Source organism: [Mycobacterium] stephanolepidis (assembly GCF_002356335.1).
In the GTDB taxonomy this organism is placed as follows: Bacteria; Actinomycetota; Actinomycetes; order Mycobacteriales; family Mycobacteriaceae; genus Mycobacterium; species Mycobacterium stephanolepidis.
This window is the reverse complement of sequence record NZ_AP018165.1, coordinates 854,917-911,490: the sequence shown is the minus strand read 5'-3', so window position 1 is coordinate 911,490 and position 56,574 is coordinate 854,917. Positions and strand designations below refer to the sequence as shown.

Sequence of the window (56,574 nt, the reverse complement as noted above, 5' to 3'; positions counted from 1 at the left end):
CCGCCGGCGTCATCGCAGAAGTCGGCCCCGGTGTTCGCGACGTCTCCCCCGGCGACCACGTGGTGCTGGTGTACGTACCGAGCTGCGGCGCCTGCAGGTACTGCTCGTCGGGCCGCCCGGCGCTGTGCCCGGACGCTGCGGCGGCCAACGGCCGCGGTGACCTCATCCGCGGCGGTACCAGACTGCACGGCCTCGACGGTTCCGAGGTTCGTCATCACCTGGGCGTCTCAGGCTTCGCCGATCATGCCGTGGTGGACCGCAATTCGGTGGTCGTCGTCGATAAAGACGTACCACTGGACACAGCAGCGCTGTTCGGGTGCGCCATGCTGACCGGCTTCGGAGCGGTCACTCACACCGCGTCCGTACGCCCCGGCGATTCGGTCGCGGTCCTGGGGCTGGGCGGTGTGGGGCAGGCCGTGGTGATGTCCGCGGCGGCGGCCGGCGCCGGCGAGGTGCTGGCCATCGACCCGGTACCCGCCAAACGCGAGCTGGCCCTTGAGCTCGGGGCCACCGGCGCGTGCACACCTGACGAAGCGCCCGGCGGTCACGACTGGGTGTTCGAGGTGGTCGGATCGGCCGCCGTGCTGGAACAGGCCTACGCGCTCACCGGCCGTGGTGGGGGCACCGTATCGGTGGGTCTGCCACATCCGGATGCGCGAATCAGCCTGCCCGCGTTGAGCATCGTCGCCGAGGGCCGCAGCATCCTGGGCTCCTACATGGGATCGGCGCAGCCACAACAGGACATCCCGGCGATGCTGGCGCTGTGGCGCGTCGGACGGCTGCCGGTGGAAAAGCTGAAGTCCGGAGAGCTGCCCCTCGATGACATCAACATCGCGCTGGACGCACTGGCCGACGGACTCGCGGTGCGTCAGGTGCTGCGCCCATGACCAAGCCGGAACTGCCCACCAAGGCCGACTTCCCGGTGCATCGTCGGCACCAAACCCGTTGGGCCGATAACGATGTCTACGGGCACGTCAACAACGTCGTCTATTACGCCTGGTTCGATACCGCCGTCAACGGCTGGCTGATGGAAGCCGCTGGGTGCGATATTCGCGACCTGCCCGCCATCGGCGTCGTGGCCGAAACCTCGTGCAAGTATCTGGCCGAGGTGTCATTCCCGGACGAGCTGTCCATCGGCTTGGCACTGGAGCATCGCGGGCGCACCAGCGTGATCTATAAGCTCGCGGTGTTCAAGGTCGTCGACGGTGTTGTCGAAGACGCTCCCCGCGCCCTGGGCCGGTTCGTCCATGTGTATGTGGACTCCGACGCCCGCACACCTGTCCCCATTCCCGAGCAAGTCGCGACAGCTCTCGAACAGTTGAGGTAAATACACATGCCAGCCCTGCAGCGCACCGAAGGCATCTACACCCTTGAGCTCGGTACCGACGAGAACCGTTTCACGACAGCGAATATCGAGCAGATCAACGCGTTACTCGACGAGATCCTGGCCGATGAAAGCCCCTCGGCTCTGGTGGTCACCGGCAGCGGCAAGTTCTTCTCCAACGGGCTCGACGTCGACTTCCTGGGCGCCAACCCCGACAAACTCAGCTGGTACATCACCGAGGTCCAGAAGATTCTGGCGCGTTTCCTCGTGTTCCCCACACCCACCGTCGCCGCTGTCAACGGCCACGCCTTCGGCGCCGGAGCCATGGTCGCACTGGCATGTGACTACCGAGTGATGCGCACCGATCGCGGCTTCTTCTGTCTGCCCGAGGTTGACCTCGGCATGCCGTTCACTCCCGGCATGTCGGCACTGTGTCAGGGCAAGATGACGCCGCAGGCGGCATCGGCCACCATGCCCAGCGGGCGTCGGCTCGGCGGGTCCGAATCACTGAACTATCAGATCGTCGACGCGGCCGTTGCCGAGGATCAGGTGCTTTCCACCGCAACGAGTTTCGTGGCGCCACTGGTAGGCAAGAATCGGGATACGCTCGGCACCGTCAAGTACGGGATGTACGGGTCAATCGTGCCACTGCTGCTCGCCGGCCTGGGGTCGTGACAACAGAGCAACAATCGCCAGTGCCACCGCGATAGCCGACACCGCGAGCGCGATCCAGAATCCGTAGCCGGTCACGATCGGCACCTTGACGTTGACGCGGTAGTACAGCAGCTCGAGCCCCAATAGTCCGAGCGCAAGTACACCTGCGGCGATCGGGGCGATGCGGTGAAGAATGTGCTGCCCCACCATGCATCCGGCCACCACAAGTAACGCCGAAACCAGCAAGATCATCTGTCCTGCACCGAATCCCGGTGGCAGCACCACCGATCCGGTCGCGCCGCCGATGGCGTTGGCCCTGCCCCCACCGCTGGCCGATGTTCGCAACCACGGAAGCCAGACGCTGAACCCGATCACCACGCCGGTGAAAGCGATCAGCCACCCGGCGCGTCTCATGGCAGCTGACTCGGAACGCACTTGGCCAGCATTGCCTTCAACGCGCGGCGCTCATCAGCGGTCAACTTCTCCGTGACCTCGTTCTCGCCCGCGGTCACGGCCTCAACCGCCTTGTCCAGCTGGGTGCTGCCGCGCCGGGTGAGACGAGCCGGCAGGGACCTGCCGTGGTCCGCGTTCTCCGGACGGCTGATCAAACCTTCTTGCTCCAGCCCGTGCAGCACGGCGTTCATGGCCTGCCGGGTAACCATCGCCTGCCGAGCCAGCTCGGAGTTGGACATACCGGGGTAGGTGCGCAGGATCTGCATACAGATGTACTCGGGCAGGCTGAGGCCCATCGGCTCCAACCGGGCCGCCACCTTGCCGCGCAGCGATGTCGCGGTGCGGGTCAGCAAGTACCCCAGGGTGGCGGTTCCGTCGATTTCCATGTCAATGATGTTGACTTATGTCAGTTCCGCTTACAAGCAGGTCCCCGCACCATGTCGGGCGCGGGGACCTTTGAGCTTGTTACCGGGGACTAGTCAGACGACGCCTTGTGCGAGTCGCTGTGCGAGGAACCGTTCGAGACGCTCGAGTGCGAGTCGCTCGATGAGGAGCTCGAAGCGGACTCCGACTTACCGGTGCTCGACGCGGCGCTCTCGGGCTTCTTCGCAGCTGAAGAGTCATTTTCGGACTTCTTCGGTGCGGACCCCTTGTCGGACTTGGCGTCCTTGGAATCAGCCTTCTCGCTGTTGTCTGCCTTGGCCGAGTCTTCGGTCTTCGGCGAAACTCCGCCACTGACCTCGCCGACCTTGGTGACCGGTGTGGGCAGTTTGACCTTCGGCACGTTGACCTTCGGCTCCGCAGGCTTCGCGGCCTCAGCCGGGGTGGCGGGCTTGACGGCCTCAGCCGGAGTCGCAGGCTTGACGGCCTCAGCCGGAGTCGCAGGCTTGACGGCCTCAGCCGGAGTCGCAGGCTTGACGGCCTCAGCCGGAGTCGCAGGCTTGACGGCCTCAGCCGGAGTCGCAGGCTTGACGGCCTCAGCCGGAGTCGCAGGCTTGACGGCCTCAGCCGGAGTCGCAGGCTTGACGGCCTCAGCCGGAGTCGCCGCTTCGGCCGGGGTCTCCGGCTTGGTCGATCCAGCCTTGGCCGGCTCAGCTCCGGCGGCAGCCTTCGAACCGGCAGCCTTCGCCTCGGTCACCTTCGACGCATCGAGCGTCTTCGAGTCGACCGTGGTCGTCTTGCCCAGCGCCGAAAGAATCGAGGTCGGCACCTTGGCGGCCGCGGTGTTCGCTGTCGCCGAGGGCAAGAGACCCGAAGGCAGGAGCGATGCCGGATTCTGCGTCAGAGCCGTCACCACCGCGATCGTGTTCGTCACGTAGGCACCCGGCAGACCGACCAACAACCCGAACGCCTTCGTCTCGGCGTTAATCAAGTTCTGGATGGTCGGAGCGGCTGTCGTGCCATCGGGGCTGGCAATCGCCTGCCCGGTCAGCAGCTGGAACGGCGCATTCACAATCACGAACGGCGACGCCAACACCGGTGACCTCGTGTACTTCGCGTCATACTGCAGCGGACCAACGAGCAGGTTCACCAACGGATTCGCAGACGGCCACGTCGACCCCGCAGGCGCCGTCGGAGCAGCCGCGGCCGCCGGAGCTGCCGCATTCGTCGCAGCGAGCGTCTTGGTGGTGGGTGCTGTCGTCGGCGATTCCGCGAGCGACAGTGCAGTGGTCTTAGCGACCGATGAGGTCGCGGTCGCCGAGGGCAGAAGACCCGAAGGCAAAAGCGATCCCGGATTCTGGGCGATCGCCGATACCACCGCGATCGTGTTCGCGACATACGCCGCCGGAACACCCGCCAACAACCCCAACGCCTTCGTCTCGGCGTTAATCAAGTTCTGGATGGTCGGAGCGGCTGTCGTGCCATCGGGGCTGGCAATCGCCTGCCCGGTCAGCAGCTGGAACGGCGCATTCACAATCACGAACGGCGACGCCAACACCGGTGACCTCGTGTACTTCGCGTCATACTGCAGCGGACCAACGAGCAGGTTCACCAACGGATTCGCAGACGGCCACGTCGACCCCGCAGGCGCCGTCGGAGCAGCCGCCGTGGACACACCTGGCCATGCGGCTAGCGAGCCGATGCTGGTGGGCGACAGCGTGCCGTCGTTCGACGTCAGGATGTAAGCCTGCGTCGACACGGTCCGATGTTGTTCCGGACTGGCGCTAGGAGTTTGGATCGCGATCGCCGAAGCCGACGCGGCGATGCAAACACTGCAAACCGTCGCGGCCGCCATGGCACGAAGTCGTATACGCACGTAAACCACCCCTTCTGGGCAAATTTTGTGAACAGGCTGAAAGTAACCTGAGGAACTTGCCATAAACTTAGGGCACACCGCACCATGCCGCCGACCACGAACTCGATAGTTTTCCTAGCCGTAAGTCAAATATCTCCCGGGCGCCACTAAGGATTGCCCTGCGCTTCTCCGAATCAACCAGCGGTTGGGCAAATCAACCCGTTATGGCTGTCAAACCCCGGTGCGAGCATCTACTTCATGACCAGAACCGCAAGCATCCTGCACGCTGATCTGGACTCGTTCTACGCCTCCGTCGAGCAACGTGATGATCCGGCGCTGCGCGGCCGCCCGGTTATCGTTGGTGGCGGTGTCGTGTTGGCCGCCAGCTACGAAGCGAAGCGATACGGGGTGCGCACCACGATGGGGGCCGACAGGCGCAGCAGCTATGCCCGAAAGCCGTGGTGGTTCCACCCCGTTTCGACGCGTACAGCGCGGCGAGCAAGAAGGTATTCGAGGTCTTCCGAGACACCACTCCTCTGGTCGAGCCGTTGTCCATCGACGAGGCGTTTCTTGATGTCTCTGGCTTACTGCGCATTTCGGGCACGCCGCGCGATATCGCGGCGACGCTGCGCGCGGAGGTACGCCGGCGGGCGGGTCCGCCGATCACCGTCGGGATCGCTCGCACCAAGTTCCTGGCCAAGGTCGCCAGCCGACAGGGCAAGCCCGATGGACTGTTGGTGGTGGAGCCCCACGAGGAGCTGTCATTCCTGCGCCCCTTGCCGGTGCAGGCACTGTGGGGCGTCGGTGCGATCACCGCCGAGAAGCTGCGGGTGTACGGCATCCATACGGTCGCCGATCTCGGCGAGTCCACGCTGGCATCCATGGTCGGCCGGGCCATGGGCCACCAATTACATTGCCTGGCACATAATGTTGACCCACGACGGGTGTAGGTTGGACGACGGCGGCGCTCGATCGGCGCGCAGTGCGCACTCGGCAGACGACGCCGCAGCGCCGCTGAGATCGACGCCATCGCGACGCAACTCGTCGAACGGATTGCCCGCCGGATGCGTGGCACCGGACGAAGCTGCCGAACGGTGGTGCTGCGGCTGCGGTGCGACGATTACACGCGCGCGACACGATCACACACCGTGCTGCGGCCCACGACGTCTACCGAGCACCTGCTGTCAGTGGCACGACAGCTTGTAACCGAAGCCAGTCCGCTCGTCGCCGAACGAGGTATCACCCTGATCGGGTTCTCCGTTTCCAACTTCGACCCATGCGGGGCAGCGCAATTGGAGCTTCCGTTCACGGGTTTGACGGAGAACGCGCTGGAACTCGACAGTACCCTTGATGAACTACGCGACAAGTTCGGCACTCGATCGGTCACCCGCGCCACGTTGTTACATAGCGGCGGACACGAGGAGTGGGGTATCCCCACCCTCGAGGACATCTAACGACACGGAGTGGCAAGTAACTGGGACACAGTGACGAACCGATAACCCTGCCCCTGGAGGCGTTGCGAAATTTCGGGGATCGCCGAAATTGATTCCCGACCAGAGGAATACATCACATGCAGCAGAATGATCGACCCGGGATGCACACGGGAGACGGTCTCCTCCACGATCGCTTCCCGCGTTCGCGGTCCTTCGGAGTCGGGCTCGACGTCCCACATCACGGTGATGCGGTCATGGGACGCGAGATACCGCGGCAACCCGTATAGCTTCTTGCCGTAAGGCGGGCGAAAGGTTATGGCACCGCTGAATCCTGTTGCCCGGATTTGCTTATCGGTTTTCTCCACTTCCTCCCGCACGGTGGCGGGAGTGACGAAGACCAGTCGACGGTGGGTGTAGCTGTGGTTGCCGATCTCGTGACCGGCCGCGGCGATCTGGCGTCCCGACCACGGATTCCTCGCAGGTGACCGGAATGTGCGCACGCTCGAGCGTCACCAGCACCTCGGAGGTACGGCCGCTCGGCCCGTCATCAAGCGTGAGCGCGACCACCTTCTCATCGGTGACACGGTGCGCGACAAGCTTTCCCGCCAGCTGGACGGTGCGCGCATTCATCAAAAAGTAAGCCCCGTCATCGTCGCAAGAACGACGACGAGGCCTACCACGGCCGCGATCAGGAATCGACGGAGCACAACCAGAAGGTACCGCCGGTGGTGTCCTGAACCAGCGCCATCCGGCCATATGGGGTGTCCTGCGCAGGTGCGAGGACCACTCCCCCGAGCTCGGTAACCCTTGTCGCGCTGGCGTCGGTGTCCGACGTACCGAAATACACCGCCCAATGCGCCGGCACGCCCTCCGGAAGTGCCCACTGACCCACTGTCGCGTCGTTGACACCGGCGATCGGTTCTCCGCCGTGCTGGGCACACGCATACCGGAACTCATCCGAATCGCCTTCCACCTTGGTGTCCCAACCGAGCACCTTGGTGTAAAAGTCGACCGCCTTGTCGTATTCACGGGTGTTCAGCTCATGCCACACCGGTGCGCCCGCCTCGGCGACCAGCTGGAAACCCTTGTGGGCCAGCGGCTGCCACAGCCCCACCACGGCACCGGAGGGATCACCGAAGAGCCCCATGTATCCCAGCTGCGGAACTTCCATGGCCGGCAAGCGATTTGCGCCACCGTTGTCGACCGCCTTCTGCAGCGTGGCGTCGATGTCGTCGGTGGCGAAGTAGGTAGTCCAACTGTCGGGAGCGTTCCACTCCGGATTGTTGGTGATCATTCCCGCGACGGCCTTGCCATCCTTATGCGCGTTGACATAGCCGCCATACTCAGGGCCGGCCTCCTGCAGCGTCTAGCCGAACAGCGCGCCATAGAACGCCTTCGACTTCTCGAGGTCCGATGAGGCAAGGTCGATCCACGCGGGGCGCCGAGTGGAGTTTCTTCACGAGTGGGCATGGGGTCTCCTTGTACTGGATGGGGCACTCACCCATATCGACCATCCAGACCACCAAAACTCATCGCAGCTGTTGACCCGCCGCGCCGTAAGCGGCGGCCAGTTCGCTACGGTCTGTGGCGTGATCGTGTTGCTGCCACCCTCAGAGACCAAACGCGAAGGTGGAGATCATGTTCCTCTGCGCCTGGACACGCTGGCCACACCGTCGCTGAATCCGGTGCGTGCGGCACTCGTCGACGAACTCGTCGCCCTTGCCGCCAACCCTCCGGCATGCAGGAAGGCGCTGGGTATCTCGGCCTCTCAGGACGCCGAAATCCAGCGCAATGCCGAGCTACGGGTCTCCCCCACCATGCCTGCCCTGCAGCGGTACACGGGCGTGCTGTACGACGCCCTGGATGTGACGTCTCTGCGCGGCGCCTCCGCAATGCGTGCACGCGAACGCCTCGCCGTCGGCTCGGCGCTGTTCGGACTGCTACGCGCCGACGATCCGGTCCCGGCCTATCGGCTGTCGGCCTCATCCAAGCTGCCCGGAGGCCCGTCGTTGTCCGCACGCTGGAAGCCGGTACTGGAACCGGTCTTGGCCGAGCTGGCCGCCGACGAACTGGTGGTGGACCTACGCTCGGGCTCGTACGCAGGATTGGGGCGGCTACCGCAGGCGATAACCGTTGATTGCCTCACAGAGCATCCCGATGGGCGGCGTACGGTGATCACCCATTTCAACAAGGCGCACAAGGGAAAACTGGCACGTGTCCTCGCCGGCAGCAGAGCCGAACCCAATGACGCCGCCTCAGTGGCTGCCGTTGCCCGCCGCGCCGGACTTCATATCGAACGCGACGGCGACACGCTCACGATCATCGTCAGTCAGTAGACCCGGAGTGCGACTTTCCCTCGGAAGAGTGCGACTCTCCTTCGGAGGAATGCGAACTCCCTTCCGATGACGGTGAGCTCTTGCCGGTCGACGGCTTCTCCGTCGAGGGCTTATCGGCGGGCTTGTCGGACGTGCCACCCACGGAGGGGGTCGAGCCTTCGCGAACCTTGGTCGCCGTAGACTCAGCGGGCGTCTTGCTGTCCGTTTCGGCGCCCTTGGATCCCTCGGTGGTCTTGGTGCCGCCGGTGGTGGTGGTTCCACCGGGTGTCGACTTCAGGCTGTCGCGGACGACCTTCACCGGGCTGCTGGCGGGTTCCGGCTTAGTCTCCGGCTTGACCGGTTCGGGCTTGGTCTCCGGCTTGACCGCAACGGGCTTGGCAGGCTCGGGCTTCGTAGATGCTGCCGCCGCCGGGTCGACCTTAGGCTCAACAGCCTTTGTCGGGTCGACAGCCTTCGTCGGATCAACCTTGGGCTCAACAGCCTTTGTCGGGTCGACAACCTTCGTGGGGTCGATGACCTTGGGCTCAACGACCTTTGTCGGGTCGACAGCCTTCGTCGGATCAACCTTGGGCTCAACAGCCTTAGTGGGGTCAACAGCCTTAGCCGGATCTGCCTTAGCCGGATCTGCCTTTGTCGCGTCCGCGGGAGTATCAGCGGGCTTGGCCTCATGCTCGGTTTTGGGCGACTCTGCGGGCGTATCGCCAGGCTTGGCCCCGTGCTCGGTATTGGGAGTCTTCGCATCAACGTCGCGCTTGGAGGTCTCTGACTTCTCGGACGCGGTTTCCGGCTTGGTGACAGCCTGATCGACCTGCTTCGAGGATGTCTCCGGCGTGGCCCCGGGGTCGGTCCCAGGTAGCGATATCTTCGGCACCTGTCCCAGCAGGCTGGACAAGTCGTTGAGCGCCGCGGCAATGACCGTCGGCACACCCTCGGTACTGCCGATGATCGCCTGTACCGGCACCGTGATCGGCAGCGCCAGCACATGCAGCACCGCGAACGCCAACTGCGCAAAGTAGGACGGCGTGCCGAACGCCGGGCGCGGGCCCGGAGGAAAGTTGCTAGGCAAGGGTTCCAGCGCCGGGGGCGGCGTATCGGCGGGCGCTTCGGCCTCCGCGGCCGCCGTCTTCGGCAATGGCGAGGGGGCCTCTGCGACCTTCTGCTGCGCTGGCGCCGCCGCCGGTTGCTGAGGCGAGAACCCCGGTACCTGGCCCAGCAGGCCCGACAAGTCATTGAGTGCCGCGGCTATCACCGTCGGCACACCCTCGGCGCTGCCCAGGAAGAACTGCACAGGCACCGTGATCGGCAAGGCCACAACGTGGAACACCGCAAAGGCCAACTGCGCAAAGTAGGACGGCGTGCCAAACGCGGGCCAATGTGTTCCCGGGAAGTTGGTGGGCGGCGCAGGCTCGTCGGCCGCGGGCGGATCCGTGGGCTGCTCGACGGGCGGATCTACCGGCTGTTCTACCGGCGGGTCGACGGGATTGACCGCGGCCGCGGTGATCCCCGGCGCCGAACCGGTCGACGCGGCTTGCGATGCCGTGAGGAGTTTGGCAACCGTCCCAATGAGATCGCTGCTACTCGGTACCCCGGTCGCCACCGGATTCGATTGCGCCCCAGCATCATTCTGCGGAGCAGCCACCGCCAGCAGATCAGAGAACGACGTGAGAGAAACTGCCCGATTCGTCACGGAACGTGTTGTGTCCGTAGCAGTTAGCGAAGGGATCGGCCGCACGGTGCGCGCGTCCACGCCTGTCCCGACACACAGACTGCACACCGCAGCAACCGCAGCAGTTCGAATAGCTACATACACTGGATGACACTCCCCTACGACCGACCCGACCAGACAGCCTCCGACAAGGGCAAACTACTACCTCTGCGGGCAACCGACAACACGAAGGACTCGGCAGCGCCTCAACCGTCGGCGCCGGTCCTGACCGGCTGATTCGCCAACGCCAGCACCTCGCCATCGGTGAACAACCTTGACCGGATGAGGAAACGCACCCCCTCCGGGGCCTCCAGCGAAAATCCAGACCCTCGCCCGGGCACCACGTCAACCGTCAAATGTGTATGTGACCAGTACTCGAACTGGTCGGCACTCATCCAGAATGGCGTTCCCCCGCTAACCTCGCCGAGCAACACATCCGATGCACCCACACGAAATTCCCCGCGCAGGTAACACATCGGCGCACTCCCGTCACAGCAGCCGCCGGACTGGTGGAACATCACGGGCCCATGTCGAGCCACCAGCGAAGCCAACAGCTCGGCCGCCGCCGGAGTGAGCTCGACGCGATTGATCAGGGTCGGACTTCCTTCGCGTGAACGGGCGGTACCTCCCGCTTGCGGGGGATCATCAGAAGAATCCCGCGGCGTCGGGCGAGTAGCTCACCAAGAGGTTCTTGGTCTGCTGGTAGTGGTCGAGCATCATCTTGTGGTTCTCACGCCCGATACCGGATTTCTTGTACCCGCCGAACGCGGCGTGCGCCGGGTACTGGTGATAGCAGTTTGTCCACACCCGCCCCGCCTTGATACCGCGCCCCAGCCGGTAGGCGTTGGTCATATCGCGCGACCACACCCCTGCACCCAATCCGTACAGCGTGTCGTTGGCGATCTTCAACGCCTCGTCCAGCGAGTCGAACTTCGCCACGGACAGCACCGGACCGAAGATCTCCTCCTGGAAGATACGCATGTTGTTGGTGCCGGCGAACACCGTCGGCTGGATGTAGGCGCCATCCGGGTAATCGGCAACCTTTCGAGCGTCACCACCGGTGAGCACCTGGGCACCCTCTTGTCGTCCGATATCGATGTACGACAAGATCTTTTCGTACTGATCGTTGCTCGCCTGAGCACCGATCATGGTGTCCTCGTCGAGCGGATCCCCGCCCACGATGGCTTCGACCCGAGTGATCGCACGCGCGATGAACTCGTCATAGATGGACGAGTGCACCAGCGCCCGTGAGGGACACGTGCATACCTCACCCTGATTGAGCGCGAACATGGTGAAACCTTCGAGCGCCTTGTCCAGGAACGCGTCATCGGCGGCCATCACGTCAGGCATGAAGATGTTGGGGCTCTTGCCCCCAAGCTCCAGGGTGACGGGGATGATGTTCTCGGTCGCGTACTGCATGATGAGGCGCCCGGTGGTGGTCTCACCCGTGAAGGCGATCTTGGCGATACGCGGGCTGGAGGCCAGCGGCTTACCCGCCTCCACGCCAAACCCATTGACCACATTGATGATTCCCGGCGGAAGTAGATCGGCGATCAACTCCATCAGCACCAGGATCGAGACAGGCGTCTGCTCGGCCGGCTTGAGGACCACACAGTTTCCTGCCGCCAGGGCCGGCGCCAACTTCCAGACGGCCATCAACAACGGGAAGTTCCACGGGATGATCTGGCCGACGACCCCCAGCGGCTCATGGAAGTGGTAGGCCACGGTGTCGTGATCGATCTCTGAGATCGATCCCTCCTGAGCGCGAAGCACTCCGGCGAAATAGCGGAAGTGGTCGATCGCCAGCGGTATATCGGCATTGAGACTCTCGCGGATGGGCTTGCCGTTATCCCAGGTTTCCGCGACCGCGAGTCGCTCGATGTTCTGTTCCATGCGGTCGGCGATCCTGAGCAGCGTGTTGGACCGCTCGGCCGCTGACGTGTTACCCCATGCCTCGGCCGCGGCGTGAGCGGCGTCCAGCGCCTTGTCGATGTCCGGCGCGGTACTGCGGGCAACCTGAGTGAACACCTTGCCGTCGATCGGCGAGGAATCGTCGAAGTACTGGCCATCCGATGGAGCAACCCACTCCCCACCGATGAAGTTCTCGTACCGGGGCGCGAAAGTGACTGCGCTGCCTTCGGTTCCGGGTGCTGCATGCTTCATTGCCTGCTCCTGTCGGTCATCGATGTGAGCCCTGTGACGTACGTTACACCCAGCTCAGGGGTGGGGCACAGGTGTCATCCGCGCGGCCACAACACCAGCTGGGTGCACCGGAACACAGCCAGCGTGCGCCCGTCATCGGATGTCACCGTCGCATCCCAGAGCTGGGTGGATCGCCCACGATGAACCGGCACGGCAGTTCCGGTGAGCTTTCCGCCCCGCGCAGTGCCCAGGAAGTTGGCCTTCAGCTCTATGGTGGTGAATCCGGTCGCCCCCTCCGGCAAGGAGGCCAGGCATCCGTACCCACACAACGTGTCCGCGAGCCCGACTATCACGGCGGCATGAACGAACCCGTTCGGGGCGAAAAGCTCACCGCGGATCGGAAGCTCCGCCATAACCCGATCGTCCTGAAACGACACGGACTCGATACCCAGGTAGCCGGGAAACTGATCCGTCGGAAGGTCTTCGTGTATCATCCGGCTTCCTGTCCACTTAGGTGCGAGCAACCTGAGTTCACGATGCCCGGTCCCACATACCTTTAGCATGGGTAAGTTATGTCAGCCGAATCCCAGCAGCAGTCGCCTGAGCCCGAAACAGTCGATCAGGAAGCCGCGAGCTCCATGATCAGCGTGCAGCGCCGCAATCTCATCTTCGTCGCGGTCCTGCTGGGGATGCTGCTGGCCGCGCTGAACGGCACCATTGTCGCCACCGCCCTGCCCACCGTCGTCGCCGATCTCGGAGATGCCGGGCACCAGTCGTGGGTGGTCACCAGCTACCTGCTGGCCTCTACCGTGGCCACGGCCGTCATGGGCAAGTTCGGAGATCCGTTCGGCCGGCGCGCGGTCTTCATGGCCTGCATCGTCATCTTCGCGGTCGGATCGCTGCTGTATGGCTGGCTCCATGTCCATGCTGGTCGGTGCGCGCGCGATCCAGGGTCTTGGCTCCGGTGGCCTCATGGTGACGGCGACCGCCCTCATCGGCGAGATCATTCCGATGCGCGAGCGCTATCAGCGCATGCTCGGCGCGGTCTTCGGGGTGACGACCGTGATCGGCCCGCTGTTGGGCGGACTGTTCACCGATCATCTGGGCTGGCGCTGGGCTTTCTACATCAACCTGCCCATCTCGGTGGTGGTGATCGTGGTCGCGGCCGCCACCATCCCGGCCCTGGCCAAGGCGACGCGCCCCGTCATCGATTACTGGGGCATCGTGCTCATCGGATTGGGCGCCTCGGCCCTGACTCTGGCGACCAGCTGGGGTGGCACCACCTATGCCTGGTCCTCGCCGATGATCATCGGACTGTTCGTCGGCTCGGTCGCCGCGATCGGCGTGTTCGTCTGGGTGGAATCCCGTGTATCCGAACCGATTCTGCCGCCGCGGCTGTTCCGCGACCCGGTCTTCACGATCTGCTGCGTGCTGAGCTTCGTCGTTGGCTTCGCGATGCTCGGGGTGATGACATATCTCCCGACGTTCATGCAGTTCGTCAACGGTGTCTCGGCCACCGTCTCGGGCATGCGCACCCTGCCCATGGTGGCGGGCATGCTCATCACCTCCACCGGAACCGGCATTCTGGTGGGCCGCACCGGCAGGTACAAGCTCTACCCCGTCCTCGGTACCGCCACCATGGCTATCGCGCTGGCGCTGCTGTCCAGGATGGACAACTCGACGCCCTTCCTGTTGCAGTCGCTGTACCTGCTCATTCTGGGGGTGGGCATCGGCGCCTCGATGCAGGTACTCACCCTCATCGTGCAAAACACGGCCCGATTCGACGATCTGGGCGTCGCGACCTCCGGTGTGACGTTCTTTCGCACCATCGGCAGCTCCTTCGGTGCCGCGATATTCGGGTCACTGTTCTCTAATTTCCTTGCACGCGAGATCAGCTCGGTGAAAGTGCCACCCGAGGCCACCGAGTCACCACAGGCGCTCCACGCACTGCCGCACGATGCCGCGATACCGGTCATCAACGCCTACGCCGACTCACTGGACCTTGTGTTCCTGTGTGCCACACCTGTTGCCGTCATCGGTTTCGTCGTCGCACTGTTCCTCAAAGAGGTCCCGCTGCGCGGAACCGACTCGGCCCTGGCCGCCGATATGGGCGAGGGCTTCGGCATGCCCAACTCGTTCTCACCAGACAAACTGCTGGAGATCGCGATCAGCAATGCCATGCGCGGATTCCCACATATCGGCTTGCACAAGCTGCGCGAACACGCGGGTGTGTCGATGCCCATCGCGCCGCTGTGGGCCCTGGTGCAGGCCAACCGCTTCCTGCGCGCCACCGGATCTGCCGAGGTGTCCCGAATCGCGCAGTGGTACCGGATACCGCCGGAGGTCATCGACCCCGCGTTCAACGAGCTCGTCGAAAACGGGTACGCCCTGCGCACCAACGACCACATCTGGCTCACCGACCCCGGACGCCAGGAAGTCGACAAGATCAGCGAGGCAATCAACCAGTATTTGGTCGAACGACTTTCCAGCACACCCGATTTCGAAGACCGGGCGGACCGTGAGCAGATTCAGGCAGCACTGGAACGCATTTCACGGCGAATCGTCACCGACACCGACTGGCGCGAGAACCCTATTCCTGCACTACCCGGGGCGTCACCAGCCCGCTGAGCAATGCTTCGATCCCGGGACGCGGATTGAAGTTCGGCGAGGGGTTGGCCAGCTGCTGGTAGATGATGCCCGTCAGGTAGTCCTGAAAGATTTCAGCATGCAGCTCAGGGGTTTTCGGGTCCACTTTGCGCATGAGCTGCAGTGTGCGGGGAATCTGCGCATCCCGCCCACGCTGCAGCGGCTCCCTCAGCTCGGGATGGCTCCAGCCCTCCATGAGAAGCGCCATGTACGCCCGCACCCGGGTGCTCATCATTCCGACAGCACCGTTGGCGTACGCGGTGCCGATACCGACCAGATCAGCCACCGTGGTCGGATTGATCTCGGTGACAAGCGCCCGCCAGAAGGCCCGGCGAAGCTTCTCGATCTCGACAATGACACCCAACAACAGCGCATCGCGTGTACGGAAATGATTCGACGTGGTACCGCTCGGGACGTTCGCCGCCGCATCCACCGAGCGATACGTAAGACCCCCGACACCCATGGTGCCCGCCACCTCAATGGCAGCCGCGATCACCTCTGCCCGCCGACCCCTTGGTTGCTCCTCCACCGTTTCGAGGGTAGTACGCAATAACGGCGATATGCGCACCGGCTCTAGGCTGGAAAACATGCGCTTCTCGATATGGGGACAAACCAATCAATCCTGGGCAGATCTGCTGGATATCGCCCAGTACGCCGACGGCGGATCGTGGCGTGCCTTCTACGCCGCAGACCACTTCATGGCGCACGCGGACACCGCCGAACAGCGCACCGACTTCCACGAGGCCACCGCGCTCTTTGCGGCGCTCGCTGCGGCCACCTCACGAATCCGGCTCGCTCCCCTGGTGCTGTCGATGACGTTCCGGCATCCGGCGGTGCTCGCCAACTGGGCGGCCACCGTCGATCACGTGAGCCAGGGGCGCTTCACGCTCGGACTGGGCGCCGGCTGGCAGGAGAACGAACACCAGCGCTACGGGCTAGAACTCGGCAGGCCCGGACCACGGGTCGACCGATTTTCCGAAGGGCTACAGGTGATTACCGGCCTGCTCAACGAAGTAGCCACCACGGTGAACGGCCAGTACTACCAGCTGGCGGAGGGCATCTGCGAACCCAAGCCGTTGCAGCGGCCGCTGCCCATCCTCATCGGCGCCACTCAGCCGCGCATGCTCGGCCTCACCGCCAGGTACGCACAGGAGTGGAACCAGTGGTCCGCGCCCGGCACCTTCCGCGAAGTCTCGGGCCGCCTGGATGCCGCCGCCGAGAAGATCGGCCGCGATCCTGCGACGATTTGGCGTTCCACTCAGGCGCACATCATCGTCACCGACAGCCCGCAGTCCGAGGCCCGGGCCGCGGAAACCGCTGCGACATCACCGATTCCGGTGCTGTACGGCACCGCGGAACGCATCGCGGAGCAGATGGCACCGTGGGCACAAGAGGGTGTTGACGAGGTGATCCTGCCGGATCACCTGCTAGGCACCGGGCCGGCTCGCCGGGACGCCTATGACGCCCTGGCGCAGGCCCTTAGGCCGCTCGCGGACTGACGTCCGGGCGAGGGCTTAGTTGCCCCAACTGCGCTGGCCGTCCCAGCCACCACAAACGCCGTTGTAGCAGCCGTGGCCCCAACCGCCCTGACCTGGGTTCCATCCGCCGCATACGCCGTTGTAGCAGCCACCGCCGCCACCTGCGTCACCGCCACCTGAGCCGCCGGGATCGGCAAGAACCACCTGGTTAGACGTGGTTGTCGGCACCCCGGTGGTCATCACGGCGGCAGGAGCAGCAGCGATCAGTACCGCGCCAGCACCTGCGGCGAACACCGTTCCGATGAACTTCCGTGTGATTGACATATATCCATATTGCTCCTTGTTCGGGAGCATGCCAACAACCGACACTCACTCGATACGGAGCCAATCACAAACGGTCGCTTATGTTTTCGCAGGTAGAACGCAAAAAAGGGCGATTACGAGGCGGATGCAAAAACTTGAACGAACTTCGACAGCGAGGCGTCGATGTCGCTGCGCAACGCGGCCGCGACCAGTGCGCCGATCGGGCCGAACATCGCGGGGCCGCCCAAATGCAGGGTGAAGTCCACGACCGAACCCGGCCCCTTCGGGGTGATCGTCACCCGGAGCTTGACCTTCACGCCACCCCTGCCCTGTCCCTCCAGCGACAGTCCCGTCGGAGGGTCGTACTTCTGGAGGGTCCATTTGACCCGGTTGTACATGCCCTTCACACACACGATCGAATCGATCACCGTGCCCTTTTCCAGGGTCTCGGGCAACGCGCTGCGCCACGCGGTGTGAACACTCAGCCACTCATCGAAACGCCGCAGATCCGAGGCGTGCTCCCAGGCCTCTTGCGGAGGGAGGGGCACATCGATGGAGGAATTCAGTTTGGCTGCCACGTCGGCAAACGATACCGGAGCGACATCAACAAGCCGCTAGCAGTTACTGGGGGCTGGAATCCCGGCAAACCGATCCGCGATCCACTGCACACCTAGCCGCTCACCTTCGGGATCCACATGTCCCTTACCGGGCGCCACGATCTCCTGGACGGTGTCGCCCAACGCGCACGCCCGTCGCACCGCAGCATGGATCCAGCGGGCGTCGATCAGCCGATCAGCCCCGCCCGCGTAGACGAGCATCGGGCCGGAGGCCGGCCCCAACGGCAACGAGATCCGCTTCAATGCGCGCGCGAAGATCTCCGCATCCTGTGCGGTAGTGCCGTGAAAATCGTTGGCGCGCAATCTACCTATGGCCGCCGCGCGCGCCGGATCCAGCCCGTTATGACATCCCAGCAGCAGCGCCTTATCGTGCGGGTTGTCCTGAAAAGAGCCGTGCAGGAAGTTCTCCGGTCTCAGCTCGGGGACGGTGACCGACAGCCCTGTGAGCAGAGTGGGCATCATCGAGAGCTGGCTCCAGTCGTACCGTCCGTCACCGACGTGCGTCGCCATGTCGGTCAGGTCCGCCGCCGGGGACAGATTGGCCGCGCCCACGAACTCCAGTTCCGGGGCGTAATCGCCCGCGAGCTCGGCGGCCGCCCAGGTCGCCTGGCCGCCCTGGGACGCGCCGATCGCCGCCCATGTCGTCGAGGACCCGGGAATCAGCGACATCGCGGCGCGCGCCGCGTCGACGACGTTGAACCCCTCCGATCTCGGTTCCAGGTACGGATGTGGGCCTGGAACACCCAGCCCCTCATAGTCCGTGATGGCCACCACCCAGCCGCGCTTGGTGAGGTTGCGCACCAACCAGATGTAGCCCCGCAGATCGGGAGCTCGCGAGACCGCGCACTCGTCATCCAGACCGGTGGTGCCGTGACCGACCGACACAATGGGCCAACCTTGTTGTGGAGGTTGGCCTTTCGGTGAAAACACGACGCCCGTCACCTCGGTCGGGGTGCCGGTGGCACCCGAGGTCGACATGTAGCGGATCAGGTGACCGTCCGCGATGGCGTCCAGATCCGGGGCCAACGACAAGGGCGCATCGGAGAGCACCTCACCCGGCGGCGGCGAGGGAGGCGGAGGTGCGACACCTTCCGCCTCGACCCTCGCGCAGGCCGCCGTGACCAGCACCAGCGCCGCCAACAGCGGCGCCAGTCGGTTACTGAGCGTCGCCGTCCTTAGGAGCTGCGGCCCCTTCGACCTTCTCGACCGCACCCTTGGCGGCATCCTGCACCTTGTCCACCACTGCCGAGTACTTGCCACCGGTCTTGGAGTCGATGGCGTCGCCGACCTTGTCGACGGCCTGGTTCACCTTGTCCTTGTTGCCCGCCAACAGGCTCTTGAGCTTGTCGATGAGGCCCTTGAAATCAGCCATGTGAGGTTCTCCTTCGGTCTGGGACGGCGCAACTGTAGTACGAGTTCGCGGCGTATGTTGGGTCGAGTGACGGACCGCGTGAAAATCACGCTGAGCGGCGCTCCAGAGACCATGCTGGCCACCCTGTACGGCCGGGCACAGGACGCCATGTCCCCGAATTCGGTTCTTCATGACCACTATGCCGCCGAGGCCGTCGCGCGCATCGACTACGACTTCTCCAAAACCAAGATCAAAGGAACCCAGGCGGTCGGGGTGGCATTACGCGCCCGCCAACTCGACGTCTGGACCTCGGAGTTTCTCGCCGCACACCGAGAAGCGACGGTGCTGCATCTGGCCTGTGGGTTGGACACCCGAATCTTCCGGATGAATCCGCCCGAGACGGTGCGCTGGGTCGATGTCGACTACCCCGACATCATCGCGCTGCGGCGCGCGCTGCTCCCCGAGCGCGGTGGCGACTATCGGATGCTGGGCAGCTCGGTCACCGATGAGGCATGGCTGGACGATATCCCCGCCGATCGCCCCACTCTCGCGGTGTTCGAGGGCCTGACGATGTATCTGACGCAGGCCGAAGGACAGTCCCTGATCCGTCGGATCACCGGCCGATTCCCCAGCGGACAACTGGCTTTCGACTGTTACGGCAGCATCGGAATCACGCTGCAGAAGCTTGTGCCCGCAGTGCGCAACGCGGGCGCCACCCTGCACTGGGGTATCGACGACCCCGGCCAGATCGAGGCACTACATCCCGGGCTGCACTGCCTCGATGACCTGCGCAGCACCGACGTGGCAGGTGAGGAGCACCTGGCTCTGTCGGGCCGCATCCAGATGAAGGTGATCTCGCATATCCCCGCCCTGCGCGATATCGGCAGGATCATGCGATTTTCCTTCTAGGGCGATCAGCGGTTGAGGACGACCGTGGCCTTGCCGTCCGCCACCGACTCCAGGGTCCGCAGCTGCAGCAGCTCCGGATTCTCCCGCAACAGCTTGGCGGTGTTGGCCATCGAGCGCAGCACAGCCGCCTCGGCGCGGGCCCGCTCCAACTGGGCCTTACCCGCCTCCCGGGCCAACAGCGGCCCGGCCAGCGCCTTACGCACCTCGCCGGACAGCATGATGTCCTTGACGACGAACCGGGTCACCGTGACGCCGAGCTCCTCGGCCTCGGACGCTAGCCTCGCAACGGCGTCGACGCCCAGAAACTGTCCCCGCTGAGCCAACAGCTCATCGAGCGTCAGTGCCGCGACGGCGTCACGCACCTGCAGCTGAGCACGCAGGTAGATACCCCAGTGCACCGAGCCATTCTCGGCGGCGGCGAAAACGTCCGGCACGGACACATTGTACTCAACCGATGCCGATACCTTCACGGTGAAACCATCGACGGTCAGCACATCTTGACCGACCACCTGAATCGACTGCGCACGCATGTCCACGGTGACCAAGGTGTCGGTACGCGGGCGCGTGTAATGCACGCCTGGCGTCAGCACCGCCTTGAACACGCCGTCGCGGTACAGCACACCGCGCTGCCACTGCATGATCGTGATCTTCTGCCCGAAGATCTCTTCCCACATACTCATCCTTACTCACCTCTCTTACCTCTGACGTTGTAATTCCATTGCGAAGGAACGACTTCCGGGCCGCATCGCGGGCCGGCGGGGGGAAGTCGCCGTAGCGTTCCCCGCAGGGCCGATCCGTGAACCGTAGGGCGCGCGGCCCGGAAGCCATCCCGTGAGGGACTCGAACCCGCTTGCCCGAGGAGGCGTGCCAACAAGGCGGAGACCCAACACGCGGTACGCCGACCGGCGATGCCGGGGCGCCGCTTGATCTCCGCGTCAGCAAAGATAGCGAATAGGTGCGATGCCGCGCACCCGAATTATCCGCGGCGACTCAGTCGTCGTCGGTGGCCCAGAAATGGCGGGGCTGGCCAGACCACTTGCCCTGCAGCCACCACAACACCTCGATCACGGCGGCCGCCGCCACACCGATGCCCAACGCGGGTCCGGTGACCGCCAGATTGGTCGGATCGAGCATGAATGTCTCTCGCGCCAAGGGAATCGCGAAGATCACCGCATAGCCCAGGCCGGAGAATGCCACCAGCGCCACCCGCCACCAGCGATAGGGCCGTGCCACCACGGCGAGCACCCACACCGCCGCCACGAGCTCGGTGATCAGTGCGGCGGTCGACGCCTGCGTGCTGTTCCCCGTGACGTGCAGAATGTGCCGTGCCAACAGATACGACAGGAACGTCGCGATGCCCACCGTCAGACCAGACGGAATTGCCGACATCATCACCCGGCGCACGAATCCCGTCTGTGCGCGTTCATTGTTCGGCGCCAGCGACAGGATGAACGCCGGAATGCCGATGGTGAACCAGGCCGCGATAGTGACGTGGATCGGCTGGAACGGGAACGGCACCGCGCCGTAGTGGAAGATCTTCGAGCCCAGTCCCGCGAGCCCCACCGTCAGCGCGAGCAGCACCGAGTACACCGTCTTGGTGAGGAACAGATTGGAGACCCGCTCAATATTGCCGATGACACGCCGCCCCTCGGCAACCACATAGGGCAAAGTGGCAAACTTGTTGTCCAACAAAACAATCTGAGCCACCGCGCGTGAGGCCGAGCTGCCTGCACCCATCGCCACACCGATGTCGGCATCCTTGAGCGCGAGCACGTCGTTGACACCGTCACCGGTCATCGCGACGGTATGTCCGTGCGACTGCAGCGCCTTGACCATCGCCCGCTTCTGATCGGGCCGCACCCGCCCGAAGGTGGTGGCATCGGCAAGGGTGTCGGCCAGTTTGTCGGTGTCAGAGGGCAGGGTGCGCGCGTCTATGGCAGCGCCGGAGAGCCCCAGCGTCTGAGCCACCGCGCTCACCGACACCGCGTTATCACCGGAGATCACCTTGATCGAGACGTGCTGAGAGGCAAAATATTCAAGGGTGTCCCGCGCGTCGGGGCGAATCTTCTGCTCCAACACCACCAGCGCACGTGCGGTGATGGCACCGGGCGCGTGGGCGTCGTCGACCGGCAGCTCCGCCGAGGCGAGCAACAGCACCCGCAGACCCCGGGAACCGATCTCTTCGGCCGCCGTGGCGATCGGGTCGGCCGGGTCGAGAAGTACGTCGGGTGCGCCGATCACCCAGTTGCCATGCTCGCCGTAGGATGCGCCGCTCCACTTCTTGGCCGACGAGAATGGCGCTATCGCAGTCGATTTCCAGCCCGGCGGGGTGTCATACGCCTCGGCGATGGCGGCGATGCTCGCGTTGGGCCTCGGGTCGTCGGCCGCCAGTTGCGACAACGCCGTCAGTGCATCCGCGTGATCACCGTCGCCGTCCAGTGTCTTCACATCCGAAAGCCGCATCCCGTTCTCGGTCAGGGTGCCGGTCTTGTCGGCGCACACCGTGTCCACGCGGGCCAGCCCCTCGATAGCGGGCAGCTCCTGCACCAGACATTGACGCCGTCCCAGGCGAATCACACCCACCGCGAAGGCGATTGACGTCATCAGCACCAGGCCCTCGGGAACCATCGGGACCAGGGCGCCCACCATCCGAAGTACCGATTCCCGCCAACTGTCATCGGTGGTGAACAGCTGGGTGTAGATGATCAGCGCACCTGCGGGCAACAGCAGATAGGTGATGAACTGCAGGATCTTGTTGATGCCGTTGCGCAATTCGGAGTGCACCAGGGTGAACTTGGACGCCTCCTCGGCCAGCTTGGCCGCGTATGCCTCACGGCCCACCTTGGTCGCCCGGTACGCGCCACTGCCCGCAACCACGAAGCTTCCCGAAAGCACCGGAGAGCCAACGGTCTTGTCGATGGGATCGGCTTCTCCGGTCAGCAGCGACTCGTCGACCTCGAGAGCGGCCTCCTCGATGACCTCGCCGTCCACCACGATCTGATCGCCCGGCCCCAGTTCGATGATGTCGTCGAGAACCACTTCGTTGGGCGCGAGGTCGGTCGCGGCACCGTCGCGGCGCACCATGGGGCGGGTCTGGCCGACGATCGCCAGCTTGTCGAGGGTCTGCTTGGCGCGCAGCTCCTGAATGATGCCGACGGCGCTGTTGGCGATGATCAGCAGACCGAATGCACCGTTGATGACCGAGCCGGTGGACAGCACGATGACCAACAGCACGCCGAGAATTGCGTTGATTCGGGTGAACACGTTGGCTCGCACGATGTCCGACACACTGCGTGCCGCACGTGAGGGGACGTCATTGGTCTTCCCCTGCGCCACGCGCTCAGCGACGTCAGCGGCGGTCAATCCGCCGACGGTCAATCCCTCGATCGTTGCCACCCCTGCAGAGTAGCGACCGACGCGCGCCTGGCACGGCTGCAGAGTGGGAACCTTGCACAATTATTTGGCCAGATTGGCACGCCACATTCCCGGTCGACGCGGGTAATGTCAGGTGGTATGACATCGCATGAACTTCCGGACTGGGACGCCACATATCAAGGCAAGGGTGAGCTCTTCCAAGGCGATCCGCCGTGGAACATCGGCGAACCTCAGCCCGAACTCGCAGCGCTGATCGACGCGGGCAAGTTCCATGGCTCGGTCCTGGACGTCGGATGCGGCCACGCCGAAACCGCGCTGCGGCTGGCAGCATTGGGACATATCACCGTCGGGCTCGATCTATCTCCCACCGCCATCGAGGCCGCTCGCGCCGCCGCGGTTGAACGCGGACTGTCCAACGCCAGCTTCGAGGTCGCCGACATCACCGAATTCTCCGGCTACGACGGGCGCTTCAACACCATCGTCGACAGCACGCTGTTCCACTCGATCCCGGTCGAGGCCCGCGAGGCCTACCAACAGTCGATCTCCCGCGCCGCGGCGCCGGAGGCGTCGTACTACGTGCTGGTCTTCGCGGTCGGAGCCTTCCCGCCGGGGATCGGCCCCAATGCCGTTACCGAGGACGAGCTACGCGCGGCGGTCGAACCGTACTGGGTAATCGACGAGCTGAGTCCGGCATTCATCCACTCGAACATCCCCGAGGTGGTACCCGGCGCCAACTTCGACATGCCGCTGTTCCACAAGGACGAGAAGGGACGCAACAAGCAGCCCGCGTTCCTGCTCCAAGCGCACAAGCGTTAGGAAAGACGCCACCAGCCGTCGGGGGCAACGGGCTGCCGCATATCGGCCCGTTGCCCGGGCTTGGGCGCCACGACGGTGATGCCCTGCTCGTCAGCGGCGGTGAGCAACCGCTCGATCGGCTCGGCCCACGGATGCAGCGCCAGGTTGAACGTCGCCCAGTGGATCGGCAAGAGCGGAGCCTGAGACGTCGCGAGATCCAGGTGGGTCTGGACGGCCTCTTCGGGGTTCATATGGATATCGGCCCATGAGGTGTTGTAGGCGCCGACCGGCAACAGGGTCAGATCAAAGGGCCCGTAAGTGTCGCCAATGACCTTGAAGGCCTTGGTGTATCCGGTGTCGCCACCGAAAAACACCTTATGTTTCGGCCCGGCGATGGACCAAGACGCCCACAGCGTCGTGTTGCGGGACAGCGACCGGCCCGAGAAATGTCGGGCCTGCGTGCAGGTGAGCGTGAGCTTTCCGAGCTGATGGCTCTGGTCCCAATCGAGCTCGATGACCCGCGCCGGTGAGACACCCCAGCTGCGCAGGTGCGCGCCCACCCCGAGTGGCACCACGAACACCGCGTTCTGGCTCCGGGTCAGCGCGATGATGGAGTCCATATCGAGATGGTCGTAGTGGTCATGGCTGATCACCACGGCGTCCAGCGCGGGTAATGCCGACAGCTCGACCGGGACAGGATGCTGACGATGCGGCCCGACGGCTCGCGAGGGCGAGCACCTGTCGCTCCAGACCGGATCGGTGAGCACCCGATACCCGTCGACCTCCACGAGCACACTGGAATGCCCGAACCAGGTGGCGGCCAAGTCGGCGGGCGGACCACCAAGTTCAGGGACCACAAGCGGCACTTGGCCTTTAGGTGCACCCGCACTGCGCCGCGTGATCACATCCCACACCACCGTGGTGGCCTCGGCATCCGGTGAAAACTGCCGTGCCGGTTCGGCGTTGTGAAAGGAACCACCACGGTATTGCGGTGACCCCTGCGCGACCTCGGCGATGCGCTCCTTGCTGGCGCCCAGCGTTCGCGGGACGTCGCGCAGGGCGCGCCCGAACCACGTCGACGCAAGAGCTGCGCCGGCGCCAACCCAGAGCGCCCGCACGCTCAGGCTCCCTGGAAGTTCGGGGGACGCTTCTGGATTCGCGCGACCTGAGCCTCGATGATGTCTTGGCTGCTCCACGCCTTGTCGAACAGCACCTTGTGCTCGGGCAGCTGATCCTCGAACGCGCCGTCGTCGTTGAGCACCCGCTTGGCGTGCTTGAGCGCCAGCGGCGCGAACCCGGCCAGCTCGGCCGCCCAGGCCTGCGCGTCGGCAAGCTCTCCGATGCGGTTGGCCAGTCCGGTCTGGAAGGCGCCCTGTGCGTCGAGCGGCTCGGCGGCCAGCAGCATGCCGCGTGCGCGTCCGTACCCGACCAGTGAGGACAGTCTGCGGATACTCCAGTTATCCAGGGCGATACCGTATTTGGCGACCGGGAACTGGAAACGCGCGGTCTCGGAGACCACCCGAAGATCGGCCACCATCGCCAACATGACACCGGCACCGATGGCGGGGCCGTTGACAGCCGCGATGACCGGAATGTCGGCGGCGTCGATGCTCTTGATCGAGTGCTGCCAGGCATCGGCGAACTTGTCTGGATCAGGGGCGCCGCTGGAAAGGTCGGCACCTGCGCAGAACGAAGTGCCCTGCCCGGTGATGACGATGACGCGTGCCGTTTCGGCGGCCTTGCGGACCTCCTCGGCGAAGGCGAGCGCCAACTCGTAGGTCACCGCATTACGCCGTTCTGGGCGCTGCAGCTCAATGGTGGTGACGGGACCGTCGCTAGTTACACCGATCATGGCAACCACCCTAATATGGCGCCCATGACTACCGTCGCCGTGATTGGTGGCGGGCAGGCCGGGATCGCCGCGGGGTACTTCCTACGGCGGCGCGGCCTTGAGCCCGGCGGCGGATTTGTCATCCTCGATCACTCCCCCGGTCCGGGCGGGGCATGGCAGTTCCGCTGGCCCACGTTGACGCTCGACAACACCAACCGCATCTATCAACTGCCTGGACTGCCGTTCGGGGAGACGGGCACCATCAGGGCATCGACCGCCATGCCCCGGTACTTCGACGAGTACGAACACCGGTACGCCCTTGATGTCCATCGGCCCGTGCACGTGCGCGAGGTACGGGCGGTCTCGGACGGGTTCTCGCTCGAAACCTCCGCGGGAGAGTTGACAGTCCGTGGGCTGATCAACGCGACCGGGACCTGGGACAAGCCGTTCATTCCCTTCGCAGCGGGCTCGGCCACCTTCGAGGGACGTCAGCTGCACACCCACGACTACCGGACACCGGAAGAGTTCTCCGGCAAGCACGTGCTGGTGGTCGGGGGTGGAGTGCCCGCGGTCCAGCTACTGGCCGAGATATCGACAGTCACCCGGACGTCGTGGGTGACCCGGCGCGAGCCGGTGTTCGTCACCGATTTCACCGTCGATCGACTGCGGGCCGCGGTCGCCGGCGTCGACGAACGGTCCCGCCGCGGGGAACCACAACGCTCAGTGGTGTCCGCGACCGGACTGCCCTGAACACCCGAGATCGCCGAGGCCTCGCAGCGCGGCGTGCTGGCCCGACGGCCCATGTTCAGCCGCATCACCCCCACCGGGGTGGCCTGGCCCGACGGCAGCTCACTGGATGTCGAGGTGATCCTGTGGTGTACCGGATTCCGGCACGCGTTGGATCATCTGGCACCGCTGCGCCTGCGCAACAGCCGCGGCGGCATCACCATGACCGGCCGGCTGCTCACTCAGGTCGCGGGACAACCCGCCGTCCATCTACTGGGGTACGGCTCCTCGGCCAGCACCATCGGCGCCAACCGGGCGTCGCGTGCCGCCGTCGTCGAGCTGATGAACTATTTAGAAGGACGTGCTGCCTGAGGGCTGCAGTACGAACCCGTGCTTCTGATCGCCCATGGTCACCTGGCAGGCGGTCAGACTGCCCGCACCGACGGCACACGTGACGTTGCCGTAGGTGAGCTTCTGCCCGACGTTGAGCAGCGGCGCCTCGGGTTTGGTGCCGCAGGACCAGGCGCCCTTGCTGATTTCGAAGGCGCCATCGCCCTTCTGCGCGACGGTACCCATCGGACATGTGCCAACACCGGGGATGTTCACACCACCCAGTCCGGGCACATTGGCGCTCGCGCCACCGACACCGGGCACGTTCGGGGCGTTCTGGGCATCGCCCGGAATCCCGGGTACCGCACCGTCGCAGCTGAGCCGCTGACGTGAGGTGGGCGTGATATTCGCCGAGGCACGGAACATGCACCCGATTCCGTCGGGGGTGGAGAAGTGGATCGACCGGACCGAGGAGTTTTCGTTGGTCACGAAGAATCCGTCGGGGGCCACCGCGGCGAACCCGTTGAGATCAGGGAAGGCGGGGTCGGCGTGAGCGACGCCCACACCCCCGGAATGCAGCCCCAAACCAAGGACGGCGCAAACGCCAGCAACAGAGGAGCCTAGCTTTACAGGTGCTTTTGTTGGCATGCGCAAGCTTTCGGTATGGGTCGCCGGATTATCAGCTTTCATGATACTGGCGACGCACGGGACGGCACCGACGTCCGCAGATGGAACGTTTTGAGCACTGCATCGGGCAAGATGGCAGACATGCCTGATGGACATCGCGCAAGCGGCTCATCACCAGATGCCGGGCACCCGTCCCCGCGAGTACTGGTGGTGGACGACGACGCCGACGTGCTCGCCTCACTGGAGCGTGGCCTGCGCCTGTCCGGCTTTGAGGTGAATACCGCGAGCGACGGCGCCGAAGCGCTGCGCTGCGCCACCGAGCATCGCCCGGATGCGATCGTGCTCGATATCAACATGCCTGTCCTCGACGGTGTCAGTGTGGTGACCGCGCTGCGCGCGATGGACAACGACGTACCGGTGTGCGTGCTGTCCGCGCGCACCTCGGTGGATGATCGGGTCGCGGGCCTGGAAGCGGGCGCCGACGACTACCTGACCAAACCCTTCGTGCTCGCCGAGTTGGTGGCCCGGGTGAAGGCTCTGCTGCGCCGTCGCGGCGCGGTGGCGACCTCGTCCACCGAAACCATCACCGTCGGCCCCCTCGAGGTCGAGATTCCCGGGAGGCGCGCCCGGATCAACGGCGTCGAGGTAGACCTCACCAAGCGTGAGTTCGATCTGCTGGCGGTGTTGGCGGAACACAAGACCGCGGTGCTGTCGCGGGCCCAGCTGCTCGAGCTGGTGTGGGGATACGACTTCGCCGCCGACACGAACGTCGTCGATGTCTTCATCGGGTACCTGCGCCGCAAGCTCGAGACCAGTGGTGCGCCTCGCCTGCTGCACACCGTGCGCGGTGTCGGTTTCGTGTTGCGTTCGCAGTAACCCTCCATGACCACTCCCAGTAAGCACCGCAGCCAGCGGATCACCGATCTGGCGTACCGACTGCTGGAACGGCCCATGCGGGTCTTCTCACTGCGCACCCTCGTCGCGATCGCCGCACTCGGGGTGATGGCGCTCGTGGTCACGCTCGGCACCTGGGTGTGGCTCGGTGTGGAAGATGACCAGAACAGCCAACTGGATCGACGGCTGGACTCGGTGTCCAGCCTGGGTGCCGTCTCAAGCCTGCTGAATTCGGTGATCAGTTCGGAGGGGAAGATCGACACCCCCGACGGCCTGGTGCTGACCGCCCGCGTGGCCGGGCTGACCAAGTCCATCCCCAGTGAGGTGGAACTACCGCTACTGGAACCCGGCTACGCCAACACCACCATCAACGGCGTCGAGTACCGGGTCCGATCGTTCATCGCCCCGGGCAACATCCCCGTTGCCGTGGGTGCCCCGATCGCCGAGACCCAGCGGCAGATCGACCGGTATCACATCCGCATCCTCGCGATCTGTGGCGGCGTACTGATCGGGACCGTGATCGTGGGCTGGGTGATCTCCCTCATCGTGGTGAGCCCCTTCCGGCTGCTGGCGCAGCAGGCCCGTCTGATCAACGCACAATCCAACCCCGACGACGTGAATGTGCGCGGTGTGCGCGAGGCCGTCGAGATCTCCGAGGCGGTCGAGGGGATGCTCGAACGCATCAATACCGAACAAGAAAAGACCAAGGCGGCCCTCGAAACCGCGCGCGACTTCTCCGCGGTGGCCTCACATGAGCTGCGCACCCCGCTCACCGCGATGCGGACCAACCTCGAGGTGCTCTCCACCCTCAACCTCAGCGAAGACCAGCGCGCCGAAATTCTCGAAGAGACCGTGCGCACCCAAACACGCATCGAAGCAACGCTTTCCGCGCTCGAGAGGCTCGCTCAGGGCGACCTGACCACCGAGGATGACCACGTACCGGTCGACATCACCGAGCTGCTGGACCGCGCCGCACACGATGCCGACCGCAGCTATCCGAATGTCGAGGTGTCTCTGGTCCCCTCGTCGACCATCTTGATGCTGGGGTTGCCCGCCGGGCTGCGGCTGGTGATCGACAACGCGATCAAGAATGCAGTCCGCCACGGCGGCGCTTCGGAAGTCCGACTCTCTGCGATCAGCACCGTGCACGGTGTGGAGATCGCGATCGACGACAACGGCAGCGGTATCCCCGAGGCCGAGCGCGAGCTGGTTTTCGAACGGTTCTCCCGCGGCTCCACCGCATCACACACCGGCTCCGGCCTGGGCCTGGCACTAGTGGCACAGCAGGCCGAACTCCACGGCGGCACAGCAGCTTTGGAGTCCAGCCCACTGGGAGGCGCACGACTGGTGCTGCGCCTCCCCGGGCATTAGCCCTAGCGCGCGCCGAGCAGGTCGATCACGAACACCAGCGTCTTACCCGACAGCTGATGCCCCGCACCCGCCTCGCCGTAGGCCTGTGCCGGCGGCACCGTGAGCTGGCGACGTCCGCCCACCTTCATGCCGGGGATACCGTCCTGCCAACCCTGGATGAGCGCATCGAGCGGGAACTCGATGGATTCGCCGCGGTTCCACGAGCTGTCGAACTCCTCGCCGCTCTCGAACTCGACACCGACGTAGTGAACGTTGACGACCGATCCGGGCGCGGCTTCCGCGCCATCACCGACGGTGATGTCCTTGATGACCAGTTCGGTGGGCGCTGGACCTGGCTGAAAATCGATCTCGGGTTTCGTCATGCGATCGACCCTATCGTTAGGTCATGACCGATAGCTATGACACCGTAATCGTCGGCGGCGGGCACAACGCCTTGACCGCCGCGGCGTATCTGGCGCGCGCAGGCAAGCGAGTGCTGTTACTGGAGCGGCTCGACGTGCTCGGCGGTGCGGCGATCTCGGCACCGGCATTCGAGGGCGTAGACGCCCGGCTGTCACGCTACTCGTACCTGGTGAGCCTGATGCCTCGGCAGATCATCGATGACCTGGGGTTGGACGTGCGTCTGGCACGACGCAAGTACGCGTCGTACACGCCGGATCCCGAGGATGATGGCCGCAGCGGGTTTCTCGCCAGCACAAATGATTTCGCAGAGTTCGGAGCACTCTGCGATTCGGTCACGCGGCCATTGTGGAACTCCATGCTGGAGCCACTGCGGCGGCGAAGCGACATCCGCGCGGGGGCCTGGGAGCAGCTGATCGAGACACCCATCGGTGAGGTGATCCGTGCGGCCACACCCAACGACCTGCAACGCGGAGTCCTGCTCACCGATGCGCTGATCGGAACCTTCGCCAGCGCCGATGATCCTTCCCTGCAGCAGAACATCTGCTTCCTGTACCACCAGATGAATCCGTGGGACGTACCCATCGGCGGCATGGGCGCCGTGACGGGCTCGCTGGAATCGGCCGCACGTCGGTACGGTGCCGAACTGCGCACCGGGGCAGAAGTTTTGTCGATCAATCCCGAGGGTGAGGTGCGCTATCGGGCCGGTGACGATGAGCACACAGCAATCGGCAAGCGCGTACTCAGCGGCGTCACGCCGACCGTGCTGGCCCGTCTTCTCGGCGAAGATCCACCTCAGGGCCAGCCGGGCGCACAGGTGAAGGTCAACCTGCTGCTGACCCGCCTGCCTCGCCTGCGCGATGAAAAGGTCACGCCGGAGCAGGCTTTCGGCGGCACCTTCCACATCAACGAGACGTACACGCAGCTGGAGAACGCCTACCGGCAGGCACAGGCGGGCGCCACCCCCGATCCGCTGCCGTGTGAAATCTACTGTCATTCACTGGCAGATCCCAGCATTCTGTCGCCGGAGCTGCGGGCATCCGGCGTGCAGACGTTGACGGTGTTCGGGCTGCACACACCGCACGGACTGTCCGCAACGCGCGAGGAACTGCAGGCCGCCGTGCTTGCATCGCTGAATTCGGTACTGGCCGAGCCGATCACCGATGTGCTGGCCACCGACTCACACGGCAACCCGTGTATCGAGACCAAGACCACCGGAGATCTGGAGCACGCCCTCGGCATGACGACGGGCAACATCTTTCACGGCGGATTGCACTGGCCGTTCGCCGAGGACGACGACCCGATGGAGACCACCGCACAACGCTGGGGCGTGGCCACAGACCACCACCGGATCCTGCTGTGCGGCTCAGGTTCCCGCCGCGGAGGCGGTGTGTCGGGTCTCGGCGGATATCACGCCGCAATGGCCGTGCTCGACGCTAACTGAGTGCCGCCGCCTGTTTCAGGATTGCCTGCAGGTTCTTCAGTTCGGCCTCACTCAACGCCGCCAGACCGGCCGGTGCGGGATCGTCCATCTCGGCGATGACCGCCATCAGGCGCCGCCCTTCATCGGTCAACGACACACGCTTGCACCGGCGGTTGTCGGGATCGATGCGACGCACCACCAACCCACGCTGCTCCAGGTCACTCACCGCGACCGTGGCCGCCGGGGCGGCCAACGCCGTGGCCTCCGCGATTCCTTTCACTGTCATCGACTGTCGTGCAAGCCTTCTCAGGATGCGCACCCGACTGAATGGCAGACCTGTCGCCTCGACGACCATCCGTCGCCAACCATCGCGATTGTCGAGCACCAGGCTCGCCATGGTGCGCCAGACCTCATCCGCGAGGGGCCTATCCGACACGAGAAACCTCCCGCGAGGCAGTGCTCTCGATGAGCGGTGCGAGTCGCTGCGCCCGGCCGGTCCCTCGCGGCACCCGCGGCACCCGCGGCACCCGCGGCACCCGAGAGCATGAGCAACGAGGCCAGCCCCAGGGTGTAGATGTCGATGACCCATTGCAGCTGCGAGGTGCTGGCACCGAAATCCGTCCGGATGGTCGGTAGCGCCACGTTCACGATGGTGGAATCCATCGACACGATGAGCAGACTCAGGCAGCAAGAACCCAGGATGACGATCTTGCGACGCTCGCTGAGCGCACCGACGGCTGCTTCCACACAACCGTTGTGAAACTACAACTGTTAGCGATGCAAACAGATTTGTGTGAGCTTTGTCATCTCACAGCGGAAAGCTACGGGTACTGACGCTCCCCGTAGCCGGTGTAGATCTGGCGCGGACGGCCGATCTTGCCGGGCTCCGAGTGCATCTCACGCCAGTGCGCAATCCAGCCGGGGAGCCGGCCCAACGCGAACAGCACGGTGAACATGCGCGTCGGGAAGCCGATGGCCCGGTAGATCAGTCCGGTGTAGAAGTCGACGTTCGGGTACAGCTTGCGCTCGATGAAGTAATCGTCGGTGAGTGCGGCTTCCTCGAGGGCCTTGGCGATCTCCAGAAGCTGATCGTCCCCGCCGAGCTTGCCGAGGATCTTGTCGGCCTGCTCCTTACAGATGCGCGCGCGCGGGTCGTAGTTCTTGTAGACACGGTGCCCGAAGCCCATCAGCTTGACGCCGTCCTCGCGGTTCTTAACCCGTCGCACGAAGTCGTGGGTGTCGCCACCCTCGGAGCGAATGCGCTCCAGCATCTCCAGCACCGCCTGGTTGGCGCCGCCGTGCAGCGGGCCCCACAGCGCGTTGATGCCACCGGAGACAGAGGTGAACAGGTTCGCGTCGGACGAACCGACCAGCCGCACCGTCGAGGTCGAGCAGTTCTGCTCGTGATCGGCGTGCAGGATCAGCAGCATGTCGAGCGCCCGGACGATCTCCGGATCCACCTCATAGGGCTCGGCCGGCAGACCGAAGGTCATCCGCAGGAAGTTCTCGACGAGGGTAAGCGTGTTGTCCGGGTACAGGAACGGCTGCCCGACCGACTTCTTGTACGCGTAGGCCGCGATGGTCGGCAGCTTCGCGAGCAACCGGATCGTGGACAGCTCGACCTGCGCGTCGTCGTGCGGATCCAGCGAGTCCTGGTAGTAGGCACTGAGCGCATTCGCGGCGCTGGAGAGCACCGGCATGGGGTGCGCGTTGCGCGGGAAGCCGTCGAAGAACCGCTTGAGGTCCTCGTGCAGCAGAGTGTGGCGCTGGATCTTGGTGGTGAAGTCCTCCAGCTGCTGCGGGGTGGGCAGCTCGCCGTAGATGAGCAGGTAGCTCACCTCGATGAAGGTGGACTTGTCGGCCAGCTGCTCAATCGGGTAGCCCCGGTAACGCAGGATGCCGGCGTCACCGTCGATGTAGGTGATGGCGCTCTTGGTGGACGCGGTGTTGACGAAGCCCGCGTCGAAGGTGGTGTAGCCGGTGTCTGCCAGCAGCTTGCCCAGCGCGAAGCCATCCGAGCCTTCGGTCGCGCGGACGATATCCAGCTTGGTTTCGCCTCCGGGGTACTGGAGAGTAGCGAAATCGTTGTTGTCGGCCACAGGCATCCCTTCTGAGGTTGAGCGGCTCCGTAAGAACGTTCATAGAGAAGGTAGTCGCTCCGCCTTCAGGGCGCCTGGTCAGGGTCCCTCAATGAACCAGATTCGCCAGATGCCTCTTTGCGAAATCCCGCATCGCGGGTTCATCGTCCATAGCGATGAGTTTCGACGGTGTTTCCACATATGAGCGAGCAATCCGTACCAACAACTCGGACACGGCCAGCAGCTCGTCATCGGGCATCTGGGCGCCGGCCCGCCGCAGCGCCGTGCTCACCTGAACGCCGACCTCGCCCACCGTCCACTCTCGAACGGAGCCCACCAGGCCGCGCACCACGGCGGGTTCCTCGAAGAAAACCCGCCGATACAGCCGTGACGAATGGAGGGACCTCACCGCACCGGCGAATGCCTCGATGACGGCCTCCTGCGGGTTGTGCCCACGAGTCGCCCGGTCCAGGTCGCGCATTGTCTGCGTCAGCGACTGCTGTAACACCGCCAGAATGAGCGCTTCCTTGTTCGCGAACCGCCGGTAAACGGTGCTTCGGCTCACCCCGGCCTTGCGCGCGATCACATCGAGGCTGGCACGGCCGAGCCCCACCGCTTCAAACTCTTCGGCGGCGGCAGCGAGCAGCACTTGTGTTTCCGCATCGACCTGCACCACCTGCGCCACGGTACCACCCTTGACGCAGTGACACAGATATTGACATCAGTATCAGACGGTGCTGTCATCGAGTGATGACACTGCAGGGCGATCCACCGACCACGATCGAAAGCGCCCGCGACCCCGATGGAAGCCTCTCACCGAGTCAGCGAGTACAACGTCCGCTACCGCCGAATTCTCTGGTGTGGAAGTACTTCGCCGATCGCCGACTCAGTCTGCTTCTTGGCCGGGCCGGCACCACGGAGAACATGTACCCACAACTGGGGCAAGCAGTTTCAGACCATTCGGTGATATTCACGAACCTGTTCGAACGTGTACGGCGATCGCTGCCGCCGATAGCGAACACCGTCTACGGAAACACTCCAGTCAAGACCGGTCTGCAAATCAGGAACTTCCACAAACCCCTGGCGGGCGTCATGTCGGACGAGACCAGGTACCACGGCTCTGCATACAAAGGCCTCGACCCGGAGACTTTCTACTGGGCACACGCGACTTTCATCGACCAGATCGTCACGGGCGTAGAGCGCTTCATCAAGCCGCTGTCCAACAGCGAGAAAGAGCAGATCTTCGCCGAATCCAGGGATTCGTACAGCCTGTACGGCGTTAACGCAAGCTTTGAACCGCGGACTATGCGGAGTTCGTGTGCTACTGGGACCGCATTGTCGAGGACGAACTGGTCGGCGACACCAGAGTGGCCCGATACACCGTCGGTTACATCACCAAGGGGATCTCGCGAGCGTTCCCACCACCGGCTGTAGTTCCGACGTGGCTGTGGAATCGGCTACTTGCACCAGCTCTTGACAGAGTTGCGGCATTCCTCGGCGCTGGCGGATTGGATCCGGCGCTGCGCGGGAAACTCGACATCCCGTGGTCGGACCGCCAAGAGATCCGGTATCGACGATTCTGCGCCGCGGTGCGCGCGGTCGGCCCGGCATGGGAACGACTGGCCCCTTTACATCTTCGGTACAGCGAGCAGGCGGTCGCAGGCTTCCGGCGCGAAGGCATTGACCCACGCAAGATCGCCCCCACAATGACCGCTCCCATCGGCTGAGGAGCACGCATGTTCAAGGTCCAAATGACCTACGTACCGGCCGATTCTGGCCTCAAGCCGATCTACGGATCCGGTCTACCCGGCATCGTGCAGCAGTTCCAGATGCTGACCGACCGCGACAAGAATGTCCGCAGACAGCTGGAACGCTTCGGCGATATCACCTACTCAAAGGTGCTCGGCCACAACCTCGTCTCGGTGATGTCACCGGCAGGAGCACAGGCCGTTACAGTCAATCGCGACAAGTCTTTTGCCAACGAGCCCGCATGGAATTTTCTGATCGGCGTGGCGTTCCGGCGGGGAATTCTGCTGATGGACTTCGATGAGCACCGGCACCACCGCGCCATCATGCAACAGGCGTTCACGAACACCCACCTCAAGGGCTACCTGCAGGAGATGTAACCGGTGATCGCCGAGCGGGTTGCACAGTTTCCGACCGGAAACATACTCCTGGGCAACGAGTTCAAGGCAATCACGCTGGACATGGCATTGGAGGACACACGTTCACCGACGAAGACGTGGTCAATCACATGATCTTTGTGCTGTTCGCCGCGCACGATACGTCGACGACGCTGACCACCATGGCCTACTACCTGGCCCGTCACCGGGAATGGCAAGAGAAGGCCAGGCAGCAATCAATGGCGCTCGACGGTGAGATCGGACACGACACGCTGGAACAGCTGACCGAGCTCGACCCCGTCATGCGGGAGTCACTGCGGCTCAACCCGCCCGTACCCACGCTGGCCCGGGAAGCACTGCGGGACAACGAGGTTGATGGCCACTTTGTCCCGAAAGGCGCCTTCGTCCTGGTAACACCCGCAGCGGTCCATCACAACCCGTCCGTCTGGAAAGACCCATATCGCTTTGATCCAGAACGGTTTTCACCCGAACGCCACGAAGACAAGGCTCATCGATTCGCGTGGATTCCGTTCGGTGCAGGCGTGCACAAATGCATCGGACTGCATTTCGCTCAGATGGAGATCAAAATCGTGATGCACCACCTGCTACGCGACTACGAATGGGCGATCGCACCGGACTACCAGTGGAAACTGGATCCGACCACGCTCGGCATGCCCAGAGACGGACTGGCCGTCACACTCAATGCGCGGTAAGGGAACTCGGCGCCGGCTCACCTTCCGGCGACGCCACCCGTGCGGCGGTGGGTCCTGGCAGGTTGCAGAGCACCCGGGCAGCGATGTTGACGTAGCTGAAGGCGAGCGCTATCGCGAGCAGCGCGGCAGGTACGGCAATCCAGAGGCTCGGGCTGGTGGTCAGGTAATCCCGGTTCATGGTGACGAACACCGGCCACGCACAGAACCAGATGCCGCCGATAACCGCACCCGGCATGAGTGGAATGATCGCGAGGATCCGCCAGCCGGTGAGCCACCGCCAGGCGGCGCCGATCGCCGCGCCGGCCACGATTCCACCAGCCTGATTGGTGAAGGCCCATGAGATGGGGAAGGTGCCGAAGGCCATGAGCGGCTGCGAGCCGAAGTAGGACTCCAACCCCGACTGCGTCACGGGGAGCTCCAAGAGGATGTTTCCTGCCACGCCGACGAGAAAGAGAACGACAACGGTGCGCGCTCGGCAGCCGCGGGAAACGAAGTAGCAGCCGAGCCAGCCCGCGAGCGTCCATGCCAGGGTGTGCCCGAGCAACACCCACCACGGCATGCCGCGACCAGCGAGGGTGTAGGCGACGTTGGCGCCGTGCTCGAAGATGTACAGGTGACCGACGATGTCGGTGATCGGTTCGAAGACGGAGATCAGCGCCGCGGTGGGGAGTAGCACCAACACCAGCGGCCGTTTCGTCCGAACAAACTCCACGACGCCGTAGACCGCCGCCGCAGCGACGAGGCACCCGAGGATGACCGTAAAGATCGTCTGGGCAGTGGGATTGACCGTGGTGTCCGCGATATGCGAGTAAACGTCGCCGAAGAGTTTGTCGTCGTCCATCGGGCTACTCGACTTCAAGTTCTGTCAACGGGTAATGGATTATGGTCGCCCAGCCGCTCGCATAGTTTGAAACATCCTGCGCCACCACGTGACCCGCTGACGATGTGAGTGCTGCCGTCATCGCATCCTCGGTGTCGAAATCAGCTTCGAAGATCGCGAAGTGCGGCGCTTCGCCGTCGAGCGCGGCGATATCAAGGGCATACCGGATGCCGCGAATTCCGGGCAGCTTCATGACGAGAGGCAGATGCACGTCTGTGTAGTAGGAGCGAAAGTGGTTGGAGTCCAACGGCTGTCCGTATAAGACACTGAGACGGTACAAGGGTTCCTCCTATGCGGCCCCGGTCGCCGGGTCAGATCGAGTCGGGCCAATTGGCGATGTCGCGCGGGTAGCTGGACAGGACACGATGCGGCCTGTCCCGGAACGGCCGGATCAGATCAAACCGATTCGGCAATCCCTTGAGATAGCGACGATCGTCGTAGTCCCAGAGCCGCTTGAGAATCCCCTTCGCCTCATAGGTGTCCACGAACGGCTCCTCGCCCGCCGTTCCTGTTCTCTGCATGATCGCGGCCACCGATCGGCGCGCGGCCTCGCACGCGCAGTCCATGGCATCAATGCCCCCGCTGGTGCGCGCATAAGTCGCCGCGATGAAGAGGTTGTCGATACCGGTGACCGCGCGCGGCTGTCCGGCCCAGGTGCCCACCTCCGCGCCGAACAGCGGTTCGTCGTTGGTGACAGGCTGTCCCGCCGGGAAACGCACGAGCGGGCTTGTGCCCCACCGAATGATGTTCGCGCGGTCGAGCGTGCCCCACGAGCTCGGCATGAACTTCGCCAAATGCGCAAGGATTTCATCCAGAAATTCCTGCTCACTGCATTCCTTGGCCGTCTTTCCGTACAACAGACCGGGATAGTCCCAGGTCTGCAGGTCAATGGACATCCACTGCATCGGCGTGCCATCGCCGTATTGCTCGCTGAAACCCGGGACGGCCGCGCCGTAGTCGATGGCGACGATCTGCCACGGACCCAGGGTTCCCCCATTGGGCATCCGGGGCCCCTTGAGGAACAGGTTCACAGCCCCCAGCCACTGCTCACCCATCTGGTCCAGCCGGGCCAGTTGTGGATCGTCTTCGACCAGCTCCGCGCTCAACACCTTCGGAGCGACATTCTGCGGAACGGCGAGGACATACCAATCCGCGGTGACGGCTTGGGTGTCACCGGCACGATCCTTGACGAGCGCCCCGGATACGACGCCGCCGTCGGCATTCAGTTTCAGAAGCTCAGTGCCGGTGTGAATGCGGACGCCGAGTTTCTCCAGGTGCCCTCCGAATGGCGCGTACACCGCCTCATCGGCCGGGCCCCGAGTGATTGCGGTCAGATGCCGCGCACCCCGCCCGAGCCCTTTCGTGCCGCAGTAGCCCGAAAAGATCTGAATGTTCCTGGCCGTCTCTCTGGCGCTGACCAGATCAGGGGCGACCTTAACCTGACCGACGAGTACGGCCAGCAGCTCAAACCCTTTGTCAGACACTGGGCCGGTGTACTGGGTCAACGTCACGTTCTCGAACTGGTCGTACTGACGGAGCAGACCCGAGGTCGCCAACGCGACGAGCTTCAGCGCCAGCCGCGGCATCTCCGGAATCAGCTTCCAGGACCAGATTTGGCTTATGGCCTCGAGCCGGCTCCGGGAGAACAAGCGTCCGTTTCCGGCCAACGTCGAGATCAGGGTCGTGTTCGAATTGACGAGGTTGTCCAGGACCGATCCGTCCCCCTCCCCCCTCGGCACCCGCGACAATGTGTCGTTCCAGTGCTGATACGTGCCCCAATAGACATGGGGGCCGCTCTCCAGAGGCAGGTCCTTGCGGCCGTCGGCACCTGTTCCCCGAAAGGTCTCGCTGCGAGCCTTCCCGCCGAGGTAGTCATGCTTCTCGTACAGGTCAACGTCGAAGCCACGTTCTGCGAGCTCAAGTGCCGCAGACAGACCCCCCGGGCCGCCACCGAAAATCGCTACTCGGTTCCGCCCGTCGGCCGCGCCGCGGCATTCGACAGATGTGGATTTCATTCGCACCGTTGCGAGTCCTTTCCGGCACGGCGGCATTGCCCTGCCGAGAAATATTATTAAGACCATATGGTCTTAATAATATGGTGGATCGCTAGCCCTCCGATGTCAAGTAGGTTCGCAGCGCAGATACGCAGGGCCAGGTCAGGACGAGTGGCGGCGCCGCACATCGAGCACGGAGAGCACCAACTCCGCACATTCCGCCGCGACCTCGTCGCGCGTGACGGCAAGGCGACCCTCAAGCCAGCCGAGATATGTCGCGCTCACCGCTCCATAGATCTGGACCGCGCCGATGGCGAAAGTCGCTGGCCGCGTCGCATCGATCGGCAACCGATTGATGCTCTCGGCGAAACTCCCCGAAACCGCGGCGAAGAACAGCGGCACCATCTGATTGGCATGCTCGCGCAGCGTCTCGTCAGACACGAACTCGCGCAAGATGATCCGCACGCGGCGCGCATCCTCCTCGAGATACGTGGCGCCGGCCTCGAACACCGCACGCAGCCGGTCAGAAGCCGTGCCGCTCTGCGGAGCAGATTCGACGAAGGCCCGCATCTCGTCGTAGACCCGGTCACCCACCGCCCGCAGAAGTTCCTCCCTGCTGGAAAAACTCTCGTAGAAATAGTTCCGGCTCAGCCCGGCCCCACGACATACCGCGCGCACCGTCACCGCAGCAGCACCCTCGGTGCCCACCAACTCGTAGCCGGCCTCGACGAGTCGCTCGCGTCGATCGAAGGCCCGGTCGCGCATCGTGCTGCCGCGCCAGACCGTGGGTGTGTCCATACGGGCAGATTGTTCCAGACAACCAAGACTCGACGTCCTGGTGCCGAATCACACCGCGTCTGTCCCCAGGGCGGCCAGCTCACGTTTGAGCACTTTGCCCATGGCATTGCGCGGCAGCTCATCGACAAAGATGACGTCCCGCGGCGCCTTGTAGCGGGCCAGGTTGTCCTTGACGAACTCCTGCACAGCGGTGGCATCGATCGACTGGTTCGTTACGGGAACCACGAAAGCCCTGAGCCGCTGGCCGAATTCGTCGTCCTCGACGCCGATCACTGCCACATCGTCAATAGCGTTGTGGGTGAGCAGCAGATCCTCAACCTCACGCGGGAAGACGTTCTCACCGCCCGAGATGATCATGTCGTCGTCGCGTCCGTCGATATACAAGCGGCCCGACCGATCGAGATGGCCCAGATCTCCCGATGAGAGGAATCCGTCGATGATCTGTTTTCCGCCGCCACCCGTGTAGCCCTCGAACGGCGCCGTACTTGCCACGAAAATACGACCGACCTGCCCGGCCGGAAGCTCTCGACCGGCATCATCCAGGATCCGTATCCGTACCCCCAGCGCAGGCCGTCCAACCGTATTCGGTTCAGCACGTAGATCTTCCGCTGTGGCGATCGAGGTGATGGACACCTCGGTGGAGCCATACAGGTTGTGCACGACGTCACCGAACCGCCGCGTTGCGGCTTGGTACACCGTCGGCGCCAGCTGAGAGCCCGCACTGAAGATGATCCGCAGCGACGAAAGATCATGGCGTGCAACCTCTTCATCATTCACTTCGACGAGGCGGCGCAGCATCACGGGGACAACGCAGACCGTGGTGGCGCGGTAGTCCGCAACGTCACGAAGAACCTGCGCCGGATCGAACTGGCGGCGTAGCACAAGTGTCGAACCCAGACTGATGGAAAGCAATGCGATTACCAGTCCGGTGCCATGAAAGATGGGCGGCGCCACCACGGTTGCCTCGCGCGCCCGCATCGGGAGCCTCTCGAGCAGTCCGCCCGGAATCGTCAGCGAGCGAGGATCGGGGCGCGGAGCCCCCTTCGGCAGTCCGGTAGTGCCGCTGGTGAGCTGCACCAGCCGGCCTGGTCGCTCCGGCGGCGGCGGGGAAGCAGGGTCAGCCCCCGCGACCATCGCGGCCAGCTCGTCGAAGGCCGGGTCATCTACTGCTGACCTGAATTTTCCTTGGGGCGCAGCGATTCCATCGGCAACTTCGGCCAGGTCCGCGTCGCAGATCAACACGTCCACACCCTCACGTGCAGCCACCTCTGCGGCCTGCGGAGCCGAGAAGCGGGTGTTGAGCCAGATCGTCGTCATGCCCGCACGCGAAGCCGCAAAGGCGGCGATTAGCGGCCACCGATGATTTCGGCAGAGGATCGCCAGGCGGGTATCCGGCCCGTATCCCTTGGACCGGAACGCGTTGGTCAACCTATTGACATTGTCTTCGAGCTCATCAAAGGTCAGCGTGCCGCCATCGTCGACAAGGGCAAGCGACCCACCGTGTTTGATGGCCGCCACACGTGGCGCCGCACCGACCGGTCCGAAGTCACCCAGTGCGAGCGCCACTGCCCGCAATCGGCTGACACGGTCCAGGCTCAGGACTCCCGCGCGCGCCAAGGCGCGGAACGCACGCAGCTCTAGCAGCAGGTCGGTGAGAGCGCTGTCAATGGATCTGTGTTTCTTTCCGCTCGAACTCTCGGCGCTGCCACGTTGGTGCCTCATCGGTGTCGCCAGCTTTCATGTCGTGTCACAGCTTATTATCTTGTAGATAACAAAGTATCTCATTGAGCGCGCCTGGCCAATAGATCCTCAGAACTGAACAACCATCGACCTCGTATATCGCAGGTAGACCATGTCAATCGCCTCTGCTATCTTTATGCTAATTTTTGGCGTACGATGGCCCCGGCCTTGGGAGTGCGATGTCCAACCCTTTGATTTCAGCGCTGAGCCGGGTGTCCGGGAAACCAGAGATCAGCCCGCGAAGGTGGAAACCACATCCAGCCCCCGCCCGGGCAGGCCGCGCCATGGGAACACACGCGATGGGCCCGGTATCCCGGATCGAGCTGCCCGGCGTCGGCCCCGAGGACGTCATCGTTGACACCGAGGGGTCCCTCTACACCGGCCTGGAGGATGGCCGCGTAGTCCGTATCTCCCCCGAGGGCCAGTGCGATGTCCTGACAATCACCGATGGACGCCCCCTTGGCTTGGAGTGGTCCCACGACGGACGCCTGCTGGTGTGCGATCCGTTTCGCGGTCTGCTGGCCGTCGATATCACCTCTGGGACACTGTCGACACTGGTTCACGAGGTCGATGGAGTTCCCATGCGCTTCTGCAGCAACGCCGCGGCGGCCCCGGACGGGACTATCTACTTCACCGACTCATCACAGCGGTTCGGATTCGAACACAACATGGCCGACGTGCTCGAGCATTCGTGCACCGGCCGCCTGCTCCGGTTGTCCCCGAACGGAATCGTCGAGGTTCTGCTTGACGGCCTCGCCTTTGCCAATGGGCTCGCCCTTGCCGCCGACAAGTCTTACCTAGTGGTCGCAGAGACTTTCGAGTATCGGCTGACCCGATACTGGCTAGCCGGACCTCGGGCCGGATCCGCCGAGCCGTTGATCGACAATCTGCCCGGGATTCCCGACAATCTGTCGATCGGCTCTGACGGGTTGTTCTGGGTGGCGCTGTCTATACCACGCAACGCTGCGCTCGACGCGCTGCTACCCAAACATGGACTGCTCCGTCAAATCGCTTATGCGCTCCCGGCGAGGCTGCAGCCGCAGCCCGCGCGCACGCTCTGGGTGCTGGCGGTAGACGGCCTGGGCTGCATACATTTTGATCTGCAGACCTCAGGAGAAGAGTACGCGCTGGTCACCGGCGTCTGTGAGCAAGCGGGACGCGTCTACCTCAGCAGCCTCAATGAATCCGCGCTTGCCGTCTTCGATCTCGCGCACCTCACTGCGCTGGTACCTTACGCAACTCTCGCTTGAGGAGCTTCCCACTCTGATTCCGGGGCAGCTGTGCGACAAACCGCACATGCTTAGGCACCTTGAACGGCGCGATGCGGCCCTTGACATGTGCGATCAATTCCTCCGCACTCGGCCTAACCGCGCCGTACTTGACGACCACAACTGCGGTGACCGCCTCGATCCAGCGCTCATCCGGGGTGCCGATCACGGCGACTTCGGCGACGGCGGGATTGGTGTAGACCGCGTCCTCAACCTCTCGCGATGCCACCAGCACCCCCCCGGTGTTGATGACATCTCTGATGCGGTCCACCACCTTCAGGTATCCGTCAGTGTCGCGGGTGACCAAGTCGCCGGAATGAAACCAGCCGTCCCGGAAGGCTTCTGCTGTCGCTTCGGCGTTTTTCCAGTATCCCAGGCACAACTGCGGCGACCGGTACACCACCTCGCCGACGACACCCGCCTCGACATCGTCGCCGTTCTCGTCCACAACACGCGTCTCGACAAACAGGACCGGCCGCCCACACGAGGCCTCGCGTCCATCGTGTTCATCCGGGCGCAGTACCGTTGCCAGCGGGCCGATCTCCGACTGCCCGAACAGGTTGTAGAAACCGAGGGCGGGATACCGTGCCCGCAACCTATTCAGAACCGTGACGGGCATGATCGACGCGCCATACTGCGCCTTTCGCAATGACGACAGATCCCGCGTCTCCAAGTCTGGGTGGTTGGACAGCGGCACCCACACCGTCGGGGCTAAAAACAGCGACCCAATCCGGTCCGTCTCGATCCGGCGCAATATCTCCGGAATCACAGGGGACTCCATCAGGCGCACGGTGGCACCCACCTGCAAGTACGGCATCAGCAGGCAGTGCATACCGGCCGAGTGATACAGCGGCATGCAGATCAACGGATCGTCGTGCTCGGTGAGGTCCAGGGCGACGATGCACGACATGTACTCATGCACCAGCGAGCGGTGAGTCATCATGGCACCCTTGGGTTTCGACGTCGTACCCGAGGTGTACAACAACTGCACCAAGTCGGTGTCGCAGGCCTCCGATACGTCGACGTCCGGGGCGTCGGCCGACTCTAGGGGCGAATCCGCCCCTCGCCGCAGCGGTACCACGTGCCGTACCACCGTGGCCTCGAGGACGGCGCTCAGCTCCGCCGTCAGCTCGTCGTCGACCAGCACCGCACAGCTTCCTGATTGCACCAACAGGTGGACAAGCTCATCGCCCTGCAACGATTGGTTGATCGGCACGTGAACCAACCCGCACGCGCACAAGATAAAAATCCGATGGCATAGGCATCCGAATTCTTGCCGTAGGCAGCCACGCGATCGCCCGGTTGCAAACCCAATGCGCGCAGCAACGCCGCCGCACGACTCACTGCCGCGTCAAGCTCTCGATACGTCCATGACCGATCCCCGAACATCAACGCCAGGCGGTCGGGCACACGCCGGGCGCTGCGCCGCAGCACTGCATCGACGGTGCTGCCCCGTGGATCCGTTGACATTTCGTTCACCTCGCCGGCCGATCAGAGGTAGATGGACTGCAATTCGACATATGATTCCAGCGCCTCCGGACCCCATTCACGGCCGATGCCACTGTCTTTCACTCCACCGAACGGTGCGGCGGGGTCAAGGTTGTAGCCGTTGATCCCGATCGTCCCCGTCTCAATCCGCTGGGCGAATGCCCTGGCACGGTCGGGGTCGGCCGACCACACCGAGCCGCCGAGCCCGAAGGCGGAGTCGTTGGCGATGTGCAGCGCCTCCTCGTCACTGTCGTATCCGATAACAGCGAGCACCGGTCCGAAAATCTCCTCACAGGCGATGCGCTGCGCGTTGGTCACATCGGCGAAAACGGTTGGCGCAACGAACCAACCCGCGCGCTGCGGCCTCGTTCCGCCCGCCACCAGCCTGCTGCCGTCGGCCTTTCCGGATTCGATGTAGTTCTCGACGCGTTCCCGCTGACGTGGGCTGACCATAGGTCCCACCATGGTGGTTTCCTCCAGCGCATCGCCGATGGTCGCGGCACGCGCCAAATCAGCTAGCGTGTCGACGATCTCGCCATAGCGTGCTCGCGGCGCCAACACCCGCGTACCGAGGAAACAGGTTTGGCCGTTGTTCAGCAGCGTCGCCTTGAACAGCTCCTCGATCGAGGCCGAGATATTGCCATCGTCGAGCACAATGGTCGCCGACTTGCCGCCCAGTTCCAGTGACACCGGGCGCAGCAGCCGCCCGCACTCCTGGGCGATCGCGCGGCCTGCCTCAGTCGAGCCCGTGAACGCTATTCTTGCGATGCCCGGGTGCGATACCAGGTAGCGGCCGATCTCGGGCCCCCCGGGCACGATGTTGATCACCCCGGCGGGAAGGCCGGCCTCGATCACTGCGTCTGCCAACAGGATTGTGTCCAACACCGTTTCGGGAGAAGGCTTGACCACCACCGTGTTTCCGGCCGCGAGCGCCGGTGCGATCTTCATCATCGCCAGTGTCTGCGGGAAGTTCCACGGCACGATGACGCCCACCACGCCCATCGGCTTGCGCACCACGTCGATCTGGCCGCCGAGCAATCCGCTGCGTCGCGACACCCGCGGCTGATCCCGGACCAGACCTGCGTAGAAGCGCAGCAGCAACGGCGGGAATCCCGCCTCGAGCCCATTCGAGACCGCAATCGGCATGCCGTTCTGTCTCGACACCGTCTGTGCCATCTGCGAGCCACGGGCCTCAAGCGCATCAGCAAGCCTGTCGAGGTACCCTGCACGTACGGAATTGCCAAGCGCAGCCCAGGATCCGAGAACCTGCCGGGCGGCGGTAACGGCCAAGTCGACATCAGCGACCGTGCCAGCCGGCACCCCACCGAGGTACTCCTCGGTGCTCGGATTGATCACGGAGAGTCGCTCTCCGGCCCGGTGCGACCAGGCGCCCCCGATAAAGAGGGAGTCATGTTCGATCACTGCTGTGGTCACGGATTCGGGCATGCTGGGTTCCTTCCATCTGCAACGAGTTTGGCTATTCGCGCCCGATGGAACGCGGCATCACCGAACAGTTGCGCGTCCATGACGGCGCGGGCGTAGTACCAATGCACCTCAGCCTCCCAGCTGAAGCCATATGCGCCGTGCATCTGCACCGCGGCGGCGGTGACCGCGCGCCCCGCATCGGATGCCGCGGCCTTGGCCATCGACGCGGCCAGCGGCAGTTCACCCGGGTTGTGCTCCGCAGCCCACGCCGCGTAGTACACCGCCGATCGCGCGCACTCGGTGTGTCGCAGCATCTCGGCAGCGGTGTGCCCAACAGCCTGAAACGAGCCGATCGGTGCACCGAATTGCTCGCGTTCCTTCGCGTAGGCCACGGTGAGGTCCAGCGACGCCTGACAGATTCCGACCAGCTCCGCGGCGACCACGACCAACGCCCGATCCATCGCCCCGGATGCGTCCCCGTCTAGCGGCTCATCGGATTGCGGTCCCGCGTAGGCGTACCCCCGCAGCGAGTCCACCACCTCGATCGGCCGGATGCCGGCGTGAACGCGATCCACGACCACTGCCTTCTGCCCAGTCTCGTCGATGGCGATAATGACGTCCGCACGGTCCGCATCCGCGATGAGTTCGGGCATTCGAGTGTCTGTAATGCCAAAGGCGCCCAGGATCTTTCCGCCCGCCAGCCCGGGCAGCCACCGTTCGCGCTGCCCAGCGGTACCGGCGTGCGCGACCACCATTGCCGCGGTCACCGTGCCCAGCATGGGTGTTGGCGCACAGGCGTAACCGAGCTCCTCGAACACTGCCGCGACTTCCACCAAGCCCATGCCTTCGCCCCCGTAAGCGACGGGTATCGCGATGCCGGGCCAGCCCAAGTCACGCAGTTCGGACCAGAGTTCCTCTGCCGGCTGCCCATTCGCCGCTGCCCGGCGCGTCTCGGGCGAACTGAGCGCGACGAGCACGGAGCGCGCCGCGTCCTTGACCTCTCGCTGATCGTCAGAAAGTTCGAATCGCATGCCAACCCCTCAGTGCGCCTTGGGAAGTCCGAGTACACGCTCGGCGATGATGTTCTTCTGCACTTGCGTGGTTCCACCCTCGATCGTGTATCCGGGCGCCCGCATCAACTCGAATGACCAGGGCGAATTGGTACACAGCGCCGCGTCGCCCAGGATGTCGACCGCCAGAGCCGCGATGTCCTGAGCAGTCTCAGACCACAGCCACTTGCCGATCGAGCCTTCCGGACCGGGCGCCCTGTTCGCCTCGACTGCCGACAGCGTGCGCCAGGCTATGTGCCGCAGCATCTCGACGCGCAGGTACACCTCACCCAGCCGGTCCGCAATCCGCGCATCATCGATGGTGCCGTTGCCAATTGCCGCATCGAACAGGTCGTCGACCTCATTGCGCAGCGTCGCCTGCAGGGCGAACCCCAGCCCGGCCCGCTCGTTCATCAACGTCGTCATGGCAACCTGCCACCCGTTGTTAAGACCGCCGACGAGGTTTTCCGCCGGGATCCGTACATCGTCGAGGAACAGTTCGTTGAACTCGCTCTCTCCGGTCATCTGCCGGATGGGGCGAACGGTCACCCCAGGTTGTTCCATATCCATGAGGAAGAAGCTGATACCTCGGTGCTTCTTGACGTCCGGGTCGGTCCGGGCCAGCAGGATGCACCACTTGGAGTACTGTGCGAACGACGTCCACACCTTCTGACCGGTGACAACCCATTCGTCATCGTCCCGCACCGCACGCGTCCTCAGCGACGCCAGATCGGACCCGGCCCCCGGCTCGGAAAAACCTTGGCACCAGATCTCATCCGCCGACATGATGGGCGGCAGATAGCGCGCCTGTTGTTCGGGTGTCCCCCAGGCCATTAGCGTCGGCCCGACGAGCATCAGGCCGATTCCGTTGGCGAGCAAGGGGGTTCGCGCCTTGGCCAGTTCCTCGTAGAAGATCGCGGTCTCGGTGTATGTCGCACCCCGGCCGCCGAATCGTTCCGGCCAGTGCACGGCCGCCCATCCTGCCTCGTTGAGCCTCCGCTGCCACTCGATACGCTGGCGAAACCGCGCTTCCTCGTCGCCCGTGCCGGTCGTGACGGCGTTCGAGGCAAGCCAGCTGCGGACCTCCTCCCGGAACACACACTGTTCGGGCGAGAAGGTGAGGTCCATGACTTCCACCATAGGTTGTTATCTTCTAGATAACAAGACTTAAGCCCTGCCGCCGTGCGCAAGCACAGAGTCAGCGGATCCATACGCGGACAGCGGCGTCCCATCCCCTTTCCTGACACAGATCCAGCTCACTATTAGCACCCGATAGCCGGGCCTTATCGGCGGTTTTTCAGTGGGATTCAAGCCTTAGCGGAAATGCCTCTTCCATCAACGACTACTACTGGAGTAGCTTATTGGCATGACGCTAATACGTGTACCGGAGACGTTCCTGCGGACAGCCATGCGAGGAGCAGGATCGGTGGGCACGTCTAGCGCCGTTCCGTTGCGTGCCCGTCGCGCCGTCACCGATGCCACGTTCGGAGCCATTCCGCTGCCCACGGGTATGCGAGAGGCGAAGGCCTCGATCGGCGGTGTGGACGGATTATGGATTGCGCCAACGACATCCCCTTCGCCGAGTAGAGTTGTGCTGTTTCTGCACGGGGGTGCCTACATCGTCGGATCCTCACGATCCCATCGTCGGGTTGCGGCAGTTCTCGCCCAGGAAATCGGCGCGTCGGTGTTCGTGCCCGATTACCGGCGCGCGCCCGAACACCCATACCCCGCGGCTCTCGACGACGCCCTCGCCGCCTACGAAGGGCTTCTTACTCAAGGATTTTCGGGTGGACAGATCGTTATCGCAGGCGACTCCGCTGGCGGTGGCCTCGCTACCGCGCTTGCAATGACGCTGCGCGACAACGATCGCCCGCTTCCTGCCGTGCTGGCGTTGATCTGCCCATGGCTTGACTTGACCCCGGACACCACCGGAACCCGAATACGGCACCCGTTAGATCCCCTGCGTCTCCACACTGTCCTAGCCGAAGGCGCCCATGCCTATGCCGGGTCTGCCGATGCCGCACGCACGGGAGCATCGCCGCTTCATGGCGATCTCGCCGGTCTGCCTCCTATCGTGCTGCACGCTGCGGCTGACGATGTCCTCACCGAAGATGCCGAACGGTTCGTCGAGCGTGCGAACGCGGCCGGTGTCGACATCGAGTACCGGCGATTCGACCGCATGTGGCATGGCTATTACCTGCACACGGGGATGCTGTCGGCTGCCGATACCTCACTTACTCACCTGAGTACCGCTGTCGCGCAACGGTTAAGCGGGCGAGCGCGACGGCTCCGGTTCGGTATCGTCGGCGCCGGGATGTCTGGCATCTGTATGGCCGCCAAACTGCGGGCGGCGGGATACGACGACATCGTCATCTTCGAGAAGGCTGCCGAAGTGGGCGGCACCTGGCGCGAGAACCGGTACCCCGGACTGACCTGCGACGTACCCGCTCGCTATTACTCGTACAAGTTCGCCCCGAATCCCGAATGGAGCGGATTGTTCGCCCCGGGCGCCGAGATACTCGACTACTTTGTCGGTGTCACAAAGGAATTGGATCTGCGCCGTCAGGTCCGATTCGGGTCGGAGGTCACCGAGGCGCGCTGGAAGTCGGGGCGGTGGCACCTGATCACCGCCGACGGACATAAGGACGCTGTCGACATCCTGATCACCGCCACTGGATTCTTGCACCACCCAGCATTTCCCAGCATCCCAGGCTTGGACGCCTTCGGCGGACGCACCGTTCACTCGGCCCAGTGGGACCCATCCGTGCAGACCACGGGCAAGCGTGTCGGCCTGATCGGTACCGGCTCAACAGGTGCTCAAATCACCGCAGCACTCGCTGACGATGTCACGAAACTGTCTGTGTTCCAGAGGACCCCGCAATGGGTTATGTGGGCGCCGTCGTTCAGCTATCACCCTGTGTCGAAGTTCCTGCTCCGGAAGTTTCCGGCACTCAGCAAGGTGTCATACCGCGGTTGGCAGACCACCTTGGAGGCCACCCTGGGACAGGCAGCTATCAAGGAAGGGTGGCAGCGGACCCTCATGTCCGCGGCGGCGCGGCTGTCGCTTCGGTTCGGTGTGAAGGACAAAGCATTACGTGAAACACTCACCCCCGACTACCAACCCTTGTGTAAACGGCTCGTCATCTCGTCGAAGTTCTACGGCGCAGTTCAGTCCGACAGGGTGGACCTTGTCACCGAGGGCATCGATCATATCGAGGAGCGCGGCGTTGTCACCGCCGACGGAACCCTTCACGAACTCGATGTACTGGTGCTCGCAACAGGTTTCGATGCGCACGCCTACATGCGTCCCATGCAGATCGAAGGCGATAGCGGCACGACGCTCGACGAGGCATGGGCGGAAGGTCCAGTCGGCTACCGCACCGTCGCAATGTCGGGCTTCCCGAACCTATTCACTCTGGTCGGCCCACACAGCCCAGTCGGAAACTACGCGATCACCGGTGTCGCCGATGCGCAATCCGATTACGTCATGCGATGGGTCACGCTGATTGACCGAAACGGCTTCGCATCAGTGACTCCGACGCAGGATGCGACCGACAGGTTCAACGAAGAGCGCCGGGCAGCGACCCCGGGGCTCGTCGCCGCAAGCGGTTGCCAAAGCTGGTATCTCGGCAAGGACGGACGCCCTGACATGTGGCCGTGGTCGCCCGCCAAACATCGAGAGATGTTGCGCGAGCCGGTGCTCGCGGATTTCCACGTCGAACTACTCGCGGATGCGTCAACCGACTCAATCACCGACAAGGACTGAAACCATGAACATTTCAAATATTCTCGGCGCGCAGCGGATCGGTCGGGGCAAAGCTGCGCCGGACGCGTTTTGCGGGAAGATCGCGGTGATCACCGGCGGCGGCTCTGGTATCGGACGATCGACGGCCATTGCGCTCGCCCGGCTGGGCGCGAAGGTGCACGTCGTCGACCTGGTCGCCGAGAATGCCGAAACAGTCACCACTGAAATCAGAGCCACCGGCGCGGGCGCGACCGCACACCACGTCGACGTGACAGACCCCGCCGCGGTCGATGCCCTTGCCACGCGGGTGTACGCGGCCGACGGCCGCGTCGACATCCTGTTCAACAACGCGGGTGTGGGCCTGCAGGGACCCGTGGAGATGACGTCCCTAGATGAATGGAATCGCATCATCAACGTCAATCTCATGGGCGTCGTACATGGTGTGCATGCTTTTGTCCCACGCATGCTGGCCCAGGGCGGCGGCGGACACATCGTCAACACGGCGTCGATGCTCGGCTTGTACGTGTGGCCGTCGTTTGTGCCGTACGCGACTTCCAAGCATGCGGTCGTCGGGCTGACCGAGGGGCTCGCCGCAGAACTCGGGCCTCGGGGAATCCACGCCACCGCCATCTGCCCCGGCGTCGTCAACACCCCGATTCACGAAACCTCGCCCATCCATGGTGATTTCGCCGAGCGCCGGGACGAAGTGCGCAAGTGGATGAATCGTGTGGGTGCCGACCCGGACAAGGTGGCCGAGGCGGTTATCAAGGCCATCATTCAACGCCAGCTCATCTGTCCGGTGCCTAGGGTGCAGGTGCAACCGGCATGGGCGCTGCACCGCATCTCGCCGAAGACGAGCGGAACGGTCGGTCGGCTGGTGTTCGGTCTGATCAAACCCAAGTAGCCGCGGTCGCAGCGCGCTCGGCTAGGCCAGCGAGCGTGCCGCCCGCATGGTCTCGACGGCGCGCGGGAGGGCTACTGCGGGCAGCACATCGCGCGCACCCGGCTGATCGAGCAACCAGTACCCGCCACGGGCAACACGGCGCGCAACTGTCAACGCCGGACTGCGAGAATCCAACCCGATCATGTGCAGCACATCGTTGGGAAGTAGCGCCACCCCACTGCGGACCACCAGGGCCAGCGGCAGTTTCACAGGCTTCCACTGCGCTGACAGACCCTGAGGATTCATCACCTGACTGAACGCCCGCTGGCCGGCATCGGTCAGCTTGAGCTGTGGCCACATGCGCGCGAAATATGCCTCGGCCTCGGCGGCACTCATCGGGATGAGTTCGGGGGGCACGCCCTGCAATTGCGCAAACGGAGCCAACTGTCGCCAGAAATCGTCTTGCTCAACGGAAGACAGCTCGCCCTCCCCATAGGCGGCATGCGCGCGCAGAGCTCCGTCGCCGTTCGTCATGTGTAGCCACAGCAGGTTCTCCGGATCCGATACCCAGTGCAACTTATCGCCGTCTCGCAAGGGGCTAATGCTGTCATGCATCGCCCGGACGTACTTGGCGGCACGGTCCGCGGTCGCGGTAGCCCCGAAGATCACCGAATAGACATAGCCGAGCGTGCGGCGGGCACGGCCGATCGGATCCACGTACAACGAGTCGACTTGGTCACTGAGTGTCGCACACGGTGGGTACAGCTCGAAGATCACCGCGTTGTACACCGCACCCGCAACTACACACGGATGGCTGAACAGCCGCCATGGAACAGAATCCGGGCCAAAGTAACCATGCTCTGGGTCACCCGGCGGCGCCAGAGACAACCATGGCCCGATGTCCTCAGTGTCCAGTTCCTCACCGAATGTCATTGATGCACTTCCTTTCCACACAGCATCGTCGCCGCCACCTTCATCAATACAGATATGTATTGATGAAGTCAATAACACGGCTCCACACTGTGGCAGGATGGCCAGACATGGACTCACCCACGGTGTGGCGGGGCCGGACAATGCAGGATCGTGCAGCCGAACGGCGCAATCGACTCATCGATGCCGGCTTCGATCTGCTCGGCACCGAAGGCGTTGCCGGAACATCAGTCAGCGCCGTGTGCCGCAACGCCGATCTGACCCGCAACTACTTCTACGAGAGCTTCGCAGGTATCGACGAGCTGCTGCGGGCCGTACAGGACCGCGTCAACGACGAGTTGCGTGCTGTCATCGAAACGTCCACGAGCACCGGAAACCTCGAACACCGACTGAAGTCGATATTCTTGACCGCGGCACAGTATTTCGAGGAGGACCCGCGACGAGTCCGGGTAACGTTCCGAGAGACACTCGGCAACGAGGTACTGCGCGAGAACGCCAATCAGGGCGCACCGGCATTCGTGCTCTTCACGATGACGCACTTCCTCGATTTGCTCGACGGGTTAAGCGTGCCCGCCGTACGCAGTGGTGACACCGCGATAGCCTTCACCCAAATTTACGGCGCCCTGGCGATCACCATCATGGACTGGCTCGAAGGTCGCCTCGAGGCGACCGCCGAGCAGATCGCCCGATCCTGCACCCAGCTGGTCCTCGCGGTGATCGACGCGCACGGGTGGCGCACGCCACTATCGCAGCGCTAGCAGCGGAAGCTGCCAAACCAGACAGGACAATTCGTGGAGCGCGAATCACGGCCAGCTCGCGCTATTATCACGAGTGGTGGGCTTCTTAGCGCCGTTGTAACAAGATGACCTCGGTACGGCCACACCTGTTGAACTGCCCCCGAGAGGAGTCGGCACCCTATGGCCAAGAGCACGCCGCGGTGGAAGCGCGGCAGCCCCGAGGATCGAAAGGCCGACATACTCACCACTGCCCGGCACCACTTCTCGTCCAAGCCCTACGATTCCGTGTCCACTGCGGAGATCGCCGACGAACTCGGAATTAATCGCGGGCTCCTCTATCACTATTTCGGCACCAAACGTGACCTCTACCTCGAAGTCGTCCGGACCACGATTCATATACCGAGCTTCCCGCCCATTCCAGAGCTCATCGCGAGCGGCACCTTCGAGAATGTTCTCGAGGAACTCATCGACGGCTGGCTGGTGGAAATCGAGCAGGAGCGCGACGCCTACCTGACCGCGTCTCGACTGTCCGCCTTCGGAGCGGACGCCGAGGCCGGAGCGATGGTGCAGGAGTCACGCGAGCAGGCGATCGATGTGCTCATGGGAGCACTGTTCAAGGATCCCGCCGACGCACCGGCGGCAGCGCGCGCCTGCGCCCGGGCACAGGGGAGGATGGCCGAAACGGCTGTCGTCGAATGGCTTTCCGAGGGACATCTGTCTCGCGACCAGGTGCGCGAACTCCTCGTTCACACATCGCGCGCGCTGTGGGAGAACCTGTCCAAGATCCTTGCGCCTCCCCCGATCAAGGCCAAGCGACGCGCATCGACGTCAGGCTAGGTGGTATCGGCCCGGCCGCTGCCCGGTCCAGCGCTTGAATGCCCGCGAAAACCCCGATGCGTCGTGATATCCGAGTCTCACCGCAACTTCCTCGACGGTGAGATGACCGTCAGCGAGCAGTTCCACGGCGATCGTCGATCGCACTTCGTCGGCGAGTTCGCGGAATGACGTTCCCTCCGCGGTCAGTTTTCGGCGTAGTGTGCGCTCCTCCATGTCGAGCTGATGCGCGATCTTGTCCATAGCCAAGGGCTCTTGCAGCTGAGCAAGCATTTTCGCGCGCACCTCGGCAGCCGCGCCACGGCGCTGCCTGCGTTGTTCCAGCAGCCGGGCGCATTGCGCTTCCATGGCTCGCGCGGTGACCGGATCGCTCTGCGGCATCGCGTCGTCGAGCAGAGACCGGTTGAATACCAACGCATCCTGCGGGTGCCCGGTGCGCACCTCGCGATGCGGTGCCAGCCTGCGCAACGCAGCTGCCCGCTCGTCACCGAAGCTCGTCTCCACGTGAAAACCTGGCCGCGCACCGACAATCACCGGCTCAAGCGCCAAGATCTTGGCGAGTTCGCGCTCGACAAAGAACCCCCTGACATCGGCGGGTATGTCGGTCGAGTCGTAGACGACACGCCCGTACTGCGCATCCTCAATGTAGTCGGGGCGAATGAAAGCGAACGACAGTGCCGCATAACGGGTGCCCAACTTGGCGAGATCGCGCACGGTTGGACTCGTTACCATGGTGAAGCCCCAGATGCCGAGGCTCCCCAGGGTGTACCTACCGCCCGCCCTGGCCCCTAGCCCCGGACGATCACCGTTCCGGCGCAAGAGATTCCGCGCGATCGCCAACTCTTGACCGGCCTCAATCTGCGTCTCCGGATCATCCAGATCGATACGACGCAATCCCGAGCCGGCCAACATGGCCGACTCGGCGACCCCACACTCCTCGCCGAGCTCGACGAGGATACGCGCGGCAATCGCGCTCCGAGTGTGATCCCACCAGTGGGGCTGTGAGGCATCCATAAGTGTCCGGAAATGACACTACGCGGTCCGCGATGTACATGGTGGGGATGCGCGGCAATCTCTACCATTCTGCGACACCAACAGTGCGGACCGGAGGATTCAATGGCGACATCGGTGGCGATAATCGGCTGCGGTTTCGGTGGATTAGCGGCCGCGATTGAGCTCAAGCGCTCAGGAATCACCGACTTCGGGATTTTCGAGCGAGCGGCGTCGATCGGCGGCGTGTGGCGCGAGAACACCTATCCGGGCGCCGCCTGCGATGTTCCCTCACCGATCTATTCGTTCTCCTACGCGCTCAAACCCGACTGGTCTTCACTGTTTGGCAGAGGCGCCGAGATCAGATCGTATTTGGAGGCCGTCGCTGACGAGTTCGGTCTGCGCCCGCATATGGAGTTCGACACCGAAGTCACCGCCGCCACCTATGACGATACGACGGGACGCTGGACCCTAGAATTCGGACCCGACCGTCCCACTCGCATATTCGATGTCGTCATCATGGCGACCGGGCAGCTCAGTCGCCCAAGGCTTCCCGCGGTGGAGGGCATCGAGACCTTCGAAGGCCCGTCATTTCACTCCGCGGAGTTCGACCACAGCACCGATCTCACCGGCAAGAAGGTCGCTGTGATCGGCTCCGGGGCCTCCGCGATTCAGCTGGTGCCCGCCATCGCGGATCGCGTCGCCGAGCTGACGGTGCTGCAGAGATCTCCGAACTGGGTCATCGGGAAGTCACGCCGAGTCCATGGCCGGTTGCAGGTCGCCCTGCTCCGACGCAGCGCGTGGCTGCGCAAGCAGCACCACAACCTTCTGTTCCTGGCTTACGAATCCCGTTGGCCACTGGTGACACGCAAGGTCCGCCCTGTACGTTGGGCCTACGAGCACATCGTCAAGTTCAAGATCCGGCGGCATATCTCTGACCCGGCCGAGCGTGCTGCCGCGGTTCCCGATTACCAGATGCTCTGCAACCGGCTACTGCTGTCCAATGACTGGTATCCGACCATCGGACGCACCAACGTCCACCTCATTGGTTCGGCAGTGGAGCACGTCACCGCGACAGGAATCGTCACCGCCGATGGAACCAAGGTGGATGCCGACGCGCTCATCTGGTGTACCGGGTTCAAAGCCAGCGAGTTTCTGGCACCGATTCGCATCAGTGGCCGCAACGGCCTGGATCTACGCGAGCACTGGAAATCAGGAGCGCACGCGTACCTCGGCATGACGACAACTGGCTTTCCCAACATGTTCATGCTCTTTGGCCCCAACACCAACAGCATCACCAACACCATCGTGTTTCTTCTCGAACAACAAGCCGCCTATGTTCGAAAAGCCATAGAGCACAAAGCTAGGCACGGGATTGCGGCGATGGAGATCCGGGAGGATGTCTATCGAAGGTTCCAGGAATGGATGCGGCGCAGCCTCGACAAAACGGTTTTCACCGACAACTGCCCCGGGTGGTACACCAACGCCGAGGGAAAGGTCACTGCGATGTGGCCGAAGTCCCACATCGAATACGCCTTGGC

General features: G+C 63.9%; 50 protein-coding genes and 10 pseudogenes (2 of these 60 cut by a window edge). 24 read left to right on the top strand and 36 right to left on the bottom strand.

Annotated elements, in window-relative coordinates; genetic code table 11:
- The 3 genes in view from MSTE_RS04560 to MSTE_RS04550 are tightly spaced (at most 6 nt apart) and all read left to right on the top strand, a layout consistent with a single transcriptional unit that may run on beyond the window.
- Positions 1–887 carry the 3' portion of an alcohol dehydrogenase catalytic domain-containing protein gene (locus MSTE_RS04560; RefSeq protein ID WP_096499344.1) on the top strand. Its footprint begins 211 nt before the window's first position, so only the last 887 of its 1,098 coding nucleotides appear in the window; the start codon falls outside the window, past its left edge; it ends in the stop codon at positions 885–887.
- Positions 884–1,327 (top strand): acyl-CoA thioesterase, encoded by a 444-nt coding sequence (locus MSTE_RS04555; protein WP_096499342.1) that lies wholly within the window; start codon positions 884–886, stop codon positions 1,325–1,327. The genes MSTE_RS04560 and MSTE_RS04555 overlap by 4 nt, the downstream gene beginning before the upstream one ends.
- A gap of 6 nt (positions 1,328–1,333) precedes the next feature.
- Complete coding sequence (locus MSTE_RS04550) at positions 1,334–1,999, top strand: enoyl-CoA hydratase/isomerase family protein (protein WP_096499340.1); 666 nt, start codon at positions 1,334–1,336, stop codon at positions 1,997–1,999.
- On the opposite strand, the gene MSTE_RS04545 is transcribed toward MSTE_RS04550, so the two are convergent.
- The 3 genes from MSTE_RS04545 to MSTE_RS04535 form a co-directional block, all read right to left on the bottom strand.
- Positions 1,961–2,392, bottom strand: a complete 432-nt coding sequence (locus MSTE_RS04545) for a hypothetical protein (protein ID WP_096499338.1) — start codon at positions 2,390–2,392, stop codon at positions 1,961–1,963. The two genes, MSTE_RS04550 and MSTE_RS04545, sit on opposite strands and share 39 nt — an antisense overlap.
- Positions 2,389–2,817: a MarR family winged helix-turn-helix transcriptional regulator gene (locus MSTE_RS04540; protein WP_096499336.1), complete on the bottom strand. Its 429-nt coding sequence runs from the start codon at positions 2,815–2,817 to the stop codon at positions 2,389–2,391. Before MSTE_RS04540 ends, MSTE_RS04545 begins: the two co-directional genes overlap by 4 nt.
- Before the next feature lie 89 nt (positions 2,818–2,906).
- Positions 2,907–4,667 (bottom strand): hypothetical protein, encoded by a 1,761-nt coding sequence (locus tag MSTE_RS04535; protein ID WP_408645907.1) that lies wholly within the window; start codon positions 4,665–4,667, stop codon positions 2,907–2,909.
- 258 nt (positions 4,668–4,925) lie between these two features.
- Between MSTE_RS04535 and MSTE_RS25810 the strand changes: the two are divergent.
- The 3 genes and pseudogenes from MSTE_RS25810 to MSTE_RS25800 all read left to right on the top strand — a co-directional run.
- Positions 4,926–5,320 (top strand): annotated as a pseudogene (locus MSTE_RS25810) (Y-family DNA polymerase); the annotation flags it as partial.
- Between the two features lie 84 nt (positions 5,321–5,404).
- Complete coding sequence (locus MSTE_RS25805) at positions 5,405–5,617, top strand: hypothetical protein (RefSeq protein ID WP_408645906.1); 213 nt, start codon at positions 5,405–5,407, stop codon at positions 5,615–5,617.
- A 21-nt stretch (positions 5,618–5,638) separates the two neighbouring features.
- Positions 5,639–6,121, top strand: a complete 483-nt coding sequence (locus MSTE_RS25800) for a DinB/UmuC family translesion DNA polymerase (protein ID WP_408645905.1) — start codon at positions 5,639–5,641, stop codon at positions 6,119–6,121.
- Here the strand turns inward: MSTE_RS25800 and MSTE_RS04525 are convergent.
- The 3 genes and pseudogenes from MSTE_RS04525 to MSTE_RS04520 all read right to left on the bottom strand — a co-directional run bounded on the left by MSTE_RS04525 (position 6,118) and on the right by MSTE_RS04520 (position 7,570).
- On the bottom strand, positions 6,118–6,600 hold the full coding sequence (locus MSTE_RS04525) for a polysaccharide deacetylase family protein (protein ID WP_331712869.1): 483 nt from the start codon (positions 6,598–6,600) through the stop codon (positions 6,118–6,120). The genes MSTE_RS25800 and MSTE_RS04525 overlap by 4 nt on opposite strands.
- A gap of 25 nt (positions 6,601–6,625) precedes the next feature.
- Positions 6,626–6,730: pseudogene (locus MSTE_RS25705) on the bottom strand (polysaccharide deacetylase family protein); the annotation flags it as partial.
- 58 nt (positions 6,731–6,788) lie between these two features.
- Positions 6,789–7,570, bottom strand: a pseudogene (locus MSTE_RS04520) (VOC family protein).
- A gap of 119 nt (positions 7,571–7,689) precedes the next feature.
- On the opposite strand from MSTE_RS04520, the gene yaaA reads away from it, so the two are divergent.
- A complete protein-coding gene (gene yaaA, locus MSTE_RS04515; RefSeq protein WP_096499334.1) occupies positions 7,690–8,436 on the top strand; it encodes a peroxide stress protein YaaA in 747 nt (248 codons plus the stop codon).
- On the opposite strand, the gene MSTE_RS04510 is transcribed toward yaaA, so the two are convergent.
- The 4 genes from MSTE_RS04510 to MSTE_RS04495 form a co-directional block, all read right to left on the bottom strand.
- Entirely contained in the window at positions 8,426–10,246 is a 1,821-nt protein-coding gene (locus MSTE_RS04510) for a hypothetical protein (RefSeq protein WP_096499332.1), read from the bottom strand. The two genes, yaaA and MSTE_RS04510, sit on opposite strands and share 11 nt — an antisense overlap.
- A gap of 101 nt (positions 10,247–10,347) precedes the next feature.
- Positions 10,348–10,734: a DUF779 domain-containing protein gene (locus MSTE_RS04505; RefSeq protein ID WP_096499330.1), complete on the bottom strand. Its 387-nt coding sequence runs from the start codon at positions 10,732–10,734 to the stop codon at positions 10,348–10,350.
- 52 nt (positions 10,735–10,786) lie between these two features.
- Positions 10,787–12,304, bottom strand: a complete 1,518-nt coding sequence (adh, locus tag MSTE_RS04500) for an aldehyde dehydrogenase (protein ID WP_096499328.1) — start codon at positions 12,302–12,304, stop codon at positions 10,787–10,789.
- A gap of 74 nt (positions 12,305–12,378) precedes the next feature.
- Complete coding sequence (locus MSTE_RS04495; RefSeq protein ID WP_096499326.1) at positions 12,379–12,777, bottom strand: PaaI family thioesterase; 399 nt, start codon at positions 12,775–12,777, stop codon at positions 12,379–12,381.
- Between the two features lie 144 nt (positions 12,778–12,921).
- Between MSTE_RS04495 and MSTE_RS04490 the strand changes: the two are divergent.
- Positions 12,922–14,911: pseudogene (locus MSTE_RS04490) on the top strand (MDR family MFS transporter).
- Here the strand turns inward: MSTE_RS04490 and MSTE_RS04485 are convergent.
- On the bottom strand, positions 14,874–15,425 hold the full coding sequence (locus MSTE_RS04485) for a TetR/AcrR family transcriptional regulator (RefSeq protein WP_162291559.1): 552 nt from the start codon (positions 15,423–15,425) through the stop codon (positions 14,874–14,876). The pseudogene MSTE_RS04490 and the gene MSTE_RS04485 overlap by 38 nt on opposite strands.
- A gap of 91 nt (positions 15,426–15,516) precedes the next feature.
- Here MSTE_RS04485 and MSTE_RS04480 point away from each other — a divergent pair, with 91 nt between their 5' ends.
- On the top strand, positions 15,517–16,428 hold the full coding sequence (locus MSTE_RS04480; protein WP_096505429.1) for an LLM class flavin-dependent oxidoreductase: 912 nt from the start codon (positions 15,517–15,519) through the stop codon (positions 16,426–16,428).
- A gap of 15 nt (positions 16,429–16,443) precedes the next feature.
- Here the strand turns inward: MSTE_RS04480 and MSTE_RS04475 are convergent, their stop codons facing one another.
- From MSTE_RS04475 to MSTE_RS04460, 4 genes are all read right to left on the bottom strand, one after another.
- A complete protein-coding gene (locus tag MSTE_RS04475; protein ID WP_096505427.1) occupies positions 16,444–16,731 on the bottom strand; it encodes a hypothetical protein in 288 nt (95 codons plus the stop codon).
- Between the two features lie 113 nt (positions 16,732–16,844).
- Positions 16,845–17,288, bottom strand: coding sequence for a type II toxin-antitoxin system Rv0910 family toxin (locus MSTE_RS04470; protein ID WP_096499322.1), 444 nt, complete (start codon positions 17,286–17,288; stop codon positions 16,845–16,847).
- A gap of 36 nt (positions 17,289–17,324) precedes the next feature.
- Entirely contained in the window at positions 17,325–18,551 is a 1,227-nt protein-coding gene (locus tag MSTE_RS04465) for a lipase family protein (RefSeq protein ID WP_456300709.1), read from the bottom strand.
- Positions 18,484–18,699, bottom strand: a complete 216-nt coding sequence (locus tag MSTE_RS04460; RefSeq protein WP_030094378.1) for an antitoxin — start codon at positions 18,697–18,699, stop codon at positions 18,484–18,486. Before MSTE_RS04460 ends, MSTE_RS04465 begins: the two co-directional genes overlap by 68 nt.
- Positions 18,700–18,753: 54 nt before the next feature.
- Between MSTE_RS04460 and MSTE_RS04455 the strand changes: the two genes are divergently transcribed.
- A complete protein-coding gene (locus MSTE_RS04455; protein WP_096499320.1) occupies positions 18,754–19,587 on the top strand; it encodes a class I SAM-dependent methyltransferase in 834 nt (277 codons plus the stop codon).
- 5 nt (positions 19,588–19,592) lie between these two features.
- Here MSTE_RS04455 and MSTE_RS04450 read toward each other — a convergent pair whose 3' ends face one another.
- Both MSTE_RS04450 and MSTE_RS04445 read right to left on the bottom strand, forming a co-directional pair.
- A complete protein-coding gene (locus tag MSTE_RS04450; protein ID WP_096499318.1) occupies positions 19,593–20,267 on the bottom strand; it encodes a slipin family protein in 675 nt (224 codons plus the stop codon).
- A 310-nt stretch (positions 20,268–20,577) separates the two neighbouring features.
- Positions 20,578–22,983: a cation-translocating P-type ATPase gene (locus tag MSTE_RS04445; protein WP_096499316.1), complete on the bottom strand. Its 2,406-nt coding sequence runs from the start codon at positions 22,981–22,983 to the stop codon at positions 20,578–20,580.
- A gap of 117 nt (positions 22,984–23,100) precedes the next feature.
- Between MSTE_RS04445 and MSTE_RS04440 the strand changes: the two genes are divergently transcribed.
- Positions 23,101–23,778 (top strand): class I SAM-dependent methyltransferase, encoded by a 678-nt coding sequence (locus MSTE_RS04440; protein ID WP_096499314.1) that lies wholly within the window; start codon positions 23,101–23,103, stop codon positions 23,776–23,778.
- On the opposite strand, the gene MSTE_RS04435 is transcribed toward MSTE_RS04440, so the two are convergent.
- Together MSTE_RS04435 and MSTE_RS04430 are read right to left on the bottom strand one after the other, a co-directional pair.
- Positions 23,775–24,875, bottom strand: coding sequence for an MBL fold metallo-hydrolase (locus MSTE_RS04435; RefSeq protein ID WP_096499312.1), 1,101 nt, complete (start codon positions 24,873–24,875; stop codon positions 23,775–23,777). The genes MSTE_RS04440 and MSTE_RS04435 overlap by 4 nt on opposite strands.
- 2 nt (positions 24,876–24,877) lie before the next feature.
- Positions 24,878–25,609, bottom strand: coding sequence for an enoyl-CoA hydratase (locus MSTE_RS04430; RefSeq protein WP_096499310.1), 732 nt, complete (start codon positions 25,607–25,609; stop codon positions 24,878–24,880).
- A 15-nt stretch (positions 25,610–25,624) separates the two neighbouring features.
- Here MSTE_RS04430 and MSTE_RS04425 point away from each other — a divergent pair.
- Positions 25,625–26,686, top strand: a pseudogene (locus MSTE_RS04425) (NAD(P)-binding domain-containing protein).
- Here the strand turns inward: MSTE_RS04425 and MSTE_RS04420 are convergent.
- Positions 26,666–27,292 carry a hypothetical protein gene (locus tag MSTE_RS04420; RefSeq protein ID WP_096499308.1) on the bottom strand — a complete coding sequence of 209 codons (627 nt, stop codon included), beginning with the start codon at positions 27,290–27,292 and terminating at the stop codon, positions 26,666–26,668. The pseudogene MSTE_RS04425 and the gene MSTE_RS04420 overlap by 21 nt on opposite strands.
- A 120-nt stretch (positions 27,293–27,412) precedes the next feature.
- On the opposite strand from MSTE_RS04420, the gene MSTE_RS04415 reads away from it, so the two are divergent.
- On the top strand, positions 27,413–28,147 hold the full coding sequence (locus MSTE_RS04415; protein ID WP_096505423.1) for a response regulator transcription factor: 735 nt from the start codon (positions 27,413–27,415) through the stop codon (positions 28,145–28,147).
- Positions 28,148–28,222: 75 nt separating this feature from the next.
- Entirely contained in the window at positions 28,223–29,536 is a 1,314-nt protein-coding gene (locus MSTE_RS04410) for a sensor histidine kinase (RefSeq protein ID WP_162291558.1), read from the top strand.
- 2 nt (positions 29,537–29,538) lie between these two features.
- Here the strand turns inward: MSTE_RS04410 and MSTE_RS04405 are convergent, their stop codons facing one another.
- Positions 29,539–29,898, bottom strand: coding sequence for an FKBP-type peptidyl-prolyl cis-trans isomerase (locus MSTE_RS04405; RefSeq protein ID WP_030094367.1), 360 nt, complete (start codon positions 29,896–29,898; stop codon positions 29,539–29,541).
- A gap of 23 nt (positions 29,899–29,921) precedes the next feature.
- Between MSTE_RS04405 and MSTE_RS04400 the strand changes: the two genes are divergently transcribed.
- On the top strand, positions 29,922–31,379 hold the full coding sequence (locus tag MSTE_RS04400; protein ID WP_096499304.1) for a phytoene desaturase family protein: 1,458 nt from the start codon (positions 29,922–29,924) through the stop codon (positions 31,377–31,379).
- Here MSTE_RS04400 and MSTE_RS04395 read toward each other — a convergent pair.
- The 4 genes and pseudogenes from MSTE_RS04395 to MSTE_RS04380 all read right to left on the bottom strand — a co-directional run bounded on the left by MSTE_RS04395 (position 31,372) and on the right by MSTE_RS04380 (position 34,121).
- On the bottom strand, positions 31,372–31,755 hold the full coding sequence (locus tag MSTE_RS04395; protein ID WP_162291365.1) for a MarR family winged helix-turn-helix transcriptional regulator: 384 nt from the start codon (positions 31,753–31,755) through the stop codon (positions 31,372–31,374). The genes MSTE_RS04400 and MSTE_RS04395 overlap by 8 nt on opposite strands.
- Before the next feature lie 128 nt (positions 31,756–31,883).
- Positions 31,884–32,105 (bottom strand): annotated as a pseudogene (locus MSTE_RS04390) (MFS transporter); the annotation flags it as partial.
- Between the two features lie 74 nt (positions 32,106–32,179).
- On the bottom strand, positions 32,180–33,463 hold the full coding sequence (locus MSTE_RS04385; protein ID WP_162291364.1) for a citrate synthase: 1,284 nt from the start codon (positions 33,461–33,463) through the stop codon (positions 32,180–32,182).
- A gap of 82 nt (positions 33,464–33,545) precedes the next feature.
- Positions 33,546–34,121 (bottom strand): TetR/AcrR family transcriptional regulator, encoded by a 576-nt coding sequence (locus MSTE_RS04380; RefSeq protein WP_157997633.1) that lies wholly within the window; start codon positions 34,119–34,121, stop codon positions 33,546–33,548.
- 65 nt (positions 34,122–34,186) lie between these two features.
- Here MSTE_RS04380 and MSTE_RS04375 point away from each other — a divergent pair.
- Positions 34,187–35,163: pseudogene (locus MSTE_RS04375) on the top strand (oxygenase MpaB family protein).
- Between the two features lie 9 nt (positions 35,164–35,172).
- A pseudogene (locus MSTE_RS25795) lies at positions 35,173–36,272 on the top strand (cytochrome P450).
- Here MSTE_RS25795 and MSTE_RS04365 read toward each other — a convergent pair.
- The 5 genes from MSTE_RS04365 to MSTE_RS04345 form a co-directional block, all read right to left on the bottom strand.
- Positions 36,259–37,113 (bottom strand): hypothetical protein, encoded by an 855-nt coding sequence (locus tag MSTE_RS04365; protein WP_096499299.1) that lies wholly within the window; start codon positions 37,111–37,113, stop codon positions 36,259–36,261. The pseudogene MSTE_RS25795 and the gene MSTE_RS04365 overlap by 14 nt on opposite strands.
- 4 nt (positions 37,114–37,117) lie before the next feature.
- Positions 37,118–37,432, bottom strand: coding sequence for an EthD family reductase (locus MSTE_RS04360; protein ID WP_096499297.1), 315 nt, complete (start codon positions 37,430–37,432; stop codon positions 37,118–37,120).
- A 31-nt stretch (positions 37,433–37,463) separates the two neighbouring features.
- The gene (locus tag MSTE_RS04355; RefSeq protein ID WP_157997632.1) at positions 37,464–39,167 is read right to left on the bottom strand and encodes an FAD-dependent oxidoreductase; all 1,704 of its coding nucleotides are present in this window, start codon (positions 39,165–39,167) and stop codon (positions 37,464–37,466) included.
- Positions 39,168–39,308: 141 nt separating this feature from the next.
- A complete protein-coding gene (locus tag MSTE_RS04350) occupies positions 39,309–39,944 on the bottom strand; it encodes a TetR/AcrR family transcriptional regulator (RefSeq protein ID WP_096499293.1) in 636 nt (211 codons plus the stop codon).
- A gap of 48 nt (positions 39,945–39,992) precedes the next feature.
- The gene (locus MSTE_RS04345; protein WP_096499291.1) at positions 39,993–41,666 is read right to left on the bottom strand and encodes an AMP-binding protein; all 1,674 of its coding nucleotides are present in this window, start codon (positions 41,664–41,666) and stop codon (positions 39,993–39,995) included.
- Positions 41,667–41,968: 302 nt separating this feature from the next.
- On the opposite strand from MSTE_RS04345, the gene MSTE_RS04340 reads away from it, so the two are divergent.
- Positions 41,969–42,934: an SMP-30/gluconolactonase/LRE family protein gene (locus MSTE_RS04340; RefSeq protein ID WP_231896990.1), complete on the top strand. Its 966-nt coding sequence runs from the start codon at positions 41,969–41,971 to the stop codon at positions 42,932–42,934.
- Here MSTE_RS04340 and MSTE_RS04335 read toward each other — a convergent pair.
- From MSTE_RS04335 to MSTE_RS04320, 4 genes and pseudogenes are all read right to left on the bottom strand, one after another.
- Positions 42,900–44,422 (bottom strand): annotated as a pseudogene (locus MSTE_RS04335) (fatty acyl-CoA synthetase). The gene MSTE_RS04340 and the pseudogene MSTE_RS04335 sit on opposite strands and share 35 nt — an antisense overlap.
- Positions 44,423–44,443: 21 nt before the next feature.
- Positions 44,444–45,886 (bottom strand): aldehyde dehydrogenase, encoded by a 1,443-nt coding sequence (locus MSTE_RS04330; protein ID WP_096499287.1) that lies wholly within the window; start codon positions 45,884–45,886, stop codon positions 44,444–44,446.
- Positions 45,871–46,896 carry an acyl-CoA dehydrogenase family protein gene (locus MSTE_RS04325; RefSeq protein ID WP_096499285.1) on the bottom strand — a complete coding sequence of 342 codons (1,026 nt, stop codon included), beginning with the start codon at positions 46,894–46,896 and terminating at the stop codon, positions 45,871–45,873. Before MSTE_RS04325 ends, MSTE_RS04330 begins: the two co-directional genes overlap by 16 nt.
- A gap of 9 nt (positions 46,897–46,905) precedes the next feature.
- Complete coding sequence (locus MSTE_RS04320) at positions 46,906–48,042, bottom strand: acyl-CoA dehydrogenase family protein (RefSeq protein ID WP_096505421.1); 1,137 nt, start codon at positions 48,040–48,042, stop codon at positions 46,906–46,908.
- A gap of 238 nt (positions 48,043–48,280) precedes the next feature.
- Here MSTE_RS04320 and MSTE_RS25420 point away from each other — a divergent pair.
- The 3 genes and pseudogenes from MSTE_RS25420 to MSTE_RS04310 all read left to right on the top strand — a co-directional run.
- Positions 48,281–49,099, top strand: a pseudogene (locus tag MSTE_RS25420) (alpha/beta hydrolase); the annotation flags it as partial.
- Positions 49,100–49,213: 114 nt separating this feature from the next.
- A complete protein-coding gene (locus MSTE_RS25415) occupies positions 49,214–50,680 on the top strand; it encodes a flavin-containing monooxygenase (RefSeq protein WP_269458243.1) in 1,467 nt (488 codons plus the stop codon).
- Positions 50,681–50,684: 4 nt separating this feature from the next.
- A complete protein-coding gene (locus MSTE_RS04310) occupies positions 50,685–51,563 on the top strand; it encodes an SDR family NAD(P)-dependent oxidoreductase (protein WP_157997631.1) in 879 nt (292 codons plus the stop codon).
- 21 nt (positions 51,564–51,584) lie between these two features.
- On the opposite strand, the gene MSTE_RS04305 is transcribed toward MSTE_RS04310, so the two are convergent.
- Positions 51,585–52,475, bottom strand: coding sequence for an oxygenase MpaB family protein (locus MSTE_RS04305; protein ID WP_096499279.1), 891 nt, complete (start codon positions 52,473–52,475; stop codon positions 51,585–51,587).
- Positions 52,476–52,582: 107 nt separating this feature from the next.
- Here MSTE_RS04305 and MSTE_RS04300 point away from each other — a divergent pair, with 107 nt between their 5' ends.
- Together MSTE_RS04300 and MSTE_RS04295 are read left to right on the top strand one after the other, a co-directional pair.
- Positions 52,583–53,230, top strand: a complete 648-nt coding sequence (locus tag MSTE_RS04300) for a TetR/AcrR family transcriptional regulator (protein WP_157997630.1) — start codon at positions 52,583–52,585, stop codon at positions 53,228–53,230.
- Positions 53,231–53,389: 159 nt separating this feature from the next.
- Positions 53,390–54,046: a TetR/AcrR family transcriptional regulator gene (locus MSTE_RS04295; RefSeq protein ID WP_096499277.1), complete on the top strand. Its 657-nt coding sequence runs from the start codon at positions 53,390–53,392 to the stop codon at positions 54,044–54,046.
- On the opposite strand, the gene MSTE_RS04290 is transcribed toward MSTE_RS04295, so the two are convergent.
- Complete coding sequence (locus MSTE_RS04290) at positions 54,038–55,057, bottom strand: AraC family transcriptional regulator (protein WP_096499275.1); 1,020 nt, start codon at positions 55,055–55,057, stop codon at positions 54,038–54,040. The genes MSTE_RS04295 and MSTE_RS04290 overlap by 9 nt on opposite strands.
- Positions 55,058–55,159: 102 nt before the next feature.
- Between MSTE_RS04290 and MSTE_RS04285 the strand changes: the two genes are divergently transcribed.
- Positions 55,160–56,574, top strand: partial view of a flavin-containing monooxygenase gene (locus tag MSTE_RS04285; protein ID WP_157997629.1) — the 5' portion only. 58 nt of this gene lie beyond the right edge of the window; only the first 1,415 of its 1,473 coding nucleotides appear in the window; the start codon lies at positions 55,160–55,162; the stop codon falls past the right edge of the window.

Bases quoted from the DNA above. Each gene is read 5' to 3' on its own strand.
- MSTE_RS04395 (WP_162291365.1), bottom strand. From the start codon at position 31,755: ATGGCGAGCCTGGTGCTCGACAATCGCGATGGTTGGCGACGGATGGTC.
- MSTE_RS04465 (WP_456300709.1), bottom strand. From the start codon at position 18,551: ATGCCGCCAAGGGTGCGGTCGAGAAGGTCGAAGGGGCCGCAGCTCCTA.
- MSTE_RS04415 (WP_096505423.1), top strand. From the start codon at position 27,413: ATGCCTGATGGACATCGCGCAAGCGGCTCATCACCAGATGCCGGGCAC.
- MSTE_RS04300 (WP_157997630.1), top strand. From the start codon at position 52,583: ATGGACTCACCCACGGTGTGGCGGGGCCGGACAATGCAGGATCGTGCA.
- MSTE_RS04535 (WP_408645907.1), bottom strand. From the start codon at position 4,667: ATGGCGGCCGCGACGGTTTGCAGTGTTTGCATCGCCGCGTCGGCTTCG.
- MSTE_RS04420 (WP_096499308.1), bottom strand. From the start codon at position 27,292: ATGCCAACAAAAGCACCTGTAAAGCTAGGCTCCTCTGTTGCTGGCGTT.
- MSTE_RS04295 (WP_096499277.1), top strand. From the start codon at position 53,390: ATGGCCAAGAGCACGCCGCGGTGGAAGCGCGGCAGCCCCGAGGATCGA.
- MSTE_RS04320 (WP_096505421.1), bottom strand. From the start codon at position 48,042: ATGGACCTCACCTTCTCGCCCGAACAGTGTGTGTTCCGGGAGGAGGTC.
- MSTE_RS04475 (WP_096505427.1), bottom strand. From the start codon at position 16,731: ATGTCAATCACACGGAAGTTCATCGGAACGGTGTTCGCCGCAGGTGCT.
- MSTE_RS04555 (WP_096499342.1), top strand. From the start codon at position 884: ATGACCAAGCCGGAACTGCCCACCAAGGCCGACTTCCCGGTGCATCGT.
- MSTE_RS04450 (WP_096499318.1), bottom strand. From the start codon at position 20,267: ATGAGTATGTGGGAAGAGATCTTCGGGCAGAAGATCACGATCATGCAG.
- MSTE_RS04325 (WP_096499285.1), bottom strand. From the start codon at position 46,896: ATGCGATTCGAACTTTCTGACGATCAGCGAGAGGTCAAGGACGCGGCG.
- MSTE_RS04290 (WP_096499275.1), bottom strand. From the start codon at position 55,057: ATGGATGCCTCACAGCCCCACTGGTGGGATCACACTCGGAGCGCGATT.
- MSTE_RS04340 (WP_231896990.1), top strand. From the start codon at position 41,969: ATGGGAACACACGCGATGGGCCCGGTATCCCGGATCGAGCTGCCCGGC.
- MSTE_RS04550 (WP_096499340.1), top strand. From the start codon at position 1,334: ATGCCAGCCCTGCAGCGCACCGAAGGCATCTACACCCTTGAGCTCGGT.
- adh (WP_096499328.1), bottom strand. From the start codon at position 12,304: ATGAAGCATGCAGCACCCGGAACCGAAGGCAGCGCAGTCACTTTCGCG.
- MSTE_RS04405 (WP_030094367.1), bottom strand. From the start codon at position 29,898: ATGACGAAACCCGAGATCGATTTTCAGCCAGGTCCAGCGCCCACCGAA.
- MSTE_RS04480 (WP_096505429.1), top strand. From the start codon at position 15,517: ATGCGCTTCTCGATATGGGGACAAACCAATCAATCCTGGGCAGATCTG.
- MSTE_RS04440 (WP_096499314.1), top strand. From the start codon at position 23,101: ATGACATCGCATGAACTTCCGGACTGGGACGCCACATATCAAGGCAAG.
- MSTE_RS04365 (WP_096499299.1), bottom strand. From the start codon at position 37,113: ATGGACGACGACAAACTCTTCGGCGACGTTTACTCGCATATCGCGGAC.
- MSTE_RS04330 (WP_096499287.1), bottom strand. From the start codon at position 45,886: ATGCCCGAATCCGTGACCACAGCAGTGATCGAACATGACTCCCTCTTT.
- MSTE_RS04545 (WP_096499338.1), bottom strand. From the start codon at position 2,392: ATGAGACGCGCCGGGTGGCTGATCGCTTTCACCGGCGTGGTGATCGGG.
- MSTE_RS04410 (WP_162291558.1), top strand. From the start codon at position 28,223: ATGCGGGTCTTCTCACTGCGCACCCTCGTCGCGATCGCCGCACTCGGG.
- MSTE_RS04345 (WP_096499291.1), bottom strand. From the start codon at position 41,666: ATGAGGCACCAACGTGGCAGCGCCGAGAGTTCGAGCGGAAAGAAACAC.
- MSTE_RS04385 (WP_162291364.1), bottom strand. From the start codon at position 33,463: ATGCCTGTGGCCGACAACAACGATTTCGCTACTCTCCAGTACCCCGGA.
- MSTE_RS04430 (WP_096499310.1), bottom strand. From the start codon at position 25,609: ATGATCGGTGTAACTAGCGACGGTCCCGTCACCACCATTGAGCTGCAG.
- MSTE_RS04355 (WP_157997632.1), bottom strand. From the start codon at position 39,167: ATGAAATCCACATCTGTCGAATGCCGCGGCGCGGCCGACGGGCGGAAC.
- MSTE_RS04495 (WP_096499326.1), bottom strand. From the start codon at position 12,777: ATGATACACGAAGACCTTCCGACGGATCAGTTTCCCGGCTACCTGGGT.
- MSTE_RS04310 (WP_157997631.1), top strand. From the start codon at position 50,685: ATGAACATTTCAAATATTCTCGGCGCGCAGCGGATCGGTCGGGGCAAA.
- MSTE_RS04350 (WP_096499293.1), bottom strand. From the start codon at position 39,944: ATGGACACACCCACGGTCTGGCGCGGCAGCACGATGCGCGACCGGGCC.
- MSTE_RS04460 (WP_030094378.1), bottom strand. From the start codon at position 18,699: ATGGCTGATTTCAAGGGCCTCATCGACAAGCTCAAGAGCCTGTTGGCG.
- MSTE_RS04305 (WP_096499279.1), bottom strand. From the start codon at position 52,475: ATGACATTCGGTGAGGAACTGGACACTGAGGACATCGGGCCATGGTTG.
- MSTE_RS04400 (WP_096499304.1), top strand. From the start codon at position 29,922: ATGACCGATAGCTATGACACCGTAATCGTCGGCGGCGGGCACAACGCC.
- MSTE_RS04540 (WP_096499336.1), bottom strand. From the start codon at position 2,817: ATGGAAATCGACGGAACCGCCACCCTGGGGTACTTGCTGACCCGCACC.
- MSTE_RS04455 (WP_096499320.1), top strand. From the start codon at position 18,754: ATGTTGGGTCGAGTGACGGACCGCGTGAAAATCACGCTGAGCGGCGCT.